Source organism: Marinobacter sp. M1C, from assembly GCF_023314135.1.
Classification (GTDB): Bacteria; Pseudomonadota; Gammaproteobacteria; order Pseudomonadales; family Oleiphilaceae; genus Marinobacter.
In genome coordinates, this window is sequence record NZ_CP092289.1 from 4,651,961 (window position 1) to 4,709,631 (window position 57,671).

The window sequence follows — 57,671 nt, forward strand, 5'->3', positions numbered from 1 at the left end:
GGCAGCTTTGCGCCGGCACCGCGTCCAGTCAGCTATCAGTTGGCAAATTAAGAAGCTTGAACAACAGGTAGGGACCTCACTTTTTAAGAGGCACAGCAAAGGTGTGAGTCTGACAAGCGCTGGCAAGATTCTTCTGAAAAGAGCTTGTGAGATTGTGGAAATAAACGAGATTGCCATAAGCGAATTGTCTGGGTTGGCTACAGAGCAAAAGGTCACAATAGGCACCAGCGACGCGTTTTTAGCTAGCTTTGTGCCGCGCTTGCTCCGTTCCTGCCGAAAATCACTGCCAAACCTATCGATAGAGGTCATATCAGGATATAGCGAGCAGATATGGCGCTCTTATTCTGCTGGGGAAATTGATATTGCGTTGACCCAGAACTGCCCTAGGACTATCTCCAGTAGATTATTGTTGTCCTCTCCTATGGTTTGGATTGCACCAAACGAGCATTTTTGCTGGGAGGCAGAGCAATTAAAAATAGCGTGCTTCACCACGGGATGCTCTGATCGTTCATTAATAACGAGCGCGTTGGACAATTTCGGATTGGAGTATGAAGTAGCTTTCTCAGCCTCGTCTCTGGCAGGCGTACTCTCAGCGGTGGAGCATAGCTTTGCCATATCAGCCATCCCATACATTGCTTTAGGGGAAGGCGTGTCCATCCTGGATAACATTGGCACTCTCCCTAAGCTGGGTAACGTAGATATTTCCATAGCAGCCAATTACACAAATTCTGGCGATCCCATTAGAGCTGTCGAAAGTGCGATAATCGAATTTTTCGCCGAAAACCAAGAAAGTAAGCAGTTATCACCCCATTTGCAGCGGGACTCAGAAGTCAACGCCAAGCCACCATGGCGGGTTTCTGTTAGGGGGTAATCCCTCCGAGTTCCATACTGGTCGCTCGCTATTTTAATCCTTAATTCAGTACAACAAGTCGTATTAGCAGGTTTATTTAAGCAATCCACTGCGCTTAGCACTATTTTTATAGACGGTGAAAGTATAACGTTGCCCATTTATCAGATCGACGTATTTGCCGAAAAGCCTTTTGAAGGAAACTCGGCAATCGCGGACCGCACAGGATAGTTGACGCCGAATACACGAGGTAGGTGGTAAAGCCTACCACCTACCTGCTCGCCAAGATGAAGCCCAATAGTGCGAGCGCACCGATGCCCATGCCCCAGCTGTTGGCGCTGACAGATGTGATGCCCAGGCCGCTGTTTCGCCGCGATGCCATATTCCCGAAAGAGAACATCAGCGTTCCAAACGTGGCCCAGCCGATTCCCTGAAGCGTGGCGATGTCGAAGCTGGCAACGAGGTCGGTCCAGAAGATTAGCACCAATCCGGTCGCGCCCACGCTGCCGGCAAGGATCGTCTGCACGGTGATCCGATCGCCAAAGAACAACCGTGCGTTGATCGCATTAAAGATTGGCGCATCGCCAGAGGAGAGCGCTTTCACGAGATGATACCGGGCTCGATCTTTCACACAATACGCGATGCCGGACTCTTGGTTATCGAAGAAAAGCCGGAAGAATTATTGCACCAAATTCAGCTTTTTCTTTATAGCATGCCTGCGGTGGAGTTCTACCGCTCCATCAAGACACGGATTCGCCTCAGGTACATATTCACTCCTTCCTTAGATTTTCTCATTCTTTGAATTACGCCAAGAGCCGAAAATCTGCAGTGGCAGTCAAGCCCCATTTGAGCCAACGACATGCCCAGCATGTTTGAGTTCAGACTGTCACTGTACTTGCACTTAGTGCCAAAAACCGGAAATAGCCTCGCGTGCCAATATAAAGGCCATCAGAATAATTAAGCCGCCTCCGATACGGTTTACCATTCTGACACCGTCTGCGTTGGAAAAAAGGCGGGAACTTGCACTGTGAGCAACTACAACCCACACGCTATCGATCACAATTCCCAACACGATAGGTATCATCGAGTACATGATAAGGAGGCTCGTGGGGCTCGCAAGATTGTCGCTGAGAAAGCTCGGAACTATAGTTCCGAACATGATGAAAGCCTTGGGGTTGGTTATACTGACTATTACACCTTCAGTGAGCGGTGATTTTCTCCTTGTTGGCTGTTCGGCTGCAACCCGACTCGCCGCTTTCGAAGCTACAAGATACCCTATACCAATAAGCAGCAAGGCGATCGCACCCAGCATTCTGATAGCAGACAAAGCAAAATCGGACTTCAATATAAGAGGACCAAGTCCAAACGAAAGAAGTACCGCAATGCTCAACATGCCAATTGCATTGCCGATCACACCACGTAACGCATGATTTCTACCCTTCATGATAACTTGCCCAATAAAAAGCATGATGCTTGGGCCAGGTACAGCAATGAGTATCGAGCTGGTTATAATTAGCCCCAGCAACCCACTGACGGATACCCCAATATCTTGCATGTAAATATTACCTCCGATATGCGTGCTGCCCATGCTCATCATGTTTATGATCGGGACAGCAGCCTATTGTCTCAGTTCCCTATTTGGTTAACCTTCGAGAGCAACGCCAATGTCGGTTGTATGCTAAGCGCCTCTACTACCTCTTTATCGGTCATTAGCGGATAGCAATTATCTAAAAATTCATCTAACACGGGCAGCATGCTTCGCCGCTCATTAAGCCCAAGCGCACACGCACAAGCGTTGAAAGCAACATTCTTATATTGATCCGGGTTGGTTTCCTCATCTACGTAGTCGTCGAGATCCCACCGGCCTATCAAGCTCTCCTGTATATGGAACTGGTCCACTTCGACGCCGTCACGGAAGACGTGGAAAACAGGGTGGATATAAACACTTCTGGATGAATCAAAATGATCTGCGGGAAGCGTAAAGTAATGTGTTGGCAGCGTCCCATCACCATAGCGAGAGAAACCGTACTCGAACACAACCTCTACGTAAGTTTTGGTCCCATCCCATCGCTCTCGATTATATTGACGTGGAAATGGTGGCCAAACCTTGACATGTACAGCACCGGTGCCATCATCGCGTTCGAACGTAACCATGCTGCCGAAATAACTGTAAAGCTCGAACAATGGCATTGTAGTACTAACCATACTGACCAGGTATTCGGCGAGAGAGGTAAGCCCACTCGAAGCTTCGTTCGATGGTAGTGTGCATACGAATAGGGGCTCAAGTGGCATGCCCTGCTGTTCGGCGATGAGATGACCAAGTGCCTGTATGTTGCAGCGGAACCCATGGACGAAGCCGGATGCAGCGTCTGGATCATTTATGCGCGTCGGGGCACCAATGAAGTATAAATTGGGTTCGTTAATGGATTCCCATCTTGAGTTGAGCAGGCAATATTTACCGGCCTTATCGCATTCCGGACGGACACGCTCCATGTCGAATATACTCGCCATGGTGTAGTTGAATCCACAGCAAACAATAATTTCGTCAACAATTCCTGTTCGACGCATCCAGCGAGGCGGAGTCCAATGAGGGCACGGTGTCTCGTAACGAACCAAAAGCCTTCCGCTGTGTTTTCCGTCTGGTATTCGTACTGCGCCGCTAACCAGTGTAGGAAGGGTTATCGAACAAGACCAAGAAGCTATCATGTGTGTGTGCGGTCTCTCAAAAACAAAGATGCTATTACCCCCAGCCCGCTTATGGTTAAGGGCAGAATCAACGCGAATTGATAACTCTGAAGACTTGGGCCAGTTTGTTTTTCTGCGACATTCACGATATCCAGAATTACGCCAAAGCCCGATTGAACCAAAGCTGCTGCCAAAAATGCGCCCATATTTACAAGCGCTGTTGCAAACCCGACGTTCTGCAGGGCTACCGCCTCCTTGGTGGCCGCAAAAATGACGCTTACCTGTCCTCCTGAGAGTCCCAACAGTACAAACAGAACCATTGCCCCCCACCCAGGACTCCATTCAGCAAAGGCCATTACGCCCCATACAGTCGCCGATATCAGTGCTGCCGCAACAATTACCGGCTTCTTCGCTCCAATACGATCAGCTGCCCACCCTGCAAATAAAGAGCCCACACCGTAAACAATAAGTGCAATAGTTGCATACTGTGCGGCTTGTGTAGGTTGCAGGCCGAAGCCGTCTATTAAGAGTGGCGCAGCCCACAATCCTAGAAACGCATAGAGCGTTCCATTAGTGGCAGCTACACAAAGAAAAAGCAGCCATACTTGGCTGGATCGCAGTACGCGCCGATTTCCCTGCAGTAGTTGATGTACTGTTGCCTTGGCTTTCGGTGAGTGCTCTTGTCTTCGCTTAGGGGCATCTTGACAAAAAACAACAAGACCGGCGGAGGCCAAAAACGTCAGGCCACCAAAAAAGAGAACAATATCTCTCCAGCTGAACCAGTTCAGTAGATGCGCGGTCGGGCTCTGCGCTATCACACTCCCCAGTGCAGCCAGAAGCATAGTTGTGCCCATGACGAGCGAATGGCGATCTGAGGAAAACCAAGTAGCGTTGTAAGTCATCAGGGCGACGAAAACTGCAGATAACCCAAGCCCCATCAGAGCTGACCCCACGAGCAAAACCATTAGATTTGGGGCAAAACCAAAACAAAAAGCACCTATCGACGTTACAGCCCCCCCGATAAGCCCACCATTTCGTACCCCAACCGAGTCGGTAAAAATGCCAGCGGGCACCTGCATCAGTGTGTAAACCCAGAAGTGCATTGATGCCACAATACCGAGTGCAGTGGCTGTCAAACTGAGCTCTTGCTGCATACTCCCTGACAATGTCGCGGGTGCGAAACGGAAAAAGAAGCCATTGATGAAGATGCTAACAAGCAGGCACCAGCCTCCCCATTTAAGCCAGCTCGTCGGAATCAAAAGGGGCGCCCCAGCAACGGGACGAGTGCTATTCATACCCCGCTTCCCTCAGTCTTGACCCAACGAGCGCTGAGAAGTAAGCAGCAATCGGTTCAACCGGTGTGTAGTGTCCCTGCACTTGGTTGCTCAATCCTTCCAGTTGGTACTCGCAAATCTGATCATCCTCAAGAATCACCTGATCAAGACGTTCGAAATAGAGCGGAGCAATATCATTGAAATCGCTTCGAGCCAGCGTTTCCTCATGGAACGCGTAACCAACATTGACACTAGTGCGAGTGGCTGAAATGGGTATCTTCTGAATCCACCACATGACTTCTGGTGCGGTTACAATGAAGAAGCCCGGCATAATGACGCAGAAATGGGTACCCTCTGCGGCTTCGCCAATAATGTCACGGGGTGGTGAAAAGGCGAGGTTGCGCTTTTCAGGGAATAGCGCTGGCGAAAGCGAATTTTTATGGTAGACACCAAACCAATTGTGATCGTGCTCTATCGGCCTAACCGGTTGACTGCCAATCGACCGACTGTGGATGAAGTTCGTATGGAGGGTTTCCATATCTACCTCAATGTACAGCTTCCAGTTCGTCGTCAGTGTGTAAGCCTTTTCTTGAACACAGTGCATTCTCTGGATTTGGTGTGGGAGGGCGACTTTGTCGATGTAGTTGCCGAGATAGGCGTCAAGCGGGACCTCGTTTTCGTCATTCAGGTTAATGAACACCAAGCCTGCTGTGACTTCACATTGAACGCTCACCAAATTGAGGTTTAGCCCTGGAAGGTCACTTTTAGTCACGCACCCTCCCAAACCGGGAGCGCTTATCAAATTGCCAGATGTGTCATAAGTCCACTCATGAAAAGGGCATTTAAACTGGGCGTTTTTCCCACATTTTTGTGTTGTTAAAGGAGCTGCCCGATGCCTACAGGTGTTCAGAAATGCTCTGATTGTACCGTCTTCACTACGAACAACGATGACACTGCGTTCCAAGAACCGACGTGTTACAAAACTTCCGGTATCAGGAATAGAAGACGACAAGCAGACAAAATGCCATGCTGGAAAATGAATAGCATGCAGTTCGCGTTCAAACCATTCGCCCTGGGTATAACATTGAGGGGGGAGCATTTTTGAGAGATCTGCGTGAGCAACTCCGCCCAAACTTCTGTTGCCAAGGGAACTCGTCATCATTGTCATAGTCGCTTCCATGTGTTTGTTTCCAGAGCAAGTGGGGCAGAGCGTACAAAGGGACACAGGTAAGTTGGAAACGAAAAAACTTGTCTGGGGGTATCAACTTATTCGATACTCAATCAGAGTTCCTTTTTATTCATTCGATTGCCGCTTCTGCCCTCCCCCAATATGCGCACATTAGGCAGCTGAGACGAGCCGGCCATAGGAGGCATCAAAATGAAATGGAGTTTGGATCAGCTACGCACATTTATATATGTTGCAGATACGGGCGGTTTTTCGCGGGCGGGAGAGAGACTCTTCCTGGCCCAGTCTACTGTCAGTTGGCAAGTTCAGCAGCTTGAGCGCCAGGTTGGCGCGCCGTTGCTTCAACGGAATCCGAATGGCGTCACCCTCACTGAAAAAGGCATGGCCTTCTACCTGAGGGCGCAAAAGGTTGTCACCGCAAACGATGAAGCTGAGTTGTGGTTGACGCAGAACACCGTTGGCCGACAAATCATTCGATTCGCCACCACCGATTGTTATGCAAGTTGTCTATTACCAGGACTACTTGAGCATTGGAAATGCCAGTTTTCCAACGTGCAAGTCACTTTGGATTGCAGCTTTAGCACCGGTATCTGGGAGCGTTATAAAAAAGGGGAGTTCGATATTGCTCTGGCTCAGCATTGTCCTTCTGACATCAACGCAGAGCCCATCAGGGTCGAACCGTTAGAATGGGTATGTGCCAGACAATCGTTAGCTTGGCAACAAAATACGGTGCCCGTAGCTTTGTTTGAGAACGGCTGTCCTGACAGAGAAATCATGCTCAGTGCGCTCAAAGGTGCGAGACGTGAGTATCGAGTTGAGTTCGAGACCTACAGCTATGGGGGGCTTGTGGCGGCGGTGGAAAGCGGAGCCGTAATTTCTGCACTGCCCAGATCGACAATACCTTCCACGCTCAAAGTTCTTGATAGTCAGCACTGGCTCCCACGGCTGCCATCTTTGAACGTGAAACTAGCAAGCCCAAACAAAAGCAGTAACGCTATATGCGGCCAACTATACGATGCCGTTATGCTCCACTTAGCCAAGGGCAGCCCGAGTTTAGCGATTAGTGGCGAAGAAACCGTACCAAACTAGGAATACTCTATGATCATTCGGCTGTCACGTAGAGGAGCAACTTGGCTCCGACGATCAATCGCCGACTAGCCCCTCGTCTGTATTAGCGAATTGCGTCTTCCCGGATCACTGCCACCGCCTGGGTGGGCGTCACCGGATGTCCGGGCGTTCTTGAAAGCTCGTCGATGCCGCGCTTGCGGGGACGCCAGAACATGATCACGTTCCCTACAAGGATCAGGGCGACCCCGATCATGGCGGGTGGTGTCCAGTTGTAGCCTTCGAACACGGTCGAGATTGCGAGTGCGACGATCGGGAATAACGCGGTCGCATAGCCCGCCCGTGCTGATCCGATCCGTGCAACAAGCACGAGGTAGGTGGTGAAGCCGACCACTGACCCGATCATCGCAAGATAGACCAGCGCCATCCAGTAAACCGGCTTCGTCGAGAGGATCACTGGCTGCCCGCTCGCCAGGATTAAACCCATCAGTGCGAGTGCACCGATGCCCATGCCCCAGCTGTTGGCGCTGACCGGTGTGATGCCCAGGCCGCTGTTTCGCCGCGATGCCATATTCCCGAAAGAGAACATCAGCGTTCCAAACGTGGCCCAGCCGATTCCCTGAAGCGTGGCGATGTCGAAGCTGGCAACGAGGTCGGCCCAGAAGATTAGCACCAATCCGGTCGCGCCTACGCTGCCGGCAAGGATCGTCTGCACGGTGATCCGATCGCTAAAGAACAACCGTGCGTTGATCGCATTGAAGATTGACGCCAGCGAGAAGACAATCGACACCAGCCCCGACGGGATCAGCGCGGAGGCTTTGTAAAGACCGATGAAATTGAAACAGAATAGGCAAAGGGCCTGAAGAACAACGAAACGCCAGATGGTCGGGCGCTTAAGCCGCCGCATCAGCGCGAGCCCAGCCAGCATGATCAGCCCAGCCAGCGCGAAACGGAAAAAGATGGACACGATGATCGGTACCTCACCGATCTGTGCCGCGATACCGATCCAGGTAGTCCCCCAAATGAGAACAGTGGTTATAAACAGCGTTATATTGTTCATAGTAGGCCTTCAACTTTCTCTTGATGGCACTACGCTAACCTCTTTTCGTATTCGAGTTTTGCACATTCTTGCGGTATTTTTTTATGAATTAACCCATTGCGATTATGCTTTGGTAAGCTTGAATCATGCTTCGAACAGTTGAACATTTCCTTGGCCGCTCAAACGCCGCAAATCTCGCCACCAAGATGAGCCTGGGCGCGGGGTGCAGTGTCGCAATCTGGGAAAACCAGAACGATCACGTACGATACGAAGCACCGCATAATCATACCCTCAGTCTGTACCTGAAGGGTGGGACAGGAACCCGACGGCTTGATGCTGGCAAGGTATCCGGATGGCCCGGCGCAGTCTGCATCATGCCTGCGGGACAAAGTTCGGAGTGGGAGATCACCAAACGGTTCCGATTCGTTCATCTCTACCTTTCAGACGAAAGGCTGCGCAGTATGTTTTCAGAAACCCATGACTGCGACGCCCGCCAGCTTGATCTCATCGAGGCCAACTTCGTCGATAAGCCAAACGTCGCGCAACCGCTTGCCGAACTCGCCCGCGCCGCAATGTCGAACAACATCCTTCACGCGGAAGGCGCACTGACGGATCTGATCGGGGTGCTTCCAGGTCGCAAGGCACGCCTCCTCGGGGGTCTCGCGCCTCATGTATTGCGCCGAGTGGAGGATTATATCGAAGCCTATCTCGCCACGACCATTCATCTTAATGACCTTGCGCTGCTGGCTAACATGTCCGAGTTTCACTTTCATCGGATGTTCCGTCTCGTGCGTGGTTACCCACCCCACGCGTGGATTACCGGGCAGCGAGTACGTCGTGCGAAGCAGCGGCTGCGCTCGGACACACCGATTGCAGAAATTGCCGTTGATTGTGGCTTTTCGAGCCAGAGCCATCTGACCCGCGTTTTCCGTAATCAGACCGGCCGAACGCCGGCACAATTCCGCAAACTCCTTCGCGATACGTGACGTTACTCAGCGATTCGTGCGACATGGTGCGAATGCGCAACCTTCGCCCTGGGCTTGCTACGCAGTCGCATGTTCTCGACAGAAGGTGGGGTTCGTGAAGACCTCGCTACAGGAAGCGCTGCAGGAAGCGCTTCAGCAGCGTTGGCAGGATATCTCGCGGCGGCTATGCCAGGCCCTGATCTATGGTGCTGGGAAATTCACCAGGGTATAGAGATGGGCCGGTAGTCCCCCCATTTTCAGAGGGGCAAATTTCTAACTCAGAACATTAGGCACGCCCAACATGAAACCTCGATCGCGTGGCTGCAATACCATGTAGTTGAGCGTGCATTTCGTACTTGTGGAAAGGCCGCTTGCCACAGGTCAGGTATTCGCCGCTATTGTTGTTCCTGCTGTCCCGACGCGGAGGTCGCTCGGCTCCTGCTCCATGAGTTGGCCGATGGTCCGACCGACCTTCAGCACCGCCATCTCCATTTTGCGAGTGGGCAGGTTGGCGAAGTTCATCCGAATGCAGTTACGATATTTTCCCGCCGCCGAGAAAATATTGCCGCTCGCCACTTGTACGTTCTGGGCTTCCAACAGGCGATTGAGGGCATAGCTGTCGAACTCTTCCGACAGCTCGATCCACAGCGTAAACCCCCCTTGGGGTTGGCTGACTCGGGTGCCCGCCGGGAAATAGCGGTTGACCCATTCGCTCATCAGGTCGCCGTTGCGCTTGTATTGTTTGCACATACGGCGCAGGTGCTGGAGGTAATTGCCCTTGGCGATGAATTCGGCAACCGCTAACGGGGGTTGTGTCGCCGTGGCGCCCGAGCCAATGTATTTCATGTGCAGCACCTGTGGCAGGTAGCGTCCCGGGGCGATCCAGCCGACCCGAAGGCCGGGTGCCACTGTCTTGGAAAATGAACTGCACAGCAGAATCCGATTGTCCTCATCAAAGGACTTCAGTGAGCGCGGCCGCGGATAGCGATATGATAGATCACCATAGATATCGTCTTCAATGATCGGCACGTCAAAACGCTGGGCCAGGCGGACAAGCTTGAGCTTGCGATCGTCGGGCATGATGTAGCCCAGGGGGTTGTTACAGTTGGCCGTCACTTGGATAACTTTGATCGGCCATTGCTCCATGGCCATTTCCAAGGCTTCCAGGTTGATGCCAGTGACAGGTTCCGGTGGGAATCTCCAGTGCCTTGAGGTCGGCGGCCTTGAGAATTTGCGTGATGCCGTGGTAGCTCGGCGAGGCAATGGCAACGATGTCGCCGGGCACGCAAACCGCGCGTATGGCGGTAGACAGGGCTTCCTGGCAACCGCTGGTGACGATTATGTCGGCCGGGGTCAGGCTGCAGCCCGAATCAATGGACAGCCGAGCGATTTGTTCACGCAATGCCAATACGCCCTGGATGTGGTTGTACTGCAGGCTTGCGCTGTCACTGCGCCGGCTGATACGGGCCATTGTGGTCAGCAGCGGCTTGAGGGTGGGCGCGGTTACATCCGGCATGCCGCAACCCAACTGAACGGTACTGGTACTCTGATCGAAGCGCATCAGCTCCCGAACCATGTCCCATTGGGAAATGTTCACCGGCCGCAAGATCGGACGGTCCATTTGCGGTAATGGCGCCACTCGCCTGTCGGCAGGAACGAAGTAGCCCGACCTGGCGCGCGGTATCGCCAGCCCGGAACATTCCAATACACGGTAGGCCTGTTGCACGGTTGTCAGGCTGACACCGTGCTCATGGCTAAGGGCGGTGTACAGAGGGTAGGCGCTCGCCAGGCCCGTACAGGCCCTGCTCAATGCGGCTGCTGATGGATTCGGCGAGGTTCAGATAAAGAGTCATAGCTCTGACTGTAGCTTTTCGTCTGTTGCTTGAAAAGCGACAGATAGGGGGTTTTTTGAAATTTTTATACAAAAAAAGGCAGTCTGTATTTAAAAAATTCATCACTACTGTATCTGTAATACACCTCGACGCCTTGGGATGATATGCCCTATACAGCTCCGCAACTGGCGCCGCTGACGCTGATCGATGGAGCATGACGATGCAGAGCCTCGATTACTACTCGATCATTTTGTTCGTGATCGCCACATGCGTCACGCCAGGGCCTAACAACGTGATGTTGATGTCATCGGGGGCGAATTTCGGGATGCGGAACATGTCAACCTCATATGGACAGCTCTTTAAAACGTTAACATCTATTTGCCCGCTCCAGCGCCTTTCGTGCTGCTGGTAACGTTGGGAAGTTCACAGCGCTACTTGTCTCACCCCCTATCGCCTCCGAAGTGATGGGGTTGATGTGGACAACTTCCGGCGGTAACGCGGCTTTTGGTTTCCCTTGGCAGAAGCGTTCCGGATGGTCTCTATAATACCGGTCCAGCGTTGCTTGCCGCACTTGGCCCACGGTTTGATAGTTGCCGGTGTAGACCTGAGTCGGCGTAAAGCCGGCCAGCCCGCTGTGGTGGTGTTCATGGTTGTACCAGCAAAAATAATCCGCTGCCCATAACCGTGCATATTCCAGGCTGTCAAAGCGTCCGGGAAAGTCAGGTTGCGTTTTGAGTGTTTTAAACTGGCTTTCACTGAATGGATTGTCATTACTGACTCTGGGGCGGCTGTGGCTGCAGACCACGCCCACATCGGCCATCAGGTCGAGAAAGCTCTGGGCGATCATAGGCGATCCACGGTCCTGGTGCAGGGTGACCCCGCGGTTGGTCAGCCCATATCGTGTCAGTGTTTGTTCCATGAGCTGCTGCGCCAGTTGACTGTTCTCTTTGCGGGAGATCATCCAAGCCACGACATAGCGGCTGAACAGGTCCATAACCACATACAGGTTCAGGTAGTTACCCCGGCGTGTAGTCGCCAATTTCGTAATATCCCACGTCCAAACTTCGTTTGGCCGTGTCGCGGTCAGGCGCGGTATAGCATGCGACTGAGGCGCACGTTGATTCCGGCGATCACCGGTCTGATTGGCTTGTCGCAGCACGCGATACAGTGTGCTGAGCGAGGCCAGGCACTCACCACGTTCCAGCAGCGTGTGATAGACCTGATACGGCGTTTGATCACAGAACTCGGGTTCGTTCATCCGCTCAAGTATCTGCACACGCTCCGAGGTTAAGAGCGCTCTGGGCTGCGGCGTCGTTTTACGAGAGCGCCTGACTGGGTCTGGTGCTGTGCTCTGACGTCGTCGCCACGCGTAAACGGTGCTCCGGTTCAGTCCCAAAGCATCACAGGCAGAGCGGAACGGAATGTGCGCCGGGCGCGCCTCAAGGACGGTCATGATGGATCGCTCCCATTGTTCGACAGATCGAGCATCGACAAGGCTTTTTTTTGGAGATCCACACAGTCTTCAGTCACCCGCAACCGGTGCTGCGTTTTGGTCAGCTCTTTCTCTAGCTGCTCAATGCGCTTCTGGTCCGGTGTTTTTGACGCTTTAGGCCCCGGCGCAGACTTGGATAAAGCAGCCTCGCCACCGACTTCCAACTGCTTACGCCAATCACGCAACTGGTTGCTATAGAGGTTTTCACGGCGTAATAAAGGGCCGAGTTCACCGTAGGCGCATTGATCCGCTTCGGCCAGTATTCTCAGCTTGTACTTTGTGGAAAATCGGCGACGGGTCCGCTTCTCCAACTGACTGTCTGGCAAGATGTGATTATCGGGTATCTGTGACTCAGGTTTTGGCATTGCTTACACTCCTCAATCCGCGCCCTGAAATCTATGTTAACTCATAGACCGGGTGTATGGACTGAGGTTGACACACAGGGGATGGGCCGCACGATGCGGCATCTGGCAGGGATCAACATCGGTTTTCCGCTAATGTTGGTGACAGTCGGGCTGAGCGCCGGGGCCATTTTCCGGCAATACTCGTGGCTGCAGGACGGACTGCAAGTGATAGGCGCGGTGTACCGTAAGCGCTGCCGGACACGCCGGAGGCTTGCCAGTCAGTGATATGCTGCTGCCAGGCGTGTGCTCGTTCGGTTGGGGTCATGCTGATTCCTCATGGAATGGGTGAGGAGGTCAGTGTGTGCAATCGGCGAGCTGGAATGTAGGTGCTGATTTATTGGCGCTTACGTTCAACCTGCCATCACTTGGCGTCTTCGGTCGACAGCGGGCAGATTATCGATGTCACGCGCTTCCACGTAGCGCGGGCCGAGACCGCATCGTCGTTGCGTCTGCACGTGGGCGCTGACGCGATGGGTATGAGAGGGTCCTATGTTTGAGTTTTCGAGTTTCGCTGCCGCACTGGGGGTTTACGTGATCGGCACCGCCAGCCCGGGGCCAGGCAACCTGGCGATTGCCAATACCTCGCTCAATTACGGGCGCACACCGGGCCTGGCGTTGGCCGCCGGGGTCATTTCCGGGTCGTTGTGCTGGGGTGCAATGACGGCTGCCGGCGTCTCAGCGCTGTTGATGTCCAATACGCAGGTGCTGGTGTGGTTGAAGATATTGGGCGCCTGCTATCTGTTCTTCCTGGCCTGGAAGTCGATCCGCGGTGCGCTGGCGCGCAACGCCGTGATCGTGGCGCGTACGCAGGAAAAACAGACGCGCAACCTGGGCTTCTATTTGCAAGGGCTGGGCATTCACTTGACCAACCCCAAGGCGACCTTGACCTGGTTCACCGTGACCACTGTCGGGCTGAGTGCCAGCGCGCCGATCTGGGCCAGTTTTGTCCTGGTGGCGAGCTGTGCGGTTTTGGGGGGCGTGATTTTCTGCACTTATGCACTGGCCTTCTCCGCGCATTCGGCGGAACGGTTTTTCGCCCGTACCCGTAAATCTTTCGGGCTGATTTGCGCTGCCTTTTATTCGATGGTGGCCATCGGTTTTCTCAGCTCGCTGTTCTGAGGCACCGGGAAAAATTTCATCCATAAAACGAGAGACTACAATGCACTTCCGGGCACTAACTTGGCAATTGCCTGACTGTAGTGAAAACAGTCAGTGCAGCTCATCCCGGTTATCGGGTGCGGTAGAGCCAAGCGTGTCAAACTCACCGTTGCCTTCGGGCTTTATATCTTCTGCATTTCTGGTTACCGTCTTATTAATCGGCATGCTTAACATGAGTTTTGCTGAGCTTTCGACGTCAAAATCAACCAGTTCAATGCGCTCAATCAGGATGCTTCGAGCGTCGAATTCTTGCTGAGTTATATCAGTAATTGTAAATGAAAAATTGGCGTGTTCTCCTGCACGCATCTCCTTATTTCGCAATGTATCTATTGTTTCTCCGTTTCGCGAATACGTTACTCTGACAACCAGGAATGTTGCCGTTTGCGCTAAAACGGAAACGCTCATATCCACGTTCGTCATTCCCATCGGGCTATCAACCGGTGTCATTGACAGCCCGGTGATACTTAATGCTTGAAAACAAGCTCGCTTAAATGAATATAGTTAACATGATAATTAAACAGACCAAAAATATTTTTAAGTCTACTCTCTACATCGTCATGATTGACGCCCACCGGACTTGCAAGGCCGATCACCAGCTCGCAATCTTTTGCATACTCAACCATAGTGTCCGCCATAATTTTTTTAATTCAATTAACTATATTGTATAAATCTAACATTTTTAGGCTCGTGAGCTAAGTTTTCTATCATTCTTCAAAATTGAGACCGGAAGGGTCGAAAGCTCCATATTGGTCGAGCTTTATCACAGCACCTGAGCATATCCAACGTATTCATCCTATGTCTATAGTCTACCCTCAACTCTTTGACAATTCCCGTATAGGCATCCCAGTTTTCGCCCCTAAAGACCAGCTTAATACGAACTCGGCGTTGAAAATATTATGTGTAATACTGACCGAATGAATCGCTGAAGCTGCTGCCTAAAGCCTTCGCAAGAGGAAGCCCACCATGAGCCAAAACGACATAGATCCGAACACCCTACGCACAAAGGTTATTGCGGAAGCCGTGGCGCTTTTCGAAGGGGATCAAAAAGCCGCCGAGCACTGGCTCTCGACGCCTGTCCGTGGGCTGGGCCGCAAGAAACCAATGACCTACTTGCAACTATGGAGGGTATTCAGCAGGTACGAGACATAATCGGTCGGCTCGAACACGGCATCGTTACCTGAAGCAGTCCTCAAGCGCGCTTTACCTCTTTCACTAATGCCTTGATACTGCGCTCCAGTATTATTACCCATCGACTTTGGTATTTTTCAGGGCTCACCGCTACTGACTTCCCGTCTTTTTTCGTCACTCGGTGAGGGTGACCACAAGTTTTCGGGGCCGCATTGAAACGCTTGATGTAATTGAGATCCCAGTACAAACCCATGGTTGAGCAACTCTGAAGCACTGACTTAACGCCCTGAGTCGCATCCTTAGAAAAACTACTATCAAATTGCTTAGTGTATGCGAATTAAGCAAGCTCTCCGTATCTACTTCAACGACAATGACTGGAACAGATAGTTGACGCTGCATACATAGGCAGAAAAATGGCGCGTAAACAATTGACTGAGCAAGACCTCTTAAAAGGCTTGGACGCTCACACAGCTCATGCGGATGAGCTGGCCGATCCGCTGCCCCAGGAGCTTACGCCTTTGTAGGCCTCAAGGGCTCGGTTAAGCGCTATGACCGGCCAACCGATCCTGTCTGGGATGAGTTTCTTGGTTCCAGAGAGGGTGTCAGTGACGATTTAATAGAAGACTCAGGCCAGGTTCTAGGTAAAGCCCTATGCAATGCCGCAGGAGCCTTAGGGTTGAGCAAAACAGAGATCACGGGAATCATCGGCCGTGAACATACCGGCATTGTTCGTGACGGTATCGACCCGAATTCAAAAGCCGGGGAGCTGGCTATGATGTTTATTCGAGTGTACCGGGGGCTGTATGCAGTGGTTGGCGGTGACCCAGAGAATATGAGGCACTGGATAGACACTGAGAACCAGTATTTCGGGCAATCACCCAGGCAAATGATGGCGGCTTGCCAGGGTTTGGTTCGGGTGCTCATGTACCTTGATGCTATCCGAGGCAAAGTTTGAGCTACTTGGACCGCATCAAAGCGGCCATTGAGCCGGTTCCCCCCGGCCTAAGAGTGGCGATAAAAATACTTGACCGTTGGGGGTGTTCTCCCCACGAGCAGGCCCAGATTCTGGCATTATCGGGTTCCGGTTCAGCTAGCGGTCTGTCGAACGAGCAGCTACACCGAGTCAGCGGCGTTCTGAACCTACATGCAGCGTTGCGGGGGCAGCATCGACCATCGACTGTTGGATGCTCGTTAGCGACTTGCAGAACTCACTGAGCACGGGGTTTTGTGTCGGCCGCACCAGAAATGACTGACTATCCAACAACTCGCCGTCCCGAGTGGCCAGGGCACACCCAAACTCGATAATCTCCATATTATGCGTGCTTTGGCGCTCGCCAAAAAGTGCTAATCGACGCTCCCAACAGGTCGCTTCCAGATCAACAACCAATACCGGAGTTTCATAGGCGGAAGTCATTTTTTGATAACCATGGATCATAACTGGCTCGTCTTATTTGCGGCTCCATCAGACTGCCTGCTTTTTAGCTCCCGCACCATACCTAGTTCTGTGCGGGAGTTAGCATTACGGAACCAGGTCAGAGCATAGAAAATGTTGCCGCTAGCATGAACTCTGTTGCCTGAGGCACAGCTTTTTTGCGTAAATCCGCCTTCAGAGAGCAATTTGCGGGTGCCAGAATTCACAAAGGCCCCACACAATTGGCGACTGCGTTTACATTGAACTGACCGCAAGATCTCTAGAAGCACTAACTAGCTGGCACACTCTTTCCTGGAGTGACTGCCTCTACACTTAGCGCCCGCATCGTTGAATCACTACATTCAGGATTCTGACTCTTCTGGAGAAACGACTGCAGATTGATGCATGCGAACCGGTAAAGCGATTTTGGGCAGGTTCATTCTCAAAGACTGGGACATAACGTATTCCCGCCAATACGGCCACAAATGATAACTCGCATTCTTAAGCGCAAAAGCGTCCAGCGCTACCTTGTCTTCGATAAGAGCAGGATCAGTAACCCGGTAATCAACTCTATAGGCAGCCTCAATCTGACCAATGGGATGTTCCTCTCTTTTATCATCCGAAAACACCAGTCTCGCACCGACATCGATATACACCCTAAAAATATCAAAGGGTTGATCACTGTCTTTAATCTCGATAAGGTTGGATTCGATCACGTGGTGCTTGAGCTGCAGTTGGTAGTTCTGAACCCCCGAATTGAACCGGGGATCAAATTTCCCTTCAAGCCAAGCTTCCACTTTAGCTTGAGAAATATCTTCAAACTGTAGCCCTCTCTTAGCTCTTTCTAATGGCTCGTTCACTAAGACCACTGCCCTCCAACTTCTCTATAGTTCCTAATATCTATCACTTTTCCTTGGGACACATCAGATCTTTGGGTCTGAGCTTCGCAAATATTGGTCCAGCCATTACGGTCGTTCTCAAGCGCTGCGTCAAAACCGCGAAATGTTGCGAGTACTGACACCAAAAGCTGATTTAGACTCACACCTTCTTCTTCAGCTTTAGTTGCCAAGCCCCGATGCAATGTTTTTGGAAGACGGAGAGTAACGCGACCACTGAACTCTTCTTCAGGCTCGCAGGGCTGAGGCATTTTTCGCCCTTTCTCCTTGAAAAATTCTGCAGTCGTTTCAATAGAATCGAGTGCTAGTTCATAAGCCTCAACGTGTGAGTCACCATACTCCGCGATGTCTGGCAGTTCTTTCACCCGGGCCTCAAAGCATTCTTCACCTTCGAAAAGGCCTTGGCGAACAGTAATGTTGTATGCGTATGCATTCATTTTATTTCTCCCCCCTCAAAACATTTTTTGAGGGCTGCCTCGTGATTATCAATGGTTCTGACAATCTTGGTTATGTAGGCCGGTTTAATCTCTGGGTTTTTGCCGTGGCCGCAATTGAAGCTGCCGCTGTGAAATTCAGGAAGTCCATCATGGAAATATAGTTTGTGTCCTCTACTCTTACCGGCGCGGACCTCAAAGCCTAGCTGCTGAAGCAGTGCGATTATTTCTGTGCATCTGAGGTTTCCCTTGCCGCTCAAGAGAGCCTGCTTCACATCAAGGACCGTCACTGTATCACCCATCTGACACCGTATATAGTGTCACTATTCAAAAAAGACAAGTTTCTCTCCCTTTGATTACGAAACGAATAGGTCGCGAGCCGGCTGAGTAAGCGAGGAGCTATCTTCGCTCAAAAGGGGGCGAAAAGCGCGCGCTCAATAACTAAGTGCAACACCCTCTAATCGAGTACCGTTGTCAGACGACATTAAAGTTTGATAATACCAGCTTCATTTTTGCACTCTTTGACCTCTAACAGGCGGTGTTTGTCAAGAGAGTTGTCGCGTAGGCCATACGTCTAAGCAGCCTTTCTTTCCCGTCCTTCTTGCGGGCTTTCCAGCGTTTCCGGGTTGAGGGTTACCTGCTCTATGGCCTCCCAGTTTCGAGTGTGTCCCGACCAGCGTTCCGGGTGCGCTGAGCGCGCCCGCTGATACAGCGAATGACGCCTTCCCAGGATCCCGGCGTCCAGGCCACGGTGGCGCTCCGCGGGTGTCACGAAGCGGATCCGGCTGTGCCGATGCTCGGTGTTGTACCAGCGCATGAAGTCTCTGACCCAGGACCGGGCGTCGTCCAGGCTGGCAAAGCCGCCCTGCGGCCACTGCGGGCAGTATTTCAGGGTGCGGAACAGCGACTCGGAGAAAGCATTGTCATTGCTCACCCAGGACCGGCCACGCGAGGGCGTGATGCCCAAGTCATACATCTTGGCCAGCAAGGTCGCCGCCTCGTCGCCAGACTCGGCGAGGTGGACTTCCCAAGCCACGATTTTGCGGCTGTAGATGTCCATGATCAGGTACAGATACCCGTGCTGACCGCGCACCTCTGAGGGGCAATAACTGAGGTGAGTAGGCCAAGAGAGTTTCACTCTCAGCCTCTCGCAGAACGGTGCGTGAACCTCTCGGCTCACACCGCTCCCATCAAGCAAACGCACCCGACATTCCTAGCGACCAATGCGCAAACAAATTGGGTCGCGCTTTGACCAGTCGTTCTAGCGTGGCAATCGTTTTCACCTTCCGTCCTCGAAGATGTTTGTACTTTCGCATAGCCCATCTGACCAGCCGTTGGTTCACATATCGCGATACTCGGTACATCAATGACCGATACTTGCCCGGATGGCTCCATCATGCTGTCCGTGGGCTTGCTTCACCAGTTCGGCTAGTTTGATGTGACCCGTATCCTTGGCATCAAAGCGGGGCAAACTGACATGTTTGAAAATGTCACCCATATTGGTCGAGACGTTGTGCGCCTCGATCATCTCTTTGACAATCTCCGAATGCAGCAGTCCACATAAGAAATAAGCTGGTTCCGGCTCGGTTTTCCCCTCGTGGGGCCTTGTTCGCACTTTGACCGTGCAATCAGCAACATTTGAGTCGATGACATCAACAAAATAAACACCATTCAGGTCGGTAGTGATTCCCTTTCGGCCATTCACCCAAGTTGAAGGACCGAAAAGCGGCTTGTAGGCTGCGAAATGCCCCGGTTTCATAACTGCCCACGGCGCACCCTCCATCGTGTCCGAGACAGGGTTTGCCTCCATCTGGATAACATCAACCAGATCAAGCACGTCAGAACAAGGCAGGCGCGGGTCAATGGCTTTCAGGCGCTGCGGCTTGCCACCACGTCCCATTTTTGGATTGCCAGCAATGTCGGTTTTTGACTTGCCAAGCCATACCCGGTAATCCAGCGAATAGGTTGTAACGCCGCCCACGTTCTTTGTGAACATGACAACTGCGGTCCTATTTGATGGCTGAAATGTCCAGCTCATTACCACCGTGAAACTTGGTGTCAGAAAAGATCGCGTACTTCTCACAGGTAGGCTTCGCCCGGTTCCGATATGCCTCCGGCAGATTTGACCAACGCACCCATGGCGGATTGCCAACAATGGCATCAAACTGTCCTGCCGTCGCAGACCAAAAGAAATTCCGCATGATCCTGAACCAAATGCCATTCCAATTTTTTCGGTGCAAAGCCAGAACCTGGTCATACGTCGTTTTAAGGTTATCGCTCCACTCAGCTTCTTGCTCAGTAGTCAAGATGGCCGCTCGCACCATGTGTTTTGCAACAGCCGGATATTCGGTGTCATTCTCGACTTCTGTGCCCATGAGTTGAAACACTTGATCCAGTAAAACACGGTCACGCGCCAGTTCGGCGGGTAGCACAACTTGCAAATTAGCCTGTTCACTACCAATGCTGTACTCAATAAGGAGGTCTAAGCCGGAACCCCAGAAAATTCCGTCACCCTATCTGGGGTCAACGTGTGCTTGAAAAAATTCGGCCTGATTTTGCCATCAGCCGGTTAATGCGACAAAACCCAAAGAAGAGTAATCCTGCACGAGTTGTCCACCCCCCATCGCAGGCGATGAGGGGTTTCACTTGCGAGGTCTACTGCCAATTCGCCACAATCACCGGCGTCAGTGCCGCTGCATAGTTCGCAGACAGGGTGGTCTGCCCAGCCGCTGGAGGTGCAAACCCCGCCATTGCACTCACCAGGTTTTGCACCTGGCTGTCCAGCAGCGTTTGGCCATCACTGGTCTTGAACTGCTCCACATGGTGTGCATCCCCCAGATACCAGTTGCTCAGTGAGAACTGGTCGTCGGTGCCGATGAGGCTGACCTCCAGGTCGTTGCCATCCTGGCGGAACCACAGTTGATCGGTGCCGATGTCTGCGCCAAACTGGGCGACGTCGGTGTGACCTGCCGTTGTGTCGCTCTCCACGATCGTGTCGGCCCCTGCGCCCCGGCCCAGCTGGTAGGTGTCGCTGCCCAGTCCACCACTCAAGGTGTTGTTGGCGCTGTTGCCGCTGAGCACGTTGTCCAGGGCGTTGCCCGTGCCGTTGATCGCGGTACTCCCGGTGAGGTTCAGGTTCTCAACATCACTACCCAAGATGTACGTGATCGACGCATTCACCGTGTCACGTCCTTCGTGGGCGCTTTCACTCACGGTGTCGCCTGCCGAGTCCACGCAGTAGAGGTCGTCGCCTGCGCCGCCGGTAAGGATGTCATCACCGGTGCCGCCGTCAAGGAGATCGTTGCCATGGCTGGTGGTGATGGTGTCATTGCCGCTGCCACCGATGACGATGGCGTCGCCCCCGGTGGCGGTGATGGTGTCGTGGCCGTCGCCGCCTTCGATCGTGCCGGTGCCCCCGATGGCGGTGATGGTGTCGTGGCCTGTGCCGCCAAAGATCGTGTACCGGTCACCGGTGTCCGTGATGGTGTCATTGCCCGCACCGCCGTCGATAACGTCGTTGCCGCCAGTGTCCGTGATGGTGTCGTTGCCGTCACCACCGTAAATCGTCGTATGGCTGTTGCCGGACAGGAGGGTGTCGTTACCGCCTAGGGCATCAATCCAGGTGGTATCCGGTCGCAATGTGATCGTCTCCGAGGCATCGGTGCCCATCATCGTCATATTGGTGAGCTTGGCCGCCGTCCACACTGTGCCATCCGCAAACAGCACCTGCTCTGTCATCTCGGTGCTGTTGTTCCAGTTTTCCAGGATGATTTGGTCGTTGGTTGCCACGTTGTCCGGGCCGTTAACGTTGATGACCAAGTGACGCCCCATGCGGCTGATGGTCACATCGCTGCTCAAAATACCGGCGCCAAATATCAGTTTGTCATTGCCGGAGAAGTTGAAGTCCTTGATGGTGTCCTGACCATCACCCCGGCCAAACAGGTAGCTGTCTTCGCCTGCACCGCCGCTCAGGGTATCGGCACCCGCACCGCCCGCCAACACGTTCTTTCCGCTGTTGCCGGTGAGGACGTTGTCCAGTGTGTTGCCGGTGGCGTTGATGTTTGCCGTGCCGCTCAGAATGAGGTTTTCCACGTTATCGCTGAGGATGTGGCTTACACCGGATTGAACGGTGTCGATCCCGGCATTCGCTGCTTCTACGATCACATCAGCTGCGTTGTCCACCTCATAGCGGTCGTCACCGACGCCACCGGCCATGGTGTCAGCGCCGCGCCCGCCGTTCAGCGTGTCGTCTCCTGCCTGACCGATCAGTGTGTTGTTGCCACGGTTGCCAACGATATGGTTATCCAGCTCGTTACCGGTGCCATTGAGGTCGGCGTTGCCACCAAGTTCAAGGTTTTCGATATGGCTCGCCAGTGTGTAGCTGACAGAGGCCAGCACGGTATCCGTCCCGCCCTGGATGGACTCCACCGCCAGGTCATCCGTCTGATCCACCACGTAGGTATCGTTGCCCGCGCCACCTGCCAGGATGTCTGCACCTGCGCCGCCATCCAGCACGTTGTTGCCCGCGTTGCCGGTGATCGAATTGTTGAGCGCATTGCCGGTCGCGTTCAGATTTTCGGTGCCGGTCAGCGTGAGGTTTTCCAAATGGTTGCCCAAGGTGTAGCTGATGCCCGATTGAACTGTGTCCGTGCCTGCATTGAGCGCCTCTCTCACCACGTCGCCAGCATGGTCCACGACGTAGGTATCGTTGCCCAAACCGCCCGCCAGGGTGTCGGCCCCGGCACCGCCATCCAGCGTGTTTGCGCCGCTGTTGCCCGTGAGGACATTGTCCAGGGCATTGCCCGTGGCATTGATGGCCGTGCCGGTCAGTGTGAGATTTTCCACATGCTCGGAGAGTGTGTAGGTTGTCGAGGCGACCACGCTGTCCGTGCCTTCGCCTGCCTTTTCCACAATCACATCAGCGCTGTTGTCAACGTAGTAGGTGTCGTTGCCGCCCAGACCGGTCAGCACATTGACACCGCTGTTGCCCGTGATGACGTTGTCCAGCACATTGCCGGTGCCATCAAGCGCCGCGGTGCCGGTCAGGGTCAGGTTCTCAACCTCGTCGGACAAGGTGTAGGTGACGCTGGATTGCACGCTGTCGGTGCCCGCATTGACATCTTCCACAATTGAATCGTTGAGGTTATCGACAAGGTAAGTGTCGTTGCCCGCACCGCCCTGCAAGGTGTCTGCGCCGAGCCCACCGTTCAGCACATTCGCCGCACTGTTGCCGCTAATCGTGTTGTCCAGCGCATTGCCGGTGCCATTGATCGCAGCCGTACCGGTCAAACTCAGGTGCTCGACGTTGTCGGTCAGCGTGTAGGTGATCGAAGCCTGCACCGTGTCGATGCCTGCATTCAGCGCCTCCGTCACCCCATCGCCTGCGTTGTCCACCACGTAGCTGTCGTCGCCTGCGCCACCAGCCATGCTGTCTGCGCCCAGTCCGCCGTTGAGCACGTTGGCCACCGCATTGCCGATGATCACATTGTTCAATGTGTTGCCGGTGCCGTTGATAGCCTCTGTGCCGATCAAGGTGAGATGCTCGACGTTCGAGCCCAAAGTATAGGTGACGGACGATTGAACCGTGTCCGTACCCGCGTTTGCGGCTTCCGTCACGACATCGTCGGCGTTGTCTACCCGATAGAGGTCGTCGCCCGCACCGCCCGCCATGGTATCCGCGCCCAGCCCACCATCCAACGTGTCGTTGCCGCTATTGCCAATCAGCGTGTCCCGGCCTTCCAAACCGAAAAGACTATTGTTGCCTGCGTTACCGATGATGGTGTTGTCCAGCGCATTACCGGTGCCGTTGATGGCTGCGGTTCCGGTCAAAGTCAGATTTTCAACATGGTCGGTCAGCGTGTAACTGACGCTGGACTGAACCTGGTCGAGACCTTCGTCGAGGTTTTCAATCACGAGGTCGCCCGCGTTATCGACCACATAAGTGTCATCGTTCAAACCACCCAGCATGGTGTCTGCTCCGGCGCCGCCGTTCAGTAGGTCGTTGCCTGCCAGTCCGCGCAAGATGTTGTTGCCGGTATTGCCGAGAATGATGTTATTCAATTCATTGCCGGTGCCGTCAATGTGGGCCGCTCCCGTGAGCGTGAGATTCTCGACGTTGTCGGTCAGCGTGTAGGTGATGGACGATTGCACAAGGTCGAGGCCTTCGTTCAGGTTTTCCACCACAAGGTCGCCGATGTTGTCCACCACATAGGTGTCGTTGTTCAAGCCGCCGGACAAGGTGTCTGCACCCAAACCGCCGTCCAACAAGTCGTTGCCCGCACCACCCGCCATCACGTTGGCTGATGCGTTACCCGTCATGATGTTGTTGAGCGAATTGCCCACGCCATCAATCAAATCCAGACCCGTCAGGGTGAGGTTCTCGACGTTCTCCGTGAGGGTATAGGTGATGCTGGATTGAACCAGATCAGTACCGGCATTCCACGTTTCTGTGACTACATCGCCGACGTTGTCCACCACGTAGGTGTCGTGGCCTGCACCGCCGGTCAGGCTATCCGCGCCCAGTCCGCCGTTCAGCACGTTGGCCGCCGCATTGCCGATGATGATGTTGTTGAGCACGTTGCCGGTGCCGTTGGTCGCCGCCCCGCCAGTCAGGGTCAGGTTCTCGACGTTGTCGGTCAAGGTGTAGCTGATGCCGGACTGAACGTGGTCGAGACCTTCGCCGAGATTTTCGATGACAAGGTCGCCTGCGTTCTCAACCACGTAGGTGTCATCGTTCAAACCACCGAGCATGGTGTCTGCACCCGCTCCGCCGTTCAGCGTGTCGTTGCCTTCAAGACCGACCAAAATATTGTTGCCAGTATTGCCAAGGATGATGTTGTCCAAGGCGTTGCCGGTGCCGTCAATATGGGCCGTGCCAGTTTGAGTGAGATTCTCGACGTTGTCGGTCAGGGTGTAAGTAATGGACGCCTGAACAATATCTGTTCCTTCGGTCAGATTTTCCACAACAAGGTCGCCGACGTTATCCACGACATAGGTGTCATCGTTCAAACCGCCGAACATGCTATCGGCACCCACACCACCATTAAGCAAGTCGTTGCCCGCATCGCCTTGCAACAGATCGTTGCCTGCTTCGCCGTAGAGCAAATCGTTGTCGTCGCCACCGATCAGCGTGTCGTCGCCTGCTCCGGCATAAAGGGTGTCAACCCCCGCTGCACCATCCAGTACGTTTGCCGCTACGTTGCCGGTGAGGATGTTGTTGAGTGTGTTGCCGGTGCCGTTGATTTGGTCCATACCGGTCAAGGTGAGATTCTCGACGTGATCGGTCAGCGTGTAGGTGATGCTGGACTGCACCAGGTCGGTGCCCGCATTCAAACCTTCGGTGATGAGGTCACCGCCATCGTCCACGATGTAGGTGTCGTTGCCGGTGCCACCCGCCATGCTGTCCGCGCCCAGCCCGCCGTTCAGCGTGTTGGCCGCCGCGTTGCCGGTGGCGTTGATCGCCGCCCCGCCCGTCAGAGTCAAGTGTTCAACGTTGGCCCCTAGTGCGTAGGTAATGGAAGACTGGACGGTATCAGTCCCGTCTTCCACATTTTCTGCCACCATGTCACCCGCGTTATCGACGACATAGGTATCGTCGCCTGCATTGCCCTCCATCGCATCCGCACCGCTACCGCCATCGAGCAGATCATTACCCGTATTCCCCCTCAGAGTGTCGTTACCTGCCAAGCCGTACAAACGGTTGATGCCGGTGTTGCCAAGGATGATGTTGTTCAGCGCGTTGCCCGTGCCGTCAATATTGTCCGTGCCAGTCTGCGTGAGGTTCTCGACATTGGTGGCCAGCGTGTAGGTCACGGATGCGCGCACGGTATCGATGCCCGCATTGAAGGCCTCGATCGTCCGGTCGTCGACACTGTCCACGATGTAGGTGTCGTCGCCCGCACCGCCCGTCAAGGTGTCGGCGCCTGCCGCACCGTCCAGCACATTCGCACCGCTGTTACCCGTGATGACATTGTTCAGCGCATTGCCCGTGCCGTCGATATTGGCCACGCCCGTGAGGGTGAGATTTTCGATATGGTCGGAGAGCGTGTAGCTCGCTGCGGCCATCACACTGTCGGTGCCTTCGTTGCTTTTTTCTACAACCACATCGGCCGTGTTATCGACCGTATAGGTGTTGTTGCCCGCGCCGCCGATCATGGTATCCACGCCTGCGCCGCCGTCCAGCGTGTCGTTGCCTGCCTGCCCGATCAGGGTGTTGTCGCCGCCGTTGCCGATGATGAGATTGTCGAGCGCGTTGCCTGTGCCGTTGATGTTGGAAGTGCCGGTGAGCGTGAGGTTTTCAACATTGTCAGAGAGTGTGAAATCTGCCGAGGCAATCACGCTGTCTGTGCCGCCGCCCGCCAGTTCTATCACCTCATCGGCCGTGTTATCCACAAGGTAGGTATCGTTGCCCGCCCCGCCTGCCATCGTGCCACCGTCGATGACGTTCGCCCCGCTGTTGCCCGTGATCACGTTGTCGAGCGCATTGCCGGTGCCGTTCAGATTCGCCGTACCTGTCAGAACAAGGTTCTCGACATCGTCAGTCAAAGCGTAGCTGATGGAGGACTGCACCGTGTCGATGCCATTGCCGACATTCTCTGTGACGACATCGGCGGTGTTGTCCACGATGTAAGTGTCGTTGCCCGCGCCGCCTGCCATGGCATCAGCGCCAAGACCGCCATCCAGCGTATCGTTGCCCGCACCGCCAATCAGCGTGTCATTGCCGTCGAGGCCAAGCAATGTGTTGCCGCTATCGTTGGCGGTAATGACGTTGTCCAGCGCATTGCCGGTGCCGTCGATGGCGGCCGCGCCGGTGAGCGTGAGGTTCTCTACATTATCGGTGAGGGTATAACTGATGGAGGACTGGACGTTGTCGATGCCTTCGTTGAGGTTTTCCGTGACGACATCGCCGATGTTATCCACGACGTAGGTGTCATTCTCCGTGCCGCCCATCATCGTGTCTGCGCCCGTTCCGCCGTCCAGCGTGTCGTTGCCCGCATTACCGACCAGCGTGTCGTTACCGGCAAGGCCGCTCAACAGATTGTCCGCAGCGTTGCCGGTGAGCGTATTGCCCAGCGCGTTGCCGGTGGCATCAAGATTTGCCGCACCGGTGAGCGTGAGGTTTTCTACGTTATCGGTTAGCGTGTAGCTGATGGAAGATTGAACCGTATCAATACCCGCATTGAGTGTTTCCACAACGAGGTCGCCGACGTTGTCCACCACATAGGTGTCGTTGCCCGCGCCGCCTGCCATGGTGTCCGCACCCACTCCGCCGTCCAGCACGTTGTTGCCGCTGTTGCCGGTAATGCTGTTATCCAGCGCATTACCCGTGCCGTTGATCGCGGCCGTGCCGGTCAGGGTGAGATTTTCGACATCATGGGTGAGCGTGTAGCTGACGCTGGCTTGAACGTTGTCCACGCCCTCGCCCACAATTTCAACGACCACATCGCTTGTGTTATCCACGATGTAAGTATCGTCGCCTACGCCACCCAACATGGTGTCGATACCCGCACCGCCATCCAGCGTGTCGTTGCCTTCCAATCCGGTCAGCGTGTTGTTGCCGCTGTTGCCGGTGATAACGTTATCCAGCACGTTGCCCGTGCCATTGATCGCTGCCGTGCCAGTCAGTGTAAGGTTTTCGACGTTATCGGTCAGTGTGTAAGTGATGGAGGATTTGACCAAGTCGATGCCTTCTGCTGCATTCTCGATCACCGCGTCACCGATGTTGTCCACCACGTAAGTGTCGTTGCCCGTGCCGCCCAGCATGGTGTCCGCGCCCGCGCCGCCGTCCAGCGTGTCGTTGCCTTCCAGCGCAGTCAGGAGGTTGTTGGCGCTGTTGCCGATAATGACGTTGTCCAGCACATTGCCCGTGCCGTCGATGGCGTTAATGCCGGTTAGGGTGAGGTTGTCGAGGTTGTTCGCCAGCGTCCAGGTCAAGCTGCTCTTGACCGTGTCGATGCCTTCGCCTGCCAATTCGATAGTGGCGTCGAGCAGGTTGTCCACCACATAGGTGTCGTTGCCGGTGCCACCGATCAGGGCATCTGCACCCACGCCGCCATCCAGCGTATCGTTGCCCGCATTGCCCGTCAGGGTGTTGGCGTTGCTGTTGCCGATGATGACGTTGTCGAGTTCGTTGCCGGTGCCGGTGAGCGCCGTGCCTTCGGTGAGGATGAGGTTCTCGACGTTCGCGCCCAGCGTGTAGTCGAAGGGGCTGATGACGGTGTCCGTGCCTTGCCATGCAGCTTCGTTGACGGTGTCGCCGAGGTTGTCGAGAAGGTAGGTGTCGTTACCGTAGCCGCCGTACATCGCATCCGCGCCGATGCCGCCATCCAGTACGTTGCTGTAGCTGTTGCCGACGATGACGTTGTCCAGCGTGTTGCCAGTCCCGTTGATAGATGACCACCCGGTGAGGGTGAGGTTTTCTACATTGTTGCCCAAGGTGTAGTCGATGCCCGATTGCACGGTGTCGATGCCTTCGCCAACATTTTCGATGACGATGTCGCCTGCGTTGTCCACCACATAGGTGTCGTTGCCGGTGCCGCCCAGCAGCGTATCTGCGCCGCCTTTGCCTTCCAGCGTGTCGTTGCCTTCCAGCCCGGTCAGGGTGTTGGCGGCATCGTTGCCGGTGATGACGTTGTCCAGCACGTTGCCGGTACCGTTCAGATTCGCCGTGCCGGTGAGGGTGAGGTTTTCTACATTGTCGGTGAGGGTGTAGGTGATGGAGGATTTGACGGTGTCGATGCCTTCGGCGGCATTTTCAATGACTGTATCGCCGATGTTGTCCACGATGTAGGTGTCATCGCCAGTGCCGCCTTGCAGCGTGTCCGCGCCCAGCCCGCCGTCCAGCGTATCGTTGCCTGCCATGCCTGACAAAGTGTTGTCGCTAGCATTGCCTGTGATTGCGTTATTCAGTTCATTGCCTGTTCCTGCAACAGCATCTGCCCCTGTGAGGGTGAGGTTTTCCAGATTATTGCCGAGGGTGTAGGCGAGGCCGGTTTTTACCGTGTCGGTGCCTTGGCCGATTTGTTCGATGATGGTGTCGGCCAGGGTGTCGACGATGTAGCTGTCGTTGCCGGTGCCGCCGATCATGGTATCCGCGCCCGCGCCGCCGTCCAGCGTGTCGTTGCCCGCATTACCGATCAGCGTGTCGTTGCCGTCCATGCCTTGCAGGTGGTTGTCCGCCGCGTTGCCGGTGATGACGTTGTCCAGCGCGTTGCCGGTGCCTGCAATAGCCCCTGTCCCCACGAGGGTGAGGTTTTCTACGTTGTCGGTAAGGGTGGTGCTGATGCTGGCTTCCACCACGTCGACGCCTGCGTTCAGGTTCTCGATGACGATGTCGCCTGCGTTGTCCACCGAGTAGGTGTCATTGCCTGTGCCGCCACTCATGCTGTCCGCGCCCGCGCCGCCCAGCAGCCAGTCGTTTCCTTCACCGCCAATGAGTGTGTCGTTGCCCGCGCCGCCCGCCAGTATCTGGTTGAGCGGCACGCCACCGGGTGTGGTGGCGAGTGCGGTCAGTACGTCGGCATTGATTGTGCCGAGTTGTAGGGTGGTGAGGTCGAATGTGCGACCGGCGGCGAAGGCGATGGTGTCGAGTGTGTGTTTGCCGCCATCGGCTGCGAACCAGTGCGCGACGGTGACGCTGTCGCGCCCGTTGATGTGGCGGAACACGAGGGCATCGCCTTCCTGCGCGATGCTGATGTCGCCTGCGGTGATGGGCAATTGGCCCGTGTATGCAGTAGCGGAGCCGAATTGCAAAGTGTCGATGCCGGTATCGCCGTGCGTTTCGAGGATGGTGTCGTGTCCGTCACCTAAATTAAGTTGGTAGGTATCATTACCATCACCACCGTATAAGGTGTCATTACCTGTTCCACCGTTAAGTGTGTCATCTCCTGCACCACCTAAGAGTAAATCGTTACCACCTAAACCATTAAGCACTGTACCTGTGTCATCTCCAATTACTACTTCACTGGCATTCGTACCATCACCATTAATTCTAAAACCAGAATAACCAAAGTCATTCAAGGCAGAGACAAGTTCAGGTTGTAAAGTGGGATCAACTCCATCTACTGTTGTAGATGCTAACCATCCACGCAATTGACCAAGGCCATCCCAACCCATACGCGTTATATTTGTGCCAACGATGCGTTGCATATCAAGTAAGTCACGCACCGCTTCGCCGGGGGCTTCATCAAAACGTGTTTGGAAAGCTATATCGGTACCACTAAAATCAACACTAATAACAATATTACCAAATTCTGCTCTGAATGAACTAATATATGGTTCAAGTCGAGTTTGTAACAATAAACCGTCGTAAACTGATAGCCGTAATGATGCATAAGATTGATCTAAAAAGTTACGTCGTGCAGCAAAGAAATTAAGATTAACTTCTGTTGCGCTGTCAGCAGGACTAACAAAAGTACGACCATTAAACCGTTCAAGAATTTGAAGTTTATTGATCCATTCATCATATCCCGCTGTACCTTCTGCAAAACCGGATACAGAAATATTGGTAGGTAAACCATCATAAGCCCCATCACCTGTTACAGCAAGTTCAGAGGTTTGACTCCACTCGGTTAATAACTCATCGAGTAAAGCAAGTTGTTCATCACGCGTTGTAGCGGCATCATATTGAGTTAGTAATGCAGCAAGCGTAGGACTCAAACTTGCGGCTTCACGTAAATTACGCACCTGACCTGAGCCATTCATATCAGGCAACGCTTCGGCTTCAGGTGTTAACGGAATCGTATCCGTAAATTGACTAATAAAGGTATTTTCAGCTAAATCGATATCACCTAACTCTGCTGAAACACTACCGACATCTGAACTTGAGCCATCACTACGAACATAACTACCTATATCGGCAAGAAGGTTACCATTCGCTAAAGGTTGTGAGTTTTCAGTCTTGGCAACATTAATAGAAGCAACACCTGCTTCATCTAATGTTTTAAGTTCATCGGCTTGTGAAATACCGTCACTATTTAAATCTTGCCAAACACGTAAGTTAGCAAAGTTTGCATCATTAGCATCAACGATGCCATCACCATTGGTGTCTTCTTGTACTAAAGCAGCAAAGCCATCTTCAGCATTGCCACTGCCATCATTTAATGGTGTTGAATCACCAAAGAGTTCAGTACCATCATCAATAGTACCATTACCATTTCGATCTAAAACCAAAAAACCATCATCGGGTTTAATCCAACCTGTTGCCGCTTTATTTCCATCTCCATCGTGGTCAAAAAGGATAGGATTGGCGAGATCAATACCTACTGTTTCCAGACCATCATCATCCAGATCAAGAGTAAGCGGATCACGCCGTTGAACTACAGATTGAGAGAAATTAAAGAAATCGGAAATTGTATCCCCTATATCATTAAGTTCATCACCAAGTTCTTGGGAAAATTCAATAAAAGAATCAGAAATATTATCAGCTAAATTATCAAAAAATTCATTTACATCATTTGTTGTGGCAGTAGCGAAGTCAGAAATCTGATCATATACATTAACCATATCATCAATTACAGCTGTAGCTTCATTAATAGCATTTTGATAGGCCTCAGATATAGCATCCGCTACATCTTGTTCAAGATCGACAAGAGTATTTGTAAGTTCTTGTTCAAAATTAGCTATGTCTTGAGCATACTCTTCCACCTTAGTATTAAGAGCATCTGCCGCATCAGTGAGAGTATCTGCTACTGCCTGTTCAGCAGCATTAATCTGATCACCGAGGTTCTGACTAAACTCAATAAAGTTATCCGCAGCCTGCTGTGTAATCTGGTCAAAGAATTGTTCTACAGTAACAAGAGCATCACTTACCTCACTTGAAGCTCCTTGATAAACATCAGTCAGAGTATCACTCACATCCTGTTTAATAGAGTTAATTTCGTCACTCAAATCGAAATCTGATTCTGAAAGTTCATCAAAAAAGTCATTTACATAACTATCAAAACTTTCCATTCCTGCTTCAGTTCAGGTACTGTCCATAGAGAAACAACGATCGAAGACCACAAAGGATCTCCTGTAGTTTCAAAATTCTTATCCCCTATATACTGAGCAAAGTCTGTGTTTTTATCTAGAATTTTGTCCCAATAATCCTGACCTGTTCCTCCATTTAGAATATCTTCTACTTGTCCTGGACGCCAAACATCAGAAAGCATATCTACACCTCCAGCCTCAAGAATAGTATCCGTTACAGTAACGCAATTTTCTCCCTGATTATTTGCAGCTAACTCATAAGCAGGAGTATTTTCAGGAGAGCTAAGCTTATCTCCTTCTGCTTTCATAGAATCAAATTGGTCCTTTGAAATAACCAAAGTTTTTGTGGAAGTTGCACGCTCAGGATTTTCATTTGGATGAATCTCTCCCGGACCACCAAAAATATCTTTAGTGGCTGGGGAAAAACTATACGTATACGGATTACCTTCATTATCTGTTAAAGTAACCCAAGTATGTACGAGTCCACCTTCTGTAACTGGAACTGTATCTGTAAAAATAGTTGCTGTATAAGACATAACTGTAACTCCTTAATTAATTATTAAAACCTACTTTTTCATCCTAAATAAAAGATAAAAAGCACGAGCAATATAAAATAAAAAGCCAATCCAAAATAAATATTTCAAATGAAAATGATAAAATATAGCAACTAACCGATCTGTAAATGAAAGTACTCTATAAAATGTTTTTCCAGTTTTAGTCGTCACTTTATTAACTCGCATTACAATTTTAGCTTTATAACTTTTAAGCTTATCGGATATATTTCCTATAGTTCCTACAGACTGATAACATCCACGAAGTAGTTTTATTTCACCAATCATTCGGCCTATCCATTCATTTGAAATAATACTTGTGGTAGGGAAAACATTCGAAGTATCAAGACTATATCTATCTGACTTGCTTGTGATAATTAAATCAATAGGAATATCTATACCTCTCTTAGTGATGTGATATTCCCTATCAATAGACCAACTGCCTTTCCCAAGGAGTTCACTAAGGTTATCTTTAGGTTTCAACTTGAACATTATATGAGCCCTATACACTCCATCAAAAGGAACACACCAATCTGATTTTATACTTTGTCTTATTTCTAATAACTCGCCTTGAATTAAAATTATGTCTTTAGGAAACAACCATCCACGAATACTTGGGTATGCTGCAAAAAACAACATTAATAAAGCAAGTGAAAAACTTATTACCAACCCACTTGCTGAACTTTTTGTTAACCTGGTTTTTTTCATCTAAAAACATTCCTTATCCAAAGTTAAAAACAATTTCTTAATGTTATATAATAAACCCCATATCTCTAAAGAAGCGCTGATCAAATCGTGATTCCCTGCCGGAGTGAGCTCCACTCAAATTTCAGCACGATTGCTGGCCGATTCGAGAGCCAGAATCATTAAATGTCCTGTTTTCAGGTTATAAAAGCCCTTTTACGGCCAAAATTCCGCCTTTCAGGCAGATATCAGGCGCTTTGAGCCGGATTTATCCTGCGAGCGAGTATCAGGTTGCCCAGAGCGAACAACGTAAACAGCTGCGCAGTGTTCTTTAACAGCCCCCGGTAGCGCACCTTCCGATGCCGAAACAGGTTCTTGACCACGTGGAAGGGATGCTCCACCTTGGCCCGAATCTGGGCTTTGGCTCGCTCGAACCGGGTCACCAGGTTTTTGCGCGGGCCCTCTGTCATTTTCTTGAGCTTGCCGCGTTTCTCCGCCACGTGCCAGGCAACGTTCTTATCCTTAAGCTCGTCACGCTTTGCCACACCGGTGTAACCCGCGTCAGCAAACACATCGCTTTCTTCACCATGCAACAGGCGCTCGGTCTCGGTGATATCCGCTACATTGGCAGCCGTGCCCGTTAGACTGTGGACCAGTCCAGAGTCCGCATCCGTGCCACCAATATGCGCCTTCATGCCGAAGTACCACTCGTTGCCTTTTTTGGTCTGGTGCATTTCTGGCGGTCCGACGATTCGGTCCCGTGCCTTGGCCCGGTTTTTCGTGGAGGGCGGTGCCGCAATAATAGTGGCATCCACGATCGTACCCTCGCGCATGAGCATGCCGCGGTCAGCCAAGTGGCCGTTGATCTGCTCGAAGATCACCAGGGTTAAGGCCTGCTTTTCCAGTAAGTGGCGGAACTTCAACAGCGTCGTGGCATCCGGGACCGATTCCACAGCCAGGTCAATCCCAACAAAATTGCGCAGCGCCTGGCTGTCATAGATGGCGTCTTCCAGCGCTTCGTCCGCCAAGGCATACCACTGTTGCACAAAGTACATCCGCAGCATGCGCTTGAAAGGTATTGGGGGGCGGCCCCGTTTACCGCGCGAATCAGGATAGTAGTATGGTGAAAGAGCTTTCAGCCGCCTCGGCTAAGGCACGGCCTGCTCCATTTCTGCCAAAAATCGCTCACGGCGGGTCGTCTTTTTCTTGGCAGCAAACTCTGCCTAGGCGAAACTCGTTTGCTTCATGACAGTCTCTGGCTATTCCTGCGGATGAGGTACCATTTTACCAAACCGACAACGTGAGAAGAATAAATCAGTGTTTCCTTAGTGATCTCGATCAAATTAAAACAGATATGGCTAATGGTTACATTGACAAATTGCGAAATCAAATTGGTTCAGGAGCTGTAACTCGGGATATTACTGCGCGAGAAGCATGGGATTTCCATAGTGTTGTTTTTAATCAAAATGGGCTAAGTAAAGATGCATGGACATTAAATAGTCTATTTTAGGTGATGCAAGATGATACTTCTAGAAAAGCGTATTGAAGTACAGTATTAGAGTCTGCAGGAAATTTTACACTAGAAGCAGAGTTAGCTGCTCGTACTTATTTAACTATGAAATGGTGTGCCGGTTTTGCTAGTGATGAAGATGCACCTATATATGACTCTTGGACAGATCGCTTAGTTGAGTGGGATATTGCATGGGAAGGCTTAGATGGGATAGCTAAAACCTCTATTGCATGGTATTACGATGATGTTGTTCCATGGTCAGAATCAATTGGAGCAGATATTGTTGATTTCGTTAATACAGTACAAGTTTCTGTACAACGTCGTGATCCTCTCACTCCAGATCTTGATGGTGATGGCCTGGAAACGGTTGGTATTAATTTAGCCAACCCTAGTCTATTTGATCACGATGGTGATGGTAATAAAGCAGCAACAAGCTGGATTAAACCTGATGATGGTGTAGTTGATGTGAATGATGCCAACTTTGCTAATTTGAGTGTTTGGCGAGATTTAAACAGTGATGGCATTTCACAAGAAGGTAGACTTAAAACGCTAGATGAAGCGGGTGTTGTTTCTATTTATGTAGAAAGCACTGAAAACTCACAACCCCTAGCTAATGGTAACCTTCTTGCTGATATTGGTACTTATGTTCGTAGTGATGTAGTGGTCAACTAATCCCGGACAGTATTTTAAGTTTTTCTTCCGCAATTACGGGTGGCATGCCGTCATTGAAGGTATGAGGGCGTTGCCGGTTGTAGTAGTTCATCAAGTAGTCGCCAATATCCTTCCTTGCATCAGGAATCGAGCGGTACCCAAGTGAAGGGACCCATTCGCTCTTCAAGCTTCGGAAGACCCGTTCCATCGGGGCGTTGTCCCAGCAATTTCCCCGGCGACTCATGCTTTGCTCCATTCGGTAACGCCAGAGCCGCTGACGGAATAATCGACTGGCATACTGACTGCCCTGGTCGGAGTGAAACAGAACCCCAGTTGGCTTTCCTCGCTGCTCGTAAGCACGATCCAGCGCCTTTACCACCAATTCAGCATCAGGCCGGTCTGATAGTGCCCAGCCAACAATGCGGCGGGCGTAAAGGTCCAGAACGACTGCCAGATAGCTCCATTTCTGGCCAGCCCAGATGTACGTGATATCGCCGCACCAGGCTTGGTCTGGGCGACTGACGCCGAACTCACGATTCAGTCGATTGGGAATGTCGGGCCTCTCCACTGTTGCCTGTTTGTATGCATGCGGCCCTGGCTGTTTGCAGATCAGCCCCAGTTCACTCATCAGTCGACGAACCTTGAAGCGTCCAATCAAAACGCCTTCGTCGTTGAGCATGGTGGTGATCATCCGGCTTCCTGCCGAGCTTCGACTCTTGCGAAATATCCGGTTTACATCAGCTCGCAGAACCACTCGTTCGGCATCTACTACAGACCGCCTGCGGCGATATTCGTAATAGCTGGACCGAGACACATCAAACGCTTTACAGACCATCTCAACCGGCTCCTGCTCACTCAACTGGTCTATCAGCGCGTACGATACATCTCGTCCGACATCAAGAGAGCGGCCGGAGTGCCGGACCAAACCTTTTTTAGTATCGACTTCTCCCGTTCCAGCCGCTCACAACGGGCTTCCAATTCCTGAATTCGTTGCTGTTCCAGGGTCAAAGCTTTGGATTTTGGGGTGATGCCGCCACGCTCCTCAGAGAGCTGCATTACCCATCGCCTCAAGGCATTTTCGCCGACATCCAAAGAGCGGCTGGCTTCGGCAATAGAGTACCCTTGGTCAAGCACCAGACAGGCGGCTTCCTGCTTGAACTCCGGCGTAAAAGATCGTCTTTTCCTGGTCATCAGACACCTCGCTTATGGCGGCAATATTACCACCTACGTTGGTGTCCGGAATCATTGAACCACTACGGATGGCATAGTCCAGAATGTAGCGACGGCCATCGGGTTCGATTACAAACGTGACGTCCTGCGCGAGCCTGAAGCTCTCCGTCTGATACAAATAGGTACGCAGCGCATGATCGTCCTGCTCGTCCTGCTCGTCCTGCTCGTCCTGCTCGTCCTGCTCGTCAGCAAAGTTACTTGCCAAATAGACGTGACGGTCACTATTTTCTTCGCCAGTCAATGCTGTAGCTTCGTCTATGTTCAGCTCTTGCCGCACGCCGGAGTTAACGCCAATCTCGCCCGACATGAACATATCGACTACCTTGATTTGCGCGCCATTCGCAAAACGTCCGGGTCCGGTCGCCATGAACGAAACTGCATCCATAGAAATGGGCTTTATCGCGTCAGCTTCCCGAATCCTGCTCTCGCTACTCAAATCCGCAGGCTGGGTAATTTCGCCATACAGGAACAGGTTCGTGAGTTCGACAATGCCAAGTTGGTTCCATGTGTACATAAATATTCCTTTGTTGATGATTAACGGTATTGGGTTGCAGTTTTCAGCGTTCGGGTTCCTTCACCGAATGATTCGACTGCAACACCACAGGCAGTAACCGACACATATGTGGTATAGAACGGAGTGCCGCTGAATTTCGTCATTTCTGGTTTCAGTTCATAATTCAGTTCGACCTCGACGTAATACGAATTAAGAATATTGTCAAACCAAGAGCTAGCCTGGTGATAGACGCTGCAGCATCCCGGATGGCTGCGAACATAGTCTTCTGGCGTGGACTTTGCGTCTTTCACTTTGAGCTCCCAGGTGACATCAGAGAGCGCTCCCCGGATGTACTCGTCATCGCTCAAATATTTGTCTTGAGCAAAGCAGTAGCCGGTGTAGCTCAGGCGGACGATGTGGGCAAGGTAAGCGCCGCCGGAAATCAGTACGAGAAATATCAATCCCAGTTTCAAGCGACGCATAGATATCTCCTATCGTTGGCTGGTAGGTGCTCGAATGCTATATTGAAATCACTCCCCTCCTCACCATCCATGTAGTCGTTGCCGAGACCGCCGTCTAAAAAGTCTGCACCATGGTACTGAGCTTCTACATTGGTAATGTGACCCCACCCGGTGTTACCGTCACCGTGGATATAGTCAGCGCCTTCATCGCCTTCAAGGATGTCTGCCCCGGCCAAGCCGAAGATATAGTCATTGCCTGCGCCCCCTTGCACACGGTCCGCACCCCAACTGGCGAGAACCGTGTCATCACCGGCCCCGGCGTCAATGGTGTCACCGAATGCGTCGACAATGCCCGGCATGATGCCATCTCCAAGGGTTACCGTATGTGTGCCGCTCTGGGCGCCAGAATATGTTCCCCAGGTGGCTCCGCTGGACGTCACAAGGACTCCGGCAGGCTGGCCCCAGCGACTCCACAGGTCGCTGGCACTAAGCTGCTGGCGGTTATTCAGTATGTTGGAGGCGCTGGCGATGAAGTCGTTGCCGTCGCCCCCCTGTATGTTGTCCGAGCCACCACCACCACCAATCATGTCGTCGCCTTCGCCGCCGTCAATCTGGTCGTTGCCATACCCCCCAGATAGGGCGTCGTTGCCCATCCCACCGTTAATTTTGTCATTGCCGTCGCTACCGTAGAGGGTATTGTTGGTGATTAATTCACCGCTGCCGCCTACCAGATTGCCATGGCTGTCCTGCACGTAGTACGCATCACCGGTAGCAACCACGGTCATTGGATTGTCGTTTTGGTCCAGGCGGTTGATGGGCGGGCCCTCGTTAATCTTGGTGCGCACCCGATAGTCGCCGTTCAAGGTGCTCAGGGTCTCACCGCTGTCCTTGACGTTCAGGCCCCAGCTGTTGCTGTTGCTGGTACTACCGTCAATACCGGCAAATTTCAGACTAAAAGCGCCCGTTGCATCGGCACTAAGCTCGCCCGTCTGCACCAGCGCAAAGCGAACCTCGGTCTGCCCGTCAACCAGGGTGATGATTGCGCCGTCTGCAGCTACGGTGCTGTCGCCCAGGATGGCCTGGAACTTGTCGCCCAGGCTTGCAAAAGCCAGCGTGACGGTATCGCCTGCTGTCGCGGCGGCGTTGAGGTACACGGTAAAGAATGCGCCGTTGTTCTCTGCTACGTCGGTCTGCTGGCCCTCAAGACTGGCTGGGTCGAAACCTTCGACGCCGAAGACGTTGCTACCCCCGCTTTGAACCAGAGCCACCTGATCGGTGTTGGTGAGTGTGATACCCAGATAACCGCTGCTCTTGATTTTTTCGACGTCAATGTCGGTGATGGTGATGGTGTTGTTTGCCCCCAGCGCAGTGCCACTGATGACCAGGCTCTTTCGGGCTTCGTCCAGGGTGTAGACGGTTTGGCCATTGTTGACGCTCCACTTACCCTTGTTTCCAACCAGTTTGTAGTCGGATTGTTTCGCTCCGGCAAGAGCAGCAGCGCCACCAATAATCACGCTGCCCAGACCGTCGCTGTCTGTGATGGTGTCCTGGCCTTCGCCTGTCTTGAAAACGTAAGTGTCGGTGCCTGCGCCGCCTTTGAGGGTGTCGTCGCCTGCGCCGCCATTCAAGGTGTCATTGCCAGCGCCGCCCATTAAAGCCACCGCGCCGCCGTACAGCGCACCTTGGTACTGTACCTTGTCTAAACCGTCCGCTGCATTTAGTATGCCGTTATTGGTTGGCGAAACGCCGTCATAGTAGACGAAGCGGCCTTCGGCATCTTTGTAGTCGATGATGCCTGAGGCGGCGAACCGCACCATCAGCGCGGCAAAAGAGGCCACCGGGATCGCCCTGGGCACTGGGTGCAAGAACTGGCCGTATCTGAAGAAGATATTGCCGACTTCGCTCTGGCTATTATCCTGGTCCAACCGGTTCCAGTCTTCGCCGGTCAAATTCTGTTTGTTGTCGTTGAGGAGGCTATCCTTGAAGATGATCGGCACCGTACGGCCAATACCCGAAGGGTCAATGCGGTCTTCTGTCATCCCATTGGTGACCTTTGCGGCCCATGATGTACTAACGAAGTCGAAGTCCTCATTTACCGGCACAACCTCAATGCCAAGGATCTCCCGACTGCCATTAGGATTGACGATGAACTTTGTATGTTCTTCGATTTCAAAGCCACTGGTGCCGAAGACGTAGGCTCGATCCATGTAATCATAAGCCGTTATACCCAAGTAATACTGCTGAATCGACAGTCGACCTTCTTCCGGTGTTATTTCGTAAGCATCACGCAACTCTTTAGTAGTGTAGGTTCCGGGCTGTAGCTTTTCTATGTAATCGCTGCCCGCCAAGAAGTTACGCACATAACGAAAATTTTCTACTCCCACAAAACGGCCGCCACCCGTGGTCATGTATTCGTCCAGATCAACGATCAATGGCTCTTGGCCATCGCCGGTGGGCCGAATAAGCGTGTCCGACTTCAAGTCGGCAGGGGCAGGCGGTGTTTTCTGCCCGTAGAGGTACAGACAAAGAATTTCTTCTGCAGTTGGCATAGTCATGGGATTTCCTTAAAGGTTGGTTGTTGCGTTGGTGATCGGAATATTCTGTAAGACAAAGACAGCCCGTTTTCGCCCGCGGATTGCCAAAAAAAGATGGCACCACGGTCAGATACTGCGAATACTCCAGAGCGCTTTGCTTGGATTGACTTCAGGCTGCTGAGCTTTAGCCACGAAACGGTGCTCGCCTCATTTTCATCGCCTTTGCCATCGCAGCACGCCAGGCTCAGCCCCCAGTACTCGGAGATCCAGAAGAAATGCTGGCCATAGCCGCGCAGCCGTTCCCAACGGCCAATGCGTCGCAAACCGGCTGGGTACACCTGAAGGAAGGCTTGCATTTCCTGCGGGCTTGCGGGCCGTATGCTCCGCATTGGTATGACCTCTGCCTCGCGGAGATACAATGAATACTTCGTGATTGAGGGATGGGTGACCAGAACGCTTGTCTCCAGTGCATCGATCTGCGCGTGTGTTTGGAGGAGTAGGCCGTTGGTAGTCAGGGTGGCAAGGAGTGTCGAATCCTGGATGCCTTGTGGCAAGCTCTCGGCTGTGAGATCGACTGGCAACAGCGCCAGTGATTCGCTATGACCATAGTCACGCCAGTTGATGATGACGTTCAAACGGTAATGCAGGTAAGCCTTGATGACATTCACTCTTAGTTCCTCCGCCGTCAACGAAGGGCATGCCTTGCCGCATGTGACCCTTTCATAGGCCTCGGCCAGCTCGGTGCGATTCAACATGAATGTGATCAATGCCAGGCAAAGCGCCAGTACACCCATCCAAACCGTAATGGGCCGCACGAACTTCGGCTTGGTTGCTTTGTTGGGTTCAGGTTGCTGGCTCATGTGCGGCTCACTGTTGCGGCCTTAACGGATCCATTCAAGATTAAAGGGGGATGCTGCCCTTTTATTCCTTTTTCAGCATTAAAAAATCCTGTAGCACCCTGTTGAGGGTCGTCAGTGGCTATTGAATTCATTGTATTTTCTTCCTGTGGTTGATCGTATTTCTGTATTGCATGTGCCACCCTACCGCTCCCGCAAACTCTCACTCCCCGCCCGCTGCACCGGACTCAAGAGGTACTCAATAATCCGGCGCTGCCCGGTCTTGATCTCCGCTGTGATATTCATGCCCGGACTCAACTTCACCCGCTTGCCGTCAATCAGCATGTCTTTCTCGCTCAAGGTCAGCCGGGCCGGGTAGTAGGAGCCGTTCTTCTCATCGGTCACCGCATCGGCCGTCACGATGTCAACCCGGGCCTGCACTGTGCCGTACTTGGTATAGGCAAAGGTCTCCAGCTTCACCGCCGCCATTTGTCCGACGCTGACAAAGCCAATGTCCTGATTGGCAATGCTCACCTCGGCTGTCACCGTGCTGCTATCGGGCACCACAATCATCAGCGCCTGGGCACTGGTCACCACACCGCCCACAGAGTGAATCGCCAGCTGCTGGATGACGCCATCCACCGGAGCGCGCAAATGCGTCAAGCGTTCACGCTGGCTGGCTTTGCGCAGCTCGCCTTGCAACTGGCTGTACTGGGAGGCCGCCGTGGCGTGGCGGTCGCTTAAGGTGCGCAGGGTCTCAAAGCGGTAGGCGGCCTTGGCGGACTCGGTCTCGCGGGCCGTGGCCTGGACTTCAAGCAAACGAGCGCGTTGGGTCGAGAGGTCGCGCTCAAGCTCGATGCGCTCCCTGGTTTTGTCCTGCGTGGCGTGCCCGGAGACGTAGCCTTGGCCCACCAGTCGCAGGTAGTCGGCTTCGCGGATTTGCGCCATCGGCACGGTGGCTTCGAGCTTGGTGATGGTCGCCTGTACGGTGCCTATCTCCAGTTGGCGGTGCGCTGCTTCGGCGTCAAGTTTGCCCAGTTGGCCGCGGATGTCTTGCCATTCGGACTGCAGTTGCGCCTGGATGGCCTGGGTCGCTTGCGGGTCCATGACCGGACGCGCCTCCCCTGTCAGTTGCTGCAGCACCGGGGTGGGGAGTTTGGACTGGGCCAGTGACTGCAGCAGCGCCCGGGTGCGCATTACCTCCGAGGCCTGCGTTTTGAGTTGCTCCTGCACACTGGCTTTGTCGGCTGTGGCCATGGTCGGGTCGAGTTCGACCAGCACTTGTCCGGCCTGTACCCGATCCCCGTCTTTGACGAGCACTTTACGCACCACGCTGGCCTCTAACGGTTGGATGACCTTGGTGCGTTCACTGACAATGATGCGACCCGGTGCCACCGCCACAATGTCCACCCGCCCGAAGATAGTCCAAAGCAGGACCAGCACAAAGAGCAGCATCAGACCCCAGGCCAGTCGGCGCGGGGCCGGATGAACCGGAGTTTCCTGCAAACTCAAGGCGGCGGGTAAAAAAGCAATTTCATCGGCCATGCGACTGGGGCCGGCCAACTCAGTGCGGTGCGCCCAAGCGGCCTTAAAGACGGCTTGATAGCGCGCCAGGAGTTCGCGCACCGGATGCACCGGATGTGGGGGCGGCGTGGCTTCACTCATGCGGGGCCACCTTCCGTCGCGCCTTCCGTTGGTTTGCCGCCATCTTGCAGACGCCACAAGTGCGCGTACAAACCTTGCGGCTGTTTCACCAAAGCTTCATGCGAGCCGATCTCCACAATCTGGCCTTTGTCCATCACGATGATCCGGTGGGCCTGACGCACCGAACTTAAACGGTGCGCGATGATGAGCACAGTGCGGCCCTGGCAGATCGGAGCCATGTTGTGCTGGATGATGGCCTCGGACTCGTAGTCCAGCGCGCTGGTGGCTTCATCAAGGATCAGAATTCGGGGGTTGGTAAAGAGGGCGCGCGCAATCGCCACGCGTTGGCGCTGACCGCCGCTTAAAGAACTGCCCTGCTCGCCGACCACAGTGTCGTAGCTCTCGGGCAATTCGCTGATAAACTCATGCGCCCCGGCGAGTTGTGCCACCTGGATGACGGCCTCGATCGGTGCGGCCGGGTCGGTAATGGCGATGTTTTCTCTGACCGAGCGGTTAAAGAGCAGGTTGTCTTGCAGCACGACGCCGACCTGACGCCTGAGCTGTGCAGCGTCAATCAGGCTGATGTCGATGCCGTCCACCAACAAGCGCCCGCCCTCGGGCGTGTACAGGCGCTGCACCAGTTTGGTCAGGGTGCTTTTGCCGGAGCCCGAACGCCCGACGATGCCGATGACTTCCCCGGCCTGAATGTCCAGACTGATGGTGTTTAACACCGGCGGCGCTTCCGGGCGGTAGCGAAAGGTGACCTGGTCTAGCGTGATGCGCCCCACCAGGCGCGGCAACTGTGCGGTGCTGCTGGGGGCGACTTCGGTGCGGGTGTTGAGAATGTCGCCCAGGCGCGCCACCGAGATGCCGGTTTGCTGAAAGTCGGTCCAGAGTTGGGCCATGCGCATGATAGGCTGGCTAACGCGCTGGGCAAACATGTTGAAGGCGACAAACTGGCCCACCGTCAAGTCATTGCCCATGACCAGATGCGCGCCGTACCACAGCGTGGCGGCATTGACCAGCTTGCCGATCAGGTTGACGCCCTCGTTGGCCAGGGTGGCGAGGTTCTGGGATTTGAAGCTGGCCGAGACATAAGACGCCAATTGGCTATCCCAGCGTTTGCCAAAAGCGGGCTCCAGTGCCGAGGCTTTGACGGTCTGGATGCCGGTGACGGTCTCCACCAGCATCGCCTGGTTTTCGGCCCCCCGGGCAAACTTGACATCCAGGCGTTGACGCAGGATCGGAACCACCGCCAGGCTCAGCCCAAAGTACAACGGCAGACTGATCAGCACGATCAAGGTCAGCGGCACGCTGTAGATCAGCATCACCCCGATGAAGACGACCGAGAAGAAGACGTCCAGCAAAACGGTCAGGGCGTTGCCGGTGAGAAAGGCGCGGATGTTTTCGAGTTCACGCACGCGCGCCACCGAGTCACCCACGCGCCGGGACTGGAAGTAGGCCAGGGGCAGTTGCACTAGGTGGCGAAACAAGCGTGCCCCCAGTTCGACATCAATGCGGCTGGTGGTGTGGCTGAAGACATAGGCACGCAGGGCACTGAGCACACTCTCGAAGATAACCACAATCACCAGCCCGATGACCAGCACGTCCAGCGTGGTCATTCCTTTGTGCACCAGCACTTTGTCCATCACCACCTGAAAGAACAGCGGGCTGACCAGGCCGAAGAGTTGCAGCATGAAGGAGATCAGCAAGACCTCACCGAGCAGGCGTCGGTATTTGACCAGCGCCGGGATGAACCAGGAGAAGTCGAACTTGGCGAGTTCACCGGCTTCGCTTGCCCGGCTGCTGATGAGGATGAGTTGGCCGCTCCAGCGGGCGGCAAAGACGTCGATCGGCTCGATGGTGGGGCGGGCACTGCTGGCGTCCTGAAGCAAGACCCGCTTGCCGTCGCTTTGCGCCAGGATCACCAGGCGCAAGGATTCATCAGTTGTGCGCATCAGCGCCAGCGCCGGCAAGGCGGTGAGTCCCAGGCGCTCAATGGCGGTGCGCACCAGTTTGGCTTTGAGGCCGATGTGCTGGGCGGCGCGCAGCACATCGGAAGGGGTAAGCCGGTCGCTACCCGATAAGCCCAGTTGATGCGCCAGCGTGGCCGGGTCGGCAGCGGTTTGGTGCAGGCGGGCGACGGCGCACAGGACGGCCAGAGGGTCAGCGTTGCTGGATTGTTGCTTGTCTGTGCTCGCGCCATTGATCGCCAGCAGACTTGAATTGGATGACATACGAGCCTCCTCTGATGACCATCCCTATTGGGTGGTCTTGTTTTTTTGCAGTGTACTTTACTGAAAACTGTGCTAATTTTTTTATAAATAATGACTGGCGCAAGCCGCGTAAAGTCATGGTGAAACCCGCTTGAGCGGATGTCGCCCGCCGGTGCGCCGCACACGTTTGCCGGTGTTGCGACTGCCCACCGACTTGATGAGGACCTCCGACAAGGTGCGCGCCCTTCGCCGGGCGGGGATGCAGATTGGCGCACACACCGTGTCGCACCCGATTCTCGCCACGCCGGATCGGGCCACGGCCTATTCTGAAATAGCCATCAGCAAGCACGTCCTTGAGAACTTGTTGGGAGAACGCGTGAGTCTCTTGGCCAACACCGATGTGTTTCAACTGGCGGGCTTGAGGGCCATGTTATGGACGCATGAACATCACATTCGGGAACCCCTATTGCAGGGAACAGGGGTTCCATTCTTCACTTGCGAGGTCTACTGCCAATTGGCCACAATCACCGGCGTCAGTGCCGCTGCATAGTTCGCAGACAGGGTGGTCTGCCCAGCCGCTGGAGGTGCAAACCCCGCCATTGCACTCACCAGGTTTTGCACCTGGCTGTCCAGCAGCGTTTGGCCATCACTGGTCTTGAACTGCTCCACATGGTGTGCATCCCCCAGATACCAGTTGCTCAGTGAGAACTGGTCGTCGGTGCCGATGAGGCTGACCTCCAGGTCGTTGCCATCCTGGCGGAACCACAGTTGATCGGTGCCGATGTCTGCGCCAAACTGGGCGACGTCGGTGTGACCTGCCGTTGTGTCGCTCTCCACGATCGTGTCGGCCCCTGCGCCCCGGCCCAGCTGGTAGGTGTCGCTGCCCAGTCCACCACTCAAGGTGTTGTTGGCGCTGTTGCCGCTGAGCACGTTGTCCAGGGCGTTGCCCGTGCCGTTGATCGCGGTACTCCCGGTGAGGTTCAGGTTCTCAACATCACTACCCAAGATGTACGTGATCGACGCATTCACCGTGTCACGTCCTTCGTGGGCGCTTTCACTCACGGTGTCGCCTGCCGAGTCCACGCAGTAGAGGTCGTCGCCTGCGCCGCCGGTGAGGATGTCATCACCGGTGCCGCCGTCAAGGAGATCGTTGCCATGGCTGGTGGTGATGGTGTCGTTGCCGTCGCCGCCTTCGATCGTGCCAGTGCCCCCGATGGCGGTCATGGTGTCGTGGCCTGTGCCGCCAAAGATCGTGTACCGGTCACCGGTGTCCGTGATGGTGTCGTTGCCCGCACCGCCGTCGATAACGTCGTTGCCGCCAGTGTCCGTGATGGTGTCGTTGCCGTCGCCGCCGTAGAGCGTCGCATGGCTGTTGCCGGACGTGATCGTGTCGTTGCCGCCTTTGGCATCGAACCAGGTGGTATCCGACGCCAGCGTGACCGTCTCTGACGCATCGGTGCCGGTGATGGTTGTTGTCGGATTGGTTGGCGTGGTCGGGTTAGTCAGGTCGGTGAGCTTGGCCGCTGTCCATACCGTGCCGTCGGCAAACTGCACTTGCTCGGTCTGATCACTGCTGTTATCCCAGTTTTTAAGGGTGATCTGGTCGGTGGCTGCTGCGTTGTTGGGGTCGTTGACTTTGATCACCAGGTCAAAGCCCAGGTAGCTCGCCGTGATATCGCCAGTCGCAATTCCGACTCCGAACACTAGCTTGTCTGCGCCGGAAACATTGAAGTCGTTGATCGTATCCTGACCATCGCCGCGGCCAAATAAATACATGTCCGCACCTGCTCCGCCGGTGAGGGTGTCGTTGCCCTTGCCTCCGGTAATCTTGTCGTTGCCCGAGGTGCCACGCACGGTGTCGGCATTGTCTGTGCCAGGTATCTCGATAGGTACGGCTTCAATCAACTGTGCGATGGTCATCGTGGTGCCATCAGAGAACTGCACTTCATCGATAGGCGAGGTACCGCTCAGGTTGTCGTAGTCCACACCATCAAGATGTATCTCACTGCTGCCCGAGGCGTTACTAATCACCAGAGAGCCAAGCGAGAGATGTACCGAATTGAGGTTAAAGCCACCTTCGAGAACAAGCGTGTTCCAACCTGCTACGTCCTCGATATGCTTGATACCGCTGCCCTGCGCCACATAATAAGTGTCGTTGCCATCGCCGCCTTGCAGCATGTCGTTGCCAGTACCGCCGTCCAGGATGTCATCACCGCCGCCACCGAACAAAGTGTCGTTGCCATCGCCGCCATCCAGAGTGTCGTTGCCGTGAAACTCGGCTGCAACTTCGAACAGGCTGCCGTCGCCGCTGAGATAATCGTCACCAGCGCCGCCGATCAAAAGATCGTCACGCCCTTGCCCAAACAGCCGGTCGTTGCCGTCGCCGCCAACCAGAATGTCATTGCCGTGGAATGCGCCGCCCAACTGAGTCGCGACAGAATCACCCTGTAATAAATCCGCCCCATTGCCGCCCAACAGTATGTCGTCTTTGCCACCACCGATCAGGGTGTCGTTACCGTCGCCGCCGTCCAGAATGTCGTTGCCATGGTATTGCCCGGCGAGATGCACCTCGCTATCGTCGTCCCCGAACAACATGTCGTTATCTTGGCCACCGTACAGCGTATCGTCCGCTCCACCGCCGACTAAGATGTCGTCACCATCGTCACCATTCAGAATGTCACTGCCGTGAAAGTTGCCGTCCAACTGGGCTTGTCGGTCATCACCAAACAAAATGTCTGCACCAACGCCGCCAGACAGGGTGTCATCTTTGCCGCCGCCGACCAAGGAATCGTTGCCCTCCTCGCCATAGAGAGTGTCGTTGCCATGAAATTCGCCCGCCAAGGCTCGGTCATCACCAAACAAAATGTCTACACCAACGCCGCCGCTCAAGATGTCGTCCCCGCCGCCGCCGTCCAGTGTGTCATTACCGTCGCCGCCATAAAGAGTGTCGTTGCCGTGAAACTCGGCTGCAACTTGGGACAGGTGGCCGTCGCCGTTGAGATAATCGTCACCAGCGCCGCCGATCAAAAGATCGTCACGCCCTTGCCCAAACAGCCGGTCGTTGCCGTCGCCGCCATCCAGAATGTCATTGCCGTGGAATGCGCCGCCCAACTGATTCTCGTTAGAATCACCCTGTAATAAATCCGCCCCATTGCCGCCCAACAGTATGTCGTCTTTGCCACCACCGAGCAGGGTGTCGTTACCGTCGCCGCCGTCCAGAATGTCGTTGCCATGGTATTGCCCGGCGAGATGCACCTCGCTATCGTCGTCCCCGAGCAAGATGTCGTTATCTTGGCCACCGTACAGCATATCGTCCCCTCCACCGCCGACTAAGCCGTCGTCACCATCGTCACCATACAGAATGTCACTGCCGTGAAAGTTGCCGTCCAACTGGGCTTGTCGGTCATCACCAAACAAAGTGTCTGCACCAACGCCGCCCAACAGTATGTCGTCTTTGCCACCACCGGTCAGGGTGTCGTTACCCTCCTCGCCATCGAGAGTGTCGTTGCCATGAAATTCGCCCGCCAAGGCTTGGTCATCACCAAACAAAGTGTCTGCACCAACGCCGCCGTACAGGGTGTCATCTTTGCCGCCGCCAATGAGGTAGTCGTCACCGAGACCGCCGTCTAAAAAGTCTGCACCATGGTACTGAGCGTCTACAGAGTCAACGTAACCCGGCCGGGTGGTACCGTCACCCTGGATATAGTCATCGCCTTCACCGCCTTCAAGGATGTCTGCCCCGGCCAAGCCGAAGATATAGTCATTGCCTGCGCCCCCTTGCACACGGTCCGCACCCCAACTGGCGAGAACCGTGTCATCACCGGCCCCGGCGTCAATGGTGTCACCGAATGCGTCGACAATGCCCGGCATGATGCCATCTCCAAGGGTTACCGTATGTGTGCCGCTCTGGGCGCCAGAATATGTTCCCCAGGTGGCTCCGCTGGACGTCACAAGGACTCCGGCAGGCTGGCCCCAGCGACTCCACAGGTCGCTGGCACTAAGCTGCTGGCGGTTATTCAGTATGTTGGAGGCGCTGGCGATGAAGTCGTTGCCGTCGCCCCCCTGTATGTTGTCCGAGCCACCACCACCACCAATCATGTCGTCGCCTTCGCCGCCGTCAATCTGGTCGTTGCCATACCCCCCAGATAGGGCGTCGTTGCCCATCCCACCGTTAATTTTGTCATTGCCGTCGCTACCGTAGAGGGTATTGTTGGTGATTAATTCACCGCTGCCGCCTACCAGATTGCCATGGCTGTCCTGCACGTAGTACGCATCACCGGTAGCAACCACGGTCATTGGATTGTCGTTTTGGTCCAGGCGGTTGATGGGCGGGCCCTCGTTAATCTTGGTGCGCACCCGATAGTCGCCGTTCAAGGTGCTCAGGGTCTCACCGCTGTCCTTGACGTTCAGGCCCCAGCTGTTGCTGTTGCTGGTACTACCGTCAATACCGGCAAATTTCAGACTAAAAGCGCCCGTTGCATCGGCACTAAGCTCGCCCGTCTGCACCAGCGCAAAGCGAACCTCGGTCTGCCCGTCAACCAGGGTGATGACTGCGCCGTCGGCGGCTACGGTGCTGTCGCCCAGGATGGCCTGGAACTTGTCACCCAGGCTTGCAAAGGCCAGCGTGACGGTATCGCCTGCTGTCGCGGCGGTGTTGAGGTACACGGTAAAGACTGCGCCGTTGTTCTCTGCTACGTCGGTCTGCTGGCCCTCAAGACTGGCTGGGTCGAAACCTTCAACGCCGAAGACGTTGCTACCCCCACCTTGAACCAGGGCCAGCTGGTCGGTGTTGGTGAGTGTGATGCCCAGATAACCGCTGCTCTTGATTTTTGCGACGTCAATGTCGGTAAGGGTGATTGTGTTGTTCGCCCCCAGCGCAGTGCCACTGATGACCAGGCTCTTTCGGGCTTCATCCAGGGTGTAGACGGTTTGGCCATTGTTGACGCTCCACTTACCCTTGTTTCCAACCAGTTTGTAGTCGGATTGTCCCGCTCCTGCAAGAGCAGCAGCGCCGCCAATAATCACGCTGCCCAGACCGTCGCTGTCTGTGATCGTGTCCTGGCCTTCGCCTGCCTTGAAAACGTAAGTGTCGGTGCCTGCGCCGCCCTTGAGGGTGTCAGAGCCAATGCCACCAACTAAAACGTCGTCGCCTGCGCCGCCATCCAGGGTATCGGCACCTGCATTGCCCATGAGTAAATCTTTGCCTTTATTGCCCTTCAATATGTCGGCACCCGTGCCGCCGATCATCAAGTCCTCTGCACCGTTGGTTTTGAAGTTTCCAGTCTCATAGGCCAAGCTATCAAGGGTGCCACCGGTGTTACCGTTGAGGTAGATGTTGGTGGATATCCATTGCGCATCCTGCAGCTTGGCGGCGAGTTCGGGGTTTGTGGTGCGTAGGTCAGTTAGGAGGGCGGTTTTCGCGGGATTGAGGGCTTCGACGAGGGTGGGTACCTGTCCGAGTCCGGCAAAAGCAACTGCAGCACCCAAGTCACGATTTGCAGCAGCAACCCTATTTCCATCAGTGGCTGTCAATCCGTTAGGAGGAGAGCCAAACTTCTCCTCGTAGGCCATGATGGCCACGCGATTCTTTTGCAGCATCCAAAAGACGTTTTGAACTTCGTTGGGAGTGGCATTGGCGGGGTCAGAAAACGGACCGATGTATTGCGCTTCCGCAAAACGCCGCTTGGCAAGGCCAGCTCGGAGATCTAATGCAGCACCACCATTGGAGTCATAACGAATCTGAAACCATGCTTCTGCGCGGTCGCCTGTCCACAGCGCATTGGTAAGGCCGGGGCCAATCAACGTTTGTGCGTTATAGGCAAGTGAGAGCAAACCCGCCATCTCGCGTGTGTTGTCCAGCGCTGCGTATAGGGCATCGCCATTCGACTGTTGCAAATGGGTGCCAAATCGCTCTTTGACGGCGTCTTTGGCACGCTGTAACTCGGCACCAAACAGGGTTTCCGCCTCTGAGTCAGTGATAGGGGCTGCAGTCCAGCCTGTGCGGAACTGGGTGATGAGGGTGTCGGCTAGCGTCGTGTTAGGGCTGTTTAGGGCATTTCTAATGCCAACCAACTGCCTGTCTTGCCCATCTGTAAGCGCAATGCTTACAGACGCCAAATCTTGTGCGAGAGAACCTAAAACACTCCACGCCCCGTCTGCGCCCTTCCGAAGAAACGTGAAGCCGAATCCCAGAGTAACGGTATGGTCGCCAACATTGGTTGGAAGCGCCAAATTACTTCCCTCGCTCCCTTGAATTAGCCGACGGGCAACGGCATCTTGATTTGCAATAGTATGGATAACAATGGTCATGACGAATTCCTTTGATAGGTTACTTATTGACAGTTTCTTCTGCATAGGTTTCCCAAAGACAGAAGGTTTTCGATTTCATTTGCGTTTCGCGTTTCGGTTCAATTTGCTCAGCGCCAAAGAAAACATTACGAGTCATATCCCATGCCACCAACTTGCCTTGATAGCTTGTCAAGGCTGATTGTTGGCCTTGGTAGTCATTTCTTAACTTCATAGAATCGGTCCACACGGAAATGCCGTTTGTATGCGCACAAATATCTAGATTCACCCAGGAATAGCCCTTTCTTCCGGAGCCCGTTTTTTCCACATACTCTGACCAATACACGAGTTGGGATTCGGGAAATGGATTCACGCGCTCGGGTAGCACATAGACGCGAAAGGGTGGCGCACCTGCCGATCCATTAAACCCAAAAAACTTCCATGCATGGTTGGCTCCTTCATCAACTGCGCAGTGCTGCAAATTATTGTTCAGTGTCGGGCCAAGTTTTTTGGCTGCAATGCGCTCATTCTTTTGTCTTTGAGTCTTGGGAAGATCCAAATTCCAAATCGGGTAGTCAAAGTCTAATACCGCCACCGGCTCAATGGCCTTGAAGTCCTTGTGATTCAGCAAGTCATCCAGCATGCGTTCGCAGAACGCTGCTGAGCTTTTAGGTTTGCCATCCGGGCCGCCGCCGAGTCGGCGCGATTTTTCCTGGCTGATGAGGATTCGAACTGCATCCAGCCGCTGTGCCTCGGTTTCAATGGGCAGCTTTTTGACAGATTGAGTTTGAGAAATCGCGTGCGGCGCGGTCAAGCAGCAAACGAGTGACAAGACGGTTAGGGATGGACTGAAAGCTAGTTTGATGATTGGATTGGCCATGGTTTTTTCCCTTAGTTAGTGTGTTTCGTTGTTGTGGATTTACGTTGCAGCCGACGGTAGCTGCCGGTGGGTGCCCAGTTGATGTAGCGGACGGGAACAGGTGAGCTTGCTCTAGTGCGCGACAGCTCAACCAGCACCCCACGGGTTGCACCTATCTTCTGTCTATCCGGAATCGGACCGGCGGCCCCTCAGACCATTCCACGCTGTAGTTCAGCTCGGTATTTTTTGAGTAGATGATGTCTGCGTCCCGGCTGAAATAAAAATGTTTAAACGGGCCAAAGAGAGATTCGGGGCTTGGCGACGAGTAGCGCAAGCCGCTATGGCTGTACGCACAACCACGTTGTTTCACGGGCAGGATGCGCATATTGCACGCGTGCAATTGGGTCGGGGATGCCGTCGTTGTTGATGTCCACCTCGGTCAGCCACATCTTGACTTGCCCTGCAGCACGTAACTCGGCGGTTTCTTTAAGCCAGTTTTGCCACTTCTGTTCCATTTCCAATGTGTTATTTTTATACTCAACGCGGTCTTCAAACTCCACCGAAAGATCTTTAAATGCCCTTTCTGCGATATCCAAATCCAGCGGCACTTCTTTCCACTCTGGCCGAGAGAACTCAGGATATTTTTCTGACAAACGCGGCGCACACTCATCAAAATCCAATTTGCGAAATTGATTGAGGTTTTTCGTAGAGGGGATACAGACCGGGTCTTCACTACACGTCAAGAAATATTCGCCCTCGAATCCTGCCTTTCGTTCGATTTCAATCTGTTGTGGGGTTAACGCTTTTACCGGCTGTGCCAGTGCCGGATTGCCTGTGCAAATGGATGCCCCTTGCAGGCTTAGACTGAGTAGCAGGGGCGCGCGTCGACGGGGTTGGACGTGTGCTTTCATAGGGAAAGACTCCAAGTGTTTTTTTGTACCGCGTGCGCCGTCATGTGGTGGGAGCAATAGTGTTGGCGGGTAGGCCTTGCAAAGGCCAGCGTGACGGTATCGCCTGCTGTCGCGGCGGCGTTGGGGTACACGGTAAAGAATGCGCCGTTGTTCTCTGCTACATTGGCGGCCGTGCCCATTAGACTGTGGACCAGTCCAGAGTCCGCATCCTTGCCAATATGCGCCTTCATGCCGAAGTACCACTCGTTGCCTTTTTTGGTCTGGTGCATTTCTGGCGGTCCGACGATTCGGTCCTGCGCCTTCGCTTTATTCTTGGTGGAGGGCGGTGCCGCAATAATAGTGGCATCCACGATCGTACCCTCACGCATGAGCATGCCGCGGTCCGCCAAGTGGCCGTTGATCTGCTCGAAGATCACCTGGGTTAAGGCCTGCTTTTCCAGTAAGTGGCGGAACTTCAACAGCGTCGTGGCATCCGGGACCGATTCCACAGCCAGGTCAATCCCAACAAAATTGCGCAGCGCCTGGCTGTCATAGATGGCGTCTTCCAGCGCTTCGTCCGCCAAGGCATACCACTGTTGCACAAAGTACATCCGCAGCATGCGCTTGAAAGGTATTGGGGGGCGGCCCCGTTTACCGCGCGAATCAGGATAGTAGTATGGTGAAAGAGCTTTCAGCCGCCTCGGCTAAGGCACGGCCTGCTCCATTTCTGCCAAAAATCGCTCACGGCGGGTCGTCTTTTTCTTGGCAGCAAACTCTGCCTAGGCGAAACTCGTTTGCTTCATGACAGTCTCTGGCTATTCCTGCGGATGAGGTACCATTTTACCAAACCGACAACGTGAGAAGAATAAATCAGTGTTTCCTTAGTGATCTCGATCAAATTAAAACAGATATGGCTAATGGTTACATTGACAAATTGCGAAATCAAATTGGTTCAGGAGCTGTAACTCGGGATATTACTGCGCGAGAAGCATGGGATTTCCATAGTGTTGTTTTTAATCAAAATGGGCTAAGTAAAGATGCATGGACATTAAATAGTCTATTTTAGGTGATGCAAGATGATACTTCTAGAGAAGCGTATTGGAGTACAGTATTAGAGTCTGCAGGAAATTTTACATTAGAAGCAGAGTTAGCTGCTCGTACTTATTTAACTATGGAATGGTGTGCCGGTTTTGCTAGTGATGAAGATGCACCTATATATGATTCTTGGACAGATCGCTTAGTTGAGTGGGATATTGCATGGGAAGGCTTAGATGGGATAGCTAAAACCTCTATTGCATGGCATTACAATGATGTTGTTCCATGGTCAGAGTCAATTGGAGCAGATATTGTTGATTTCTTTAATACAGCACAAGTTTCTGTACAACGTCGTGATCCTCTCACTCTAGATTTAGATGGTGATGGCCTGGAAACGGTTGGTATTAATTTAGCCAACCCCATTCTATTTGATCACGATGGTGATGGTAATAAAGCAGGAAAAGGCTGGATTAAACCTGATGATGGTATAGTTGATGTGAATGATGCCAACTTTGCTAATTTACGTGTTTGGCAAGATTTAAACAGTGATGGTATTTCACAAGAAGGTGAACTTAAAACGCTAGATGAAGCGGGTGTTATTTCTATTAATGTAGAAAGCACTGAAAACTCACAACCCCTAGCTAATGGTAACCTTCTTGCTGATATTGGTACTTATGTTCGTAGTGGTGGTTCAAGATCTGATGTGGGTAGTGTGTCAGCTGAGTTGGGTGATATTGATTTAGCTGAAAACACGTTTATTAGTCAGTTTACCGATAGTATTCCTTTAACGCCTGAAGCTGAAGCTTTGCCTGATATGAATGGTTCCGGTCAGGTACGTAACTTGCGTGAAGCGGCAAGTTTAAGTCCTACACTTGCTGTAATACTGACACAGTATGATGTGGCGACTACACGTGATGAACAATTGGCGTTGCTTGATGGGTTATTAACCGAGTGGAGTCAAACCTCTGAGCTTGCAGTAATAGCTGATGGTGCTTATGACGGCTTGCCGACAAATATTTCTGTATCCGGTTTTGCGGAAGGCTCAGCAGGCTACGATGAATGGATCAATAAGCTACAAATTCTTGAACGTTTTAATGGCCGTACCTTTGTTTCACCTGCTGACGGTGCGACAGAAGTAAATCTTAATTTTTTTGCTGCACGCCGTAACTTCCTTGATCAATCTTATGAGTCATTACGTCAATCCGTTTATGACGGTTTGTTATTACAAACTCGACTAGAACCTTACTGCGTATTCCAGACCAAGGTTGCCACTGATTCCAGTCGAAGCCTGCCACCCATTCCACGCGAAAGCTGCCACTGATTCCACGGCAAAGCTGCCACCCCGGCAGGCTGCCTGACTCACCCCATCGAAACCGTCCGGCGCGGGATAACTTAACGGTACTCTGAGTCTTTTCATCCGGAGAAGACCCGATGCCTGCGAAGAGGTTATCCATGCGTAAGATCAAAGAAGTCCTTCGCCTCAAATGGGAGCGAGGGCTGAGTAATCGACAGATTGCGGCGGCCTGCGGCGTCAGCCGCCCCACGGTAAGCGAGTATCTTCGGCGTTTAGCCGAGGCCGGTCTGAGCTGGCCATTGCCGGAGGATCTGGGTGAGGCTCGCCTTGAGCAGCTGTTGTTCCCACCCCCTCCAGACTTGCCGGCTCAGGTCCGGGGCATACCGGACTGGCATCAGATCCACGACGAACTGAAGGGTCAATACGTCACTCTGTTCCTGCTCTGGCAGGAGTACCGGCAAGCGAACCCGGAAGGGTATCAGTACAGCTGGTTCTGTGAGCACTACCGGGCCTGGCAGGGCAAGCTGGACCTGGTGATGCGCCAGGACCATCGAGCGGGTGAGAAGCTGTTTGTGGACTACGCCGGCCAGACCGTGCCCGTCATTGACCGCACCACCGGAGAGATCCACGAGGCGCAGGTCTTTGTGGCGGTGCTTGGGGCCTCCAACTACACCTACGCCGAAGCCACCTGGAGCCAGAAGCTGCCGGACTGGATCGGCTCCCACATCCGGGCCTTCGAATTCCTCGGGGGTGTGCCGGAACTGGTGGTTCCGGACAACCTTAAATCCGGTGTTACCAAGGCCCACCGCTACGAGCCAGACCTCAACCCGACCTACCAGGACATGGCCGCCCATTACGGCGTAGCCGTGGTCCCCACAAGGGTCCGAAAGCCCCGAGACAAAGCCAAGGTGGAAGGCGGTGTGCTGATCGTCGAACGCTGGATCCTGGCGGCGCTGCGCCACCGTCAGCACTTCTCCCTGGGGCAGCTCAATGCAACCCTCCGTGAGCTGCTGGAGAAGCTCAATCGCCGCCCCTTCCGAAAGCTGCCCGGATGCCGGTGCGACCACTTCGAACAGCTGGACAAACCCGCCCTACAGCCCCTGCCAGCAGAGCGTTATGTCTACGCGGAGTGGAAGAAGGCCCGGGTGAACATCGACTACCACATAGCCGTTGACGGGCATTATTACTCGGTGCCCTACACCCTGATCAAAAAGGAAGTGGAGGTCCGGATCACCCACAACATCATTGAGTGTTTTTACCGGGGCAACCGGATTGCTAGCCATCGCCGCTCTGACCAGAAGGGACGGCATACCACCATCGCCGCCCATATGCCCGAATCCCATCGGCAGGCCGGTGAGTGGTCGCCGGAACGGTTGATTGCCTGGGCGGCCAAGACCGGGCCCGCGACGGAAAAGCTCATCCGCACCGCCCTGGGTGCCCGAAAACACCCGCAGCAGGCCTACCGCTCCTGCCTGGGCATTCTCCGGCTGGGAAAGAGCTACGGCGAGGCACGATTGGAAGCCGCCTGCCGTCGAGCCCTGATGCTGGGTAGCTGCCGCTACAAAAGCATTGAATCCATTCTCAAACACCGCCTGGACCAGAAGCCCCTGGAAGAGCAGCAAGAGCTGGCCTTACCCGATACCCACGACAACATCCGCGGCCCGGCCTACTACCACTGAGGGAACCTGACATGCTGAAACATCCGACTCTGGACAAACTCCATGCCCTCAAATTGACCGGCATGGCCGCTGCACTGGCTGATCAGTCAGCCACGCCCGACATCACAGAACTGAGCTTCGAGGAACGCCTTGGACTGCTGGTTGACCGGGAGATGACCGAAAGAGACAACCGACGCTTGACCAGCCGGCTGCGCCGGGCTGGACTGCGACACACCGCCGTTCTCGAAGACCTGGATTACCGGAACTCACGCGGCCTGGATAAGGGATTAATCCAATCCCTGGCAAGCTGCCAATGGGTGAAGGAACACCTGAATGTGCTCATTACCGGCCCCACCGGTGTTGGCAAAACCTGGCTGGCCTGTGCACTGGCGCACAAAGCCTGTCGGGAAGGCTACACCGCCCAGTACGTTCGCCTGACCCGGTTACTACGAGAACTGACCATCGCCAAAGGAGATGGTCAGTTCCCCAAACTGCTAGCAAATCTCGCCAAAGTCGATGTACTGATCCTGGACGATTGGGGGCTCATGAAACTGAGCGCAGAGAACCGAAGAGACTTGTTGGAAGTGCTGGAAGACCGTTACGGCCGTCGTTCCACCATCGCCACCAGCCAACTCCCTATCGACGAATGGCATGACGTCATCGGTGACGCCACTCTGGCGGATGCCATTCTGGATCGGCTGGTTCACAACGCCTACAAGATCAATCTCAGGGGTGAGTCCATGCGAAAACGACAAGCAAAGTTGACGGGCACCACCGCTTTGGAGTAACAATGAAATCCCCGCGTCGCTACGCTCCGATGGGTGGCAGCTTTGCTCCGGTCCGGGTGGCAGGCTTCAGGTGGAATGGGTGGCAACCTTCAGCGGTTTACGCACCTTACCTTGATACACTAATTTTAGCTTTAACTGCTGATGGTTTAGGGATTTATTTTGCTGCCAGTGATGCCGCATTCCAAACACGTTTTGATGAAGCAACAGGTGAAGCAGTGCGTGACTTACTTGATATGCAACGCATCGTTGGCACAAATATAACGCGTAT

The 57,671-nt window shown here is 53.7% G+C and carries 41 protein-coding genes and 5 pseudogenes (2 of these 46 running past the window's edge); 12 read left to right on the forward strand and 34 right to left on the reverse strand.

Annotation, left to right across the window (positions count from 1 at the left end; translation table 11 throughout):
• A protein-coding gene (locus tag MIH19_RS22000) for a LysR family transcriptional regulator (RefSeq protein ID WP_249006887.1) crosses the window boundary here: on the forward strand, positions 1–871 show its 3' portion. 65 nt of this gene lie to the left of the window's left edge; 871 of the gene's 936 nt are visible here — the last part of the coding sequence; its start codon lies off the left edge, out of view; it ends in the stop codon at positions 869–871.
• A 247-nt stretch (positions 872–1,118) separates the two neighbouring features.
• Here MIH19_RS22000 and MIH19_RS22005 read toward each other — a convergent pair whose 3' ends face one another.
• The 5 genes from MIH19_RS22005 to MIH19_RS22025 form a co-directional block, all read right to left on the reverse strand.
• Positions 1,119–1,451, reverse strand: coding sequence for a hypothetical protein (locus MIH19_RS22005; RefSeq protein ID WP_249006888.1), 333 nt, complete (start codon positions 1,449–1,451; stop codon positions 1,119–1,121).
• 297 nt (positions 1,452–1,748) lie between these two features.
• Entirely contained in the window at positions 1,749–2,444 is a 696-nt protein-coding gene (locus tag MIH19_RS22010; RefSeq protein WP_249006889.1) for a LysE family translocator, read from the reverse strand.
• 29 nt (positions 2,445–2,473) lie between these two features.
• Positions 2,474–3,358 (reverse strand): hypothetical protein, encoded by an 885-nt coding sequence (locus MIH19_RS22015; protein ID WP_249006890.1) that lies wholly within the window; start codon positions 3,356–3,358, stop codon positions 2,474–2,476.
• Positions 3,359–3,549: 191 nt separating this feature from the next.
• Entirely contained in the window at positions 3,550–4,827 is a 1,278-nt protein-coding gene (locus MIH19_RS22020) for an MFS transporter (RefSeq protein WP_249006891.1), read from the reverse strand.
• Entirely contained in the window at positions 4,820–5,986 is a 1,167-nt protein-coding gene (locus MIH19_RS22025) for an aromatic ring-hydroxylating dioxygenase subunit alpha (RefSeq protein WP_249006892.1), read from the reverse strand. Before MIH19_RS22025 ends, MIH19_RS22020 begins: the two co-directional genes overlap by 8 nt.
• A gap of 198 nt (positions 5,987–6,184) precedes the next feature.
• Here MIH19_RS22025 and MIH19_RS22030 point away from each other — a divergent pair, with 198 nt between their 5' ends.
• Entirely contained in the window at positions 6,185–7,081 is an 897-nt protein-coding gene (locus MIH19_RS22030) for a LysR family transcriptional regulator (RefSeq protein ID WP_249006893.1), read from the forward strand.
• A gap of 82 nt (positions 7,082–7,163) precedes the next feature.
• Here MIH19_RS22030 and MIH19_RS22035 read toward each other — a convergent pair whose 3' ends face one another.
• Positions 7,164–8,117 carry a DMT family transporter gene (locus MIH19_RS22035; protein ID WP_249006894.1) on the reverse strand — a complete coding sequence of 318 codons (954 nt, stop codon included), beginning with the start codon at positions 8,115–8,117 and terminating at the stop codon, positions 7,164–7,166.
• A gap of 125 nt (positions 8,118–8,242) precedes the next feature.
• Here MIH19_RS22035 and MIH19_RS22040 point away from each other — a divergent pair, with 125 nt between their 5' ends.
• Positions 8,243–9,082: an AraC family transcriptional regulator gene (locus MIH19_RS22040; protein ID WP_249006895.1), complete on the forward strand. Its 840-nt coding sequence runs from the start codon at positions 8,243–8,245 to the stop codon at positions 9,080–9,082.
• 360 nt (positions 9,083–9,442) lie between these two features.
• Here MIH19_RS22040 and MIH19_RS22045 read toward each other — a convergent pair.
• The 4 genes and pseudogenes from MIH19_RS22045 to MIH19_RS22060 all read right to left on the reverse strand — a co-directional run bounded on the left by MIH19_RS22045 (position 9,443) and on the right by MIH19_RS22060 (position 13,054).
• A pseudogene (locus MIH19_RS22045) lies at positions 9,443–10,914 on the reverse strand (PLP-dependent aminotransferase family protein).
• A gap of 346 nt (positions 10,915–11,260) precedes the next feature.
• Positions 11,261–12,346 (reverse strand): IS3 family transposase, encoded by a 1,086-nt coding sequence (locus MIH19_RS22050; RefSeq protein ID WP_249006780.1) that lies wholly within the window; start codon positions 12,344–12,346, stop codon positions 11,261–11,263.
• Positions 12,343–12,750, reverse strand: a complete 408-nt coding sequence (locus MIH19_RS22055; protein ID WP_249006779.1) for a transposase — start codon at positions 12,748–12,750, stop codon at positions 12,343–12,345. The genes MIH19_RS22050 and MIH19_RS22055 overlap by 4 nt, the downstream gene beginning before the upstream one ends.
• Before the next feature lie 112 nt (positions 12,751–12,862).
• Positions 12,863–13,054, reverse strand: coding sequence for a hypothetical protein (locus MIH19_RS22060; protein ID WP_249018581.1), 192 nt, complete (start codon positions 13,052–13,054; stop codon positions 12,863–12,865).
• Positions 13,055–13,115: 61 nt separating this feature from the next.
• On the opposite strand from MIH19_RS22060, the gene MIH19_RS22065 reads away from it, so the two are divergent.
• A complete protein-coding gene (locus MIH19_RS22065; RefSeq protein WP_249006896.1) occupies positions 13,116–13,286 on the forward strand; it encodes a hypothetical protein in 171 nt (56 codons plus the stop codon).
• Positions 13,279–13,908, forward strand: a complete 630-nt coding sequence (locus MIH19_RS22070) for a LysE family transporter (protein ID WP_249006897.1) — start codon at positions 13,279–13,281, stop codon at positions 13,906–13,908. The genes MIH19_RS22065 and MIH19_RS22070 overlap by 8 nt, the downstream gene beginning before the upstream one ends.
• A gap of 90 nt (positions 13,909–13,998) precedes the next feature.
• Here MIH19_RS22070 and MIH19_RS22075 read toward each other — a convergent pair whose 3' ends face one another.
• Entirely contained in the window at positions 13,999–14,394 is a 396-nt protein-coding gene (locus MIH19_RS22075; RefSeq protein WP_249006898.1) for a hypothetical protein, read from the reverse strand.
• Positions 14,395–14,411: 17 nt separating this feature from the next.
• Complete coding sequence (locus tag MIH19_RS22080) at positions 14,412–14,570, reverse strand: hypothetical protein (RefSeq protein ID WP_249006899.1); 159 nt, start codon at positions 14,568–14,570, stop codon at positions 14,412–14,414.
• A 340-nt stretch (positions 14,571–14,910) separates the two neighbouring features.
• On the opposite strand from MIH19_RS22080, the gene MIH19_RS22085 reads away from it, so the two are divergent.
• Together MIH19_RS22085 and MIH19_RS22090 are read left to right on the forward strand one after the other, a co-directional pair.
• A complete protein-coding gene (locus MIH19_RS22085) occupies positions 14,911–15,096 on the forward strand; it encodes an antitoxin Xre/MbcA/ParS toxin-binding domain-containing protein (protein WP_249006900.1) in 186 nt (61 codons plus the stop codon).
• 655 nt (positions 15,097–15,751) lie between these two features.
• Positions 15,752–16,030, forward strand: coding sequence for an MbcA/ParS/Xre antitoxin family protein (locus MIH19_RS22090; protein WP_249006901.1), 279 nt, complete (start codon positions 15,752–15,754; stop codon positions 16,028–16,030).
• Positions 16,031–16,198: 168 nt separating this feature from the next.
• Here MIH19_RS22090 and MIH19_RS22095 read toward each other — a convergent pair whose 3' ends face one another.
• From MIH19_RS22095 to MIH19_RS22145, 11 genes and pseudogenes are all read right to left on the reverse strand, one after another.
• The gene (locus tag MIH19_RS22095) at positions 16,199–16,489 is read right to left on the reverse strand and encodes a 3'-5' exonuclease (RefSeq protein ID WP_249006902.1); all 291 of its coding nucleotides are present in this window, start codon (positions 16,487–16,489) and stop codon (positions 16,199–16,201) included.
• 359 nt (positions 16,490–16,848) lie between these two features.
• Positions 16,849–17,346, reverse strand: a complete 498-nt coding sequence (locus MIH19_RS22100; RefSeq protein ID WP_249006903.1) for a hypothetical protein — start codon at positions 17,344–17,346, stop codon at positions 16,849–16,851.
• Positions 17,346–17,819 carry a toxin-antitoxin system HicB family antitoxin gene (locus tag MIH19_RS22105; RefSeq protein ID WP_249006904.1) on the reverse strand — a complete coding sequence of 158 codons (474 nt, stop codon included), beginning with the start codon at positions 17,817–17,819 and terminating at the stop codon, positions 17,346–17,348. Before MIH19_RS22105 ends, MIH19_RS22100 begins: the two co-directional genes overlap by 1 nt.
• On the reverse strand, positions 17,816–18,118 hold the full coding sequence (locus MIH19_RS22110) for a hypothetical protein (protein ID WP_249006905.1): 303 nt from the start codon (positions 18,116–18,118) through the stop codon (positions 17,816–17,818). Before MIH19_RS22110 ends, MIH19_RS22105 begins: the two co-directional genes overlap by 4 nt.
• 272 nt (positions 18,119–18,390) lie before the next feature.
• A pseudogene (locus MIH19_RS22115) lies at positions 18,391–18,930 on the reverse strand (integrase core domain-containing protein); the annotation flags it as partial.
• A gap of 249 nt (positions 18,931–19,179) precedes the next feature.
• Positions 19,180–19,812, reverse strand: coding sequence for a hypothetical protein (locus MIH19_RS22120; RefSeq protein WP_249006906.1), 633 nt, complete (start codon positions 19,810–19,812; stop codon positions 19,180–19,182).
• A 13-nt stretch (positions 19,813–19,825) separates the two neighbouring features.
• Entirely contained in the window at positions 19,826–20,248 is a 423-nt protein-coding gene (locus MIH19_RS22125) for a hypothetical protein (protein WP_249006907.1), read from the reverse strand.
• Positions 20,249–20,471: 223 nt separating this feature from the next.
• Positions 20,472–31,766, reverse strand: a complete 11,295-nt coding sequence (locus MIH19_RS22130) for a calcium-binding protein (protein ID WP_249018610.1) — start codon at positions 31,764–31,766, stop codon at positions 20,472–20,474.
• On the reverse strand, positions 31,742–32,320 hold the full coding sequence (locus MIH19_RS22135; RefSeq protein WP_249006909.1) for a hypothetical protein: 579 nt from the start codon (positions 32,318–32,320) through the stop codon (positions 31,742–31,744). The genes MIH19_RS22130 and MIH19_RS22135 overlap by 25 nt, the downstream gene beginning before the upstream one ends.
• A 30-nt stretch (positions 32,321–32,350) precedes the next feature.
• Positions 32,351–33,043: a hypothetical protein gene (locus MIH19_RS22140; RefSeq protein ID WP_249006910.1), complete on the reverse strand. Its 693-nt coding sequence runs from the start codon at positions 33,041–33,043 to the stop codon at positions 32,351–32,353.
• Between the two features lie 224 nt (positions 33,044–33,267).
• Positions 33,268–34,197, reverse strand: a pseudogene (locus MIH19_RS22145) (IS5 family transposase).
• A 437-nt stretch (positions 34,198–34,634) separates the two neighbouring features.
• Between MIH19_RS22145 and MIH19_RS22150 the strand changes: the two are divergent.
• On the forward strand, positions 34,635–35,201 hold the full coding sequence (locus MIH19_RS22150) for a hypothetical protein (protein ID WP_249006911.1): 567 nt from the start codon (positions 34,635–34,637) through the stop codon (positions 35,199–35,201).
• Here the strand turns inward: MIH19_RS22150 and MIH19_RS22155 are convergent.
• The 11 genes and pseudogenes from MIH19_RS22155 to MIH19_RS22210 form a co-directional block, all read right to left on the reverse strand.
• Positions 35,194–36,371, reverse strand: a pseudogene (locus MIH19_RS22155) (IS3 family transposase). The gene MIH19_RS22150 and the pseudogene MIH19_RS22155 sit on opposite strands and share 8 nt — an antisense overlap.
• Positions 36,307–36,924 (reverse strand): hypothetical protein, encoded by a 618-nt coding sequence (locus MIH19_RS22160; protein WP_249006912.1) that lies wholly within the window; start codon positions 36,922–36,924, stop codon positions 36,307–36,309. Before MIH19_RS22160 ends, MIH19_RS22155 begins: the two are co-directional and overlap by 65 nt.
• 20 nt (positions 36,925–36,944) lie before the next feature.
• Positions 36,945–37,385, reverse strand: coding sequence for a hypothetical protein (locus MIH19_RS22165; RefSeq protein WP_249006913.1), 441 nt, complete (start codon positions 37,383–37,385; stop codon positions 36,945–36,947).
• On the reverse strand, positions 37,373–39,919 hold the full coding sequence (locus tag MIH19_RS22510; protein ID WP_283164077.1) for a calcium-binding protein: 2,547 nt from the start codon (positions 39,917–39,919) through the stop codon (positions 37,373–37,375). Before MIH19_RS22510 ends, MIH19_RS22165 begins: the two co-directional genes overlap by 13 nt.
• Positions 39,916–40,758 carry a hypothetical protein gene (locus tag MIH19_RS22180; protein ID WP_249006914.1) on the reverse strand — a complete coding sequence of 281 codons (843 nt, stop codon included), beginning with the start codon at positions 40,756–40,758 and terminating at the stop codon, positions 39,916–39,918. The genes MIH19_RS22510 and MIH19_RS22180 overlap by 4 nt, the downstream gene beginning before the upstream one ends.
• A gap of 180 nt (positions 40,759–40,938) precedes the next feature.
• Positions 40,939–42,399, reverse strand: a complete 1,461-nt coding sequence (locus tag MIH19_RS22185) for an HlyD family type I secretion periplasmic adaptor subunit (protein ID WP_249006915.1) — start codon at positions 42,397–42,399, stop codon at positions 40,939–40,941.
• Positions 42,396–44,615 (reverse strand): type I secretion system permease/ATPase, encoded by a 2,220-nt coding sequence (locus MIH19_RS22190; protein WP_249006916.1) that lies wholly within the window; start codon positions 44,613–44,615, stop codon positions 42,396–42,398. The genes MIH19_RS22185 and MIH19_RS22190 overlap by 4 nt, the downstream gene beginning before the upstream one ends.
• 483 nt (positions 44,616–45,098) lie before the next feature.
• Complete coding sequence (locus MIH19_RS22195) at positions 45,099–50,903, reverse strand: calcium-binding protein (protein ID WP_249018611.1); 5,805 nt, start codon at positions 50,901–50,903, stop codon at positions 45,099–45,101.
• Positions 50,904–50,922: 19 nt separating this feature from the next.
• Positions 50,923–51,759: a hypothetical protein gene (locus MIH19_RS22200; RefSeq protein ID WP_249006918.1), complete on the reverse strand. Its 837-nt coding sequence runs from the start codon at positions 51,757–51,759 to the stop codon at positions 50,923–50,925.
• Positions 51,760–52,076: 317 nt separating this feature from the next.
• Positions 52,077–52,649 (reverse strand): hypothetical protein, encoded by a 573-nt coding sequence (locus tag MIH19_RS22205; RefSeq protein ID WP_249006919.1) that lies wholly within the window; start codon positions 52,647–52,649, stop codon positions 52,077–52,079.
• Positions 52,646–53,431 (reverse strand): annotated as a pseudogene (locus MIH19_RS22210) (IS5 family transposase). Before MIH19_RS22210 ends, MIH19_RS22205 begins: the two are co-directional and overlap by 4 nt.
• Before the next feature lie 263 nt (positions 53,432–53,694).
• On the opposite strand from MIH19_RS22210, the gene MIH19_RS22215 reads away from it, so the two are divergent.
• The 4 genes from MIH19_RS22215 to MIH19_RS22230 form a co-directional block, all read left to right on the forward strand.
• Positions 53,695–54,984 carry a hypothetical protein gene (locus MIH19_RS22215; RefSeq protein ID WP_249018612.1) on the forward strand — a complete coding sequence of 430 codons (1,290 nt, stop codon included), beginning with the start codon at positions 53,695–53,697 and terminating at the stop codon, positions 54,982–54,984.
• A 110-nt stretch (positions 54,985–55,094) separates the two neighbouring features.
• The gene (gene istA, locus MIH19_RS22220) at positions 55,095–56,636 is read left to right on the forward strand and encodes an IS21 family transposase (protein WP_249006921.1); all 1,542 of its coding nucleotides are present in this window, start codon (positions 55,095–55,097) and stop codon (positions 56,634–56,636) included.
• A gap of 11 nt (positions 56,637–56,647) precedes the next feature.
• Entirely contained in the window at positions 56,648–57,403 is a 756-nt protein-coding gene (gene istB / locus MIH19_RS22225; RefSeq protein ID WP_249006922.1) for an IS21-like element helper ATPase IstB, read from the forward strand.
• A 2-nt stretch (positions 57,404–57,405) separates the two neighbouring features.
• A protein-coding gene (locus MIH19_RS22230) for a hypothetical protein (protein ID WP_249009082.1) crosses the window boundary here: on the forward strand, positions 57,406–57,671 show its 5' portion. The gene runs 220 nt beyond the window's last position; 266 of the gene's 486 nt are visible here — the first part of the coding sequence; its start codon is at positions 57,406–57,408; its stop codon lies beyond the right edge, outside the window.

What these genes read in the sequence shown, in the direction of transcription:
- MIH19_RS22010 (WP_249006889.1), bottom strand. Translation starts at nt 2,444, where the DNA reads ATGATGAGCATGGGCAGCACGCATATCGGAGGTAATATTTACATGCAA.
- MIH19_RS22015 (WP_249006890.1), bottom strand. Translation starts at nt 3,358, where the DNA reads ATGGCGAGTATATTCGACATGGAGCGTGTCCGTCCGGAATGCGATAAG.
- MIH19_RS22020 (WP_249006891.1), bottom strand. Translation starts at nt 4,827, where the DNA reads ATGAATAGCACTCGTCCCGTTGCTGGGGCGCCCCTTTTGATTCCGACG.
- MIH19_RS22025 (WP_249006892.1), bottom strand. Translation starts at nt 5,986, where the DNA reads ATGGAAGCGACTATGACAATGATGACGAGTTCCCTTGGCAACAGAAGT.
- MIH19_RS22030 (WP_249006893.1), top strand. Translation starts at nt 6,185, where the DNA reads ATGAAATGGAGTTTGGATCAGCTACGCACATTTATATATGTTGCAGAT.
- MIH19_RS22035 (WP_249006894.1), bottom strand. Translation starts at nt 8,117, where the DNA reads ATGAACAATATAACGCTGTTTATAACCACTGTTCTCATTTGGGGGACT.
- MIH19_RS22040 (WP_249006895.1), top strand. Translation starts at nt 8,243, where the DNA reads ATGCTTCGAACAGTTGAACATTTCCTTGGCCGCTCAAACGCCGCAAAT.
- MIH19_RS22050 (WP_249006780.1), bottom strand. Translation starts at nt 12,346, where the DNA reads ATGACCGTCCTTGAGGCGCGCCCGGCGCACATTCCGTTCCGCTCTGCC.
- MIH19_RS22055 (WP_249006779.1), bottom strand. Translation starts at nt 12,750, where the DNA reads ATGCCAAAACCTGAGTCACAGATACCCGATAATCACATCTTGCCAGAC.
- MIH19_RS22060 (WP_249018581.1), bottom strand. Translation starts at nt 13,054, where the DNA reads ATGACCCCAACCGAACGAGCACACGCCTGGCAGCAGCATATCACTGAC.
- MIH19_RS22070 (WP_249006897.1), top strand. Translation starts at nt 13,279, where the DNA reads ATGTTTGAGTTTTCGAGTTTCGCTGCCGCACTGGGGGTTTACGTGATC.
- MIH19_RS22075 (WP_249006898.1), bottom strand. Translation starts at nt 14,394, where the DNA reads ATGACACCGGTTGATAGCCCGATGGGAATGACGAACGTGGATATGAGC.
- MIH19_RS22080 (WP_249006899.1), bottom strand. Translation starts at nt 14,570, where the DNA reads ATGGTTGAGTATGCAAAAGATTGCGAGCTGGTGATCGGCCTTGCAAGT.
- MIH19_RS22085 (WP_249006900.1), top strand. Translation starts at nt 14,911, where the DNA reads ATGAGCCAAAACGACATAGATCCGAACACCCTACGCACAAAGGTTATT.
- MIH19_RS22095 (WP_249006902.1), bottom strand. Translation starts at nt 16,489, where the DNA reads ATGACTTCCGCCTATGAAACTCCGGTATTGGTTGTTGATCTGGAAGCG.
- MIH19_RS22105 (WP_249006904.1), bottom strand. Translation starts at nt 17,819, where the DNA reads ATGAATGCATACGCATACAACATTACTGTTCGCCAAGGCCTTTTCGAA.
- MIH19_RS22110 (WP_249006905.1), bottom strand. Translation starts at nt 18,118, where the DNA reads ATGGGTGATACAGTGACGGTCCTTGATGTGAAGCAGGCTCTCTTGAGC.
- MIH19_RS22120 (WP_249006906.1), bottom strand. Translation starts at nt 19,812, where the DNA reads ATGTTCACAAAGAACGTGGGCGGCGTTACAACCTATTCGCTGGATTAC.
- MIH19_RS22130 (WP_249018610.1), bottom strand. Translation starts at nt 31,766, where the DNA reads ATGGAAAGTTTTGATAGTTATGTAAATGACTTTTTTGATGAACTTTCA.
- MIH19_RS22135 (WP_249006909.1), bottom strand. Translation starts at nt 32,320, where the DNA reads ATGTCTTATACAGCAACTATTTTTACAGATACAGTTCCAGTTACAGAA.
- MIH19_RS22140 (WP_249006910.1), bottom strand. Translation starts at nt 33,043, where the DNA reads ATGAAAAAAACCAGGTTAACAAAAAGTTCAGCAAGTGGGTTGGTAATA.
- MIH19_RS22150 (WP_249006911.1), top strand. Translation starts at nt 34,635, where the DNA reads ATGAAATGGTGTGCCGGTTTTGCTAGTGATGAAGATGCACCTATATAT.
- MIH19_RS22160 (WP_249006912.1), bottom strand. Translation starts at nt 36,924, where the DNA reads ATGTACACATGGAACCAACTTGGCATTGTCGAACTCACGAACCTGTTC.
- MIH19_RS22165 (WP_249006913.1), bottom strand. Translation starts at nt 37,385, where the DNA reads ATGCGTCGCTTGAAACTGGGATTGATATTTCTCGTACTGATTTCCGGC.
- MIH19_RS22510 (WP_283164077.1), bottom strand. Translation starts at nt 39,919, where the DNA reads ATGACTATGCCAACTGCAGAAGAAATTCTTTGTCTGTACCTCTACGGG.
- MIH19_RS22180 (WP_249006914.1), bottom strand. Translation starts at nt 40,758, where the DNA reads ATGAGCCAGCAACCTGAACCCAACAAAGCAACCAAGCCGAAGTTCGTG.
- MIH19_RS22185 (WP_249006915.1), bottom strand. Translation starts at nt 42,399, where the DNA reads ATGAGTGAAGCCACGCCGCCCCCACATCCGGTGCATCCGGTGCGCGAA.
- MIH19_RS22190 (WP_249006916.1), bottom strand. Translation starts at nt 44,615, where the DNA reads ATGTCATCCAATTCAAGTCTGCTGGCGATCAATGGCGCGAGCACAGAC.
- MIH19_RS22195 (WP_249018611.1), bottom strand. Translation starts at nt 50,903, where the DNA reads ATGACCATTGTTATCCATACTATTGCAAATCAAGATGCCGTTGCCCGT.
- MIH19_RS22200 (WP_249006918.1), bottom strand. Translation starts at nt 51,759, where the DNA reads ATGGCCAATCCAATCATCAAACTAGCTTTCAGTCCATCCCTAACCGTC.
- MIH19_RS22205 (WP_249006919.1), bottom strand. Translation starts at nt 52,649, where the DNA reads ATGAAAGCACACGTCCAACCCCGTCGACGCGCGCCCCTGCTACTCAGT.
- istA (WP_249006921.1), top strand. Translation starts at nt 55,095, where the DNA reads ATGCCTGCGAAGAGGTTATCCATGCGTAAGATCAAAGAAGTCCTTCGC.
- istB (WP_249006922.1), top strand. Translation starts at nt 56,648, where the DNA reads ATGCTGAAACATCCGACTCTGGACAAACTCCATGCCCTCAAATTGACC.